This window comes from Pilimelia terevasa, assembly GCF_014647915.1.
In the GTDB taxonomy this organism is placed as follows: domain Bacteria; phylum Actinomycetota; class Actinomycetes; order Mycobacteriales; family Micromonosporaceae; genus Pilimelia; species Pilimelia terevasa.
The window spans coordinates 1-56924 of sequence record NZ_BMQC01000022.1 but is presented as its reverse complement, the minus strand read 5'-3'; the positions used below and the strand labels follow the sequence as shown (position 1 = coordinate 56924).

Genomic DNA, 56924 nt, shown 5'->3' with positions numbered 1-56924 from the left:
CCGTCGCGGGCGGCGCGGGTGGTCAGCGCCGCGGCGTCGGAGCCGCCCTGGGGTTCGGAGAGGCAGTACGCGCCGAGGCGGTCGCCGGCCAGCAGGTCGGGGAGCAGCTTGCGCTGCTCCGGCGTGCCGTAGGTGGCGATCGGGTAGCAGGCCAGGGTGTGCACGCTGATCGCCTCGGCGACCGTCAGCCAGCGGGAGGCGAGGATCTCCAGCACCTGCAGGTACACCTCGTACGGCTGGCCGGCCCCGCCGTCGGCCTCCGGGTAGGGCAGGCCGAGCAGGCCGGAGCGGCCGAGGGTGCGCAGGATCTCGCGGGGGAACTCGGCGCGGGCCTCGAAGTCGGCGGCCCGGGGGGCGAGTTCGGCGTCGGCGAGCGCGGTGGCCAGGTCGAGGAGGTCGCGCGCCTCGTCGGTGGGGAGAATGCGTTCGGTCACCCTGCCACCTTAACGCTCGTTTACGCGGTGGGGTGGCGGCGGCCGGGTGGCCGGCGGCGGCCGGGCCCGGGAGCGGGGCGGTCGGGGTAGCGTCTGGAGTGATCATGGGTGGTACGGGGACGGTCGGGCGGGTCGGGCGTGCCAGGGGCGCGGGCGGTGGCCGGCGCGCGCCGCGCGTCCTGCTCGGGGTCGTGGTGGTGGCGCTGGTGGTGTCGGGGATCGCCCCGTACAGCCGGCTGACCTGGCTGCTGGAAACGGTGTGGGTGATCGTCGCGGTGCCGGTGCTGCTGCTGACGTGGCGGAGGTTCCCGCTGACGACGCTGCTGTGCGCGCTGCTGGCCGCGCACGCGCTGGTGCTGATCGTGGGCGGCCACTGGACGTACGCGCGCACGCCGGTCGGGAACTGGCTGCGGGACGTCTTCGACCTGTCCCGCAATCCGTACGACCGGATCGGCCACGTCGTGCAGGGGTTCGTGCCCGCCGTGCTGGTGCGCGAGCTGCTGGTACGGACCTCGCCGCTGCGCGGCAGCCGGTGGCTGGCGCCGCTGGTGGTGTGCGCCTGCCTGGCGTTCAGCGCCTTCTTCGAGATGGTCGAGTGGTGGTCGGCGGTGATCGGCGGGGCGGCCGCCGACGACTTCCTGGCCACCCAGGGCGACGTGTGGGACACCCAGTGGGACATGTTCCTGGCCCTGTGCGGCGCGGTCGCGTCGCTGCTGCTGCTCAGCCGCGCGCACGACCGCCAACTGCGCGCCCTCACCGTTCCCGCCACCGTCGACCTGCGGATGTGACCATGGACGCGACGCTGCACACCGACATCGGCGACGACGGCGTCGCCGTCCTGACCCTGGACCGGCCGGCGCGGCGCAACGCGCTGACCGGCGACATGTGGGCCGCGCTGCCCAAGCTGCTCGACGAACTGGCCGCCGACCCGCGGGTGCGGGCGCTGGTGCTCACCGGCGCGGGCGCGACGTTCTGCGCCGGGGCCGACATCGAGGAGCTGCGGGCGACGTACGCCCACCCGGCCGACGCCGACGCGTTCCACGCGGTGAACGTCGCGGCCGAGGAGGCGCTGGCGGGTTTCCCGCGGCCGACGGTCGCGGCGGTCGACGGGGCGTGCGTGGGCGGCGGCGCGCAGCTTGCGGTGGCCTGCGACCTGCGGTTCGCGGCGGCCGGCGCGTACTTCGCGGTGCCGCCGGCGCGGCTGGGCGTGGTGTACCCGGCGTCGGCGACGGTCCGGCTGGCGCAGCTCGTCGGGCCGGCGCGGGCGAAGTACCTGCTGTACAGCGCGGCGGCGGTCGACGCGGCGCGGGCGTACGCGTACGGCCTGGTGGACGAGGTCGTCGACCGGGACGTGCGGGCGCGGGCGTGCGAGTTCGCGGCGGGGCTGGCGGCGAACTCGGCGCAGACGCTCGGCGCGGCCGCCGACGTGCTGCGCGCGTTCGAGGCGGGCCGGGATCCGGCGGCGGCCGCCGCGCCGTGGGAGCGGCGCTCCCGCACCGACGGGGACGTCCACGAGGGGTTGACGGCGTTCCTGGAGCGCCGCCCGCCGCGCTTCCACCACTGAGGCGGCGGACCCGGCACTCTGTCGTCGGGCAGCAGCGGCGGCACGGGTTCGGCGGGGAGCGCGGCGCGGCGGTCGACCCGCGGCGGCCGGGCGAGCGCCTAGGATCGGCGGGTGACCCGACGCCCGCTGCTCGCCGTCGACGCGCCCAGCCTGTACTTCCGCGCCTACCACGGGATTCCCGAGGCCGCCGCGCGCACCGACGCCGGCGAGCCGGTGAACGCCGTGCGCGGGTTCTGCGACATGCTCGCCACCCTGATCCGCACCCGCCGCCCCGACCGGGTCGTGTGCGCGCTGGACGCCGACTGGCGGCCGGCCTTCCGGGTGGCGCTGCTGCCGACCTACAAGACCCACCGGGTGGCCTCCGGCGACCGGGAGGAGGTCCCCGACGGGCTGGCCCCGCAGGTGCTGGTCCTGCTGGAGGTGCTGGCCGCGGTCGGCATCAGCGCCTTCGGCGTCGCCGGCTACGAGGCCGACGACGTGCTCGGCACCCTGGCCACCGCGGCCGCGGCGCCCGTCGAGGTGGTCTCCGGCGACCGGGACCTGTTCCAGCTCGTCGACGACGGGCGCGGGGTCCGGCTGCTGTACTGCGGGCGCGGCGTCGCCAGGCTGGAGGACTGCGACGACGCGGCCGTCCGCGCGCGGTACGGCGTCCCGGCGGCGGCGTACGCCGACTTCGCCGCGCTGCGCGGCGACCCGTCCGACGGGCTGCCGGGGGTGGCCGGGGTGGGTGAGAAGACCGCCGCGCGGCTCATCGACCGGTACGGCAGCCTCGCCGGCATCCTCGCCGCCCTGGACGACGACGCGGCCGCCTTCGCGCCCGGCCTGCGCGCGAAGCTGATCGCCGCCACCGGGTACCTCGCGGTGGCGCCGCAGGTGGTGCGGGTGGTCCGCGACCTGCCGCTGCCGGCGCACGACCCGGACCTGCCGGCGGCGCCGGCCGACGCCGACCGGCTCGTGGCGCTGGCGGCGCGGTGGAACATCGCCGGCCCGGCCCGCCGCCTGGTCGACGCGCTGGTCACCGCCCGGGCCTGACGGCGCGAATGAGACCCGGGCGGCCCCGGTCGGCGCGCGGGCGCCGGGGCCGCGGCGGCGGGGTTCAGGTCCAGATGCCGAGGATGGCGCCCATCACCGCGCAGGCGAGGACGTCGTGGGCGCCGTCGAGCAGCGTCAGCGCCCCCGGCCGCCGGGCGAAGCCGTTGTGGACGACGTGCGCGCCCGCGCGCAGCACCAGCCCGACCACGGCGCAGAACGCGAACCCGCCGGCCACCCCGCCGGTGCCGGTGGCGATCATCAGCGCCCCGAGGGTCGCGGCGGTCGCGAGCGCCACCACGCCGAGCCTGGCGAACAGGACGCCCAGAGCTGTGCCCTCGCTTCCGGTGTCCACACCGGCCAGTTCCGCCCAGCGGGCGCCGAACACCTTCTGGTGGTACCAGAGGTAGCCGACCGCGAAGTGGGACAGGGCCGCCAGGACCACCGCCAGCCAGTTCAGCGCGCCGAACGCCTCGAACATCTCCATGTACCGCCGCCTCTCCGCCCGACCACCCGCGCATGGGCGGCCTCACCTGTGAGACGCGTCACCAGTACAGCGGGACCGGTCGATATCTGATCTTGACCGGACTGTGGCCGGCGCGGGTCGGCGGCGGTGTCAGCCCATCGCCGAGTACGCCAGGACGCCCCGCCGGACCGCGCCCATCGCCTCGCGGGCGGCCGCGCGCAGCCCCGGGGACGCCCCCGCGGCCTCCGTGACCTGGCCGAGCAGGTCGAGGACCTGGCGGGTCCAGCGGACGAAGTCGCCCGCCGGCATGTCGCCGTCGGGGTGGCTGGCCAGGACCTTGGCCAGCGGCTCGCCCCGCGCCCAGCGGTAGACCGGCCAGACGAACCCCAGGTCGGGCTCGCGGGTCAGCTCCAGGCCGTGCCGGCCCTCCAGCGCCCGGACCTCCCCCCACAGTCGCAGGGTCGCCTCCACCGCGTCGGCGACGGCGCCGCGGGGCAGCGAGACGCGGTCCTCGGACTCCCGGCGGGCCTCGTAGACGAGGATCGACACCGCCGCGGCCAGGTCGGCCGGCGGGAGCCCGTCCCACACCCCGGCCCGCACGCACTCGGCGGCCAGCAGGTCGGTCTCGGTCCAGATCCGCGACAGCATCCGCCCGGCGTCGGTCACCGCCTGGCCGCCGTCCCCGTCCGGGGCCAGGTAGCCGCGCTCGGCGAGCACGGCGCACACCCGGTCGAACGTGCGGGCCAGGGAGTTCGTCCGGTGGGCGACCTTGTCGCGCAGGCTCTGGGTGTCGCGGTCCAGCCGGTGCCGGCGCTCCGCCCAGCGGGCGTGCTCCTCCCGGTCGGCGCACGCGTGGCAGGGGTGGCGGCGCAGTTGGCCGCGCAACCCCGCCAGGACCTCGTCGTCGCCGGCCCGGGACCGGCCGCCGCGGCGGCCCGTCCGGCGCGGCACGTCCAGCCGGCGCAGCGCCGCGGCCAGGTCGCGGCGGGCGGCGGGGCTGCGGGCCTGGAAATTCCTGGGTACCGGCAGCCGGTCCAGCACGGCGACCGGGCTGACGAAGTCGGCGCTGGAGAGCCGGCCGGCCCACCGGTCCTCGGTGAGGACCATCGGCCGCGGGTCCCCCAGGTGCGCCGTGCCCGGGTCCAGGACGACCGCCAGGCCGGCCCGGCGACCCGCCGGCACCATCACCACGTCGCCGGGCCGCAGGGCGCGCAGGGCGTCGACCGCGGCCGCCCGCCGCTGCTCCTGGGAGGCGCGGGCCAGCTCCCGCTCGCGGTCGGCGATCGCCACCCGGATCGCGAAGTACCCGGCGAAGTCGCCGTGGTGGCAGTCGGCCTCGGCGTGGTAGGCGTCCATCGCCGCCTGGTTCTGCTGCACCTGGCGGGCCAGCCCCACCACCGACCGGTCGGCCTGGAACTGCGCGAACGACGACTCCAGCAGCTCCCGGGCCGTGGCCGCGCCCACCGAGCCGACCAGGTTGACCGCCATGTTGTAGGAGGGGCGGAAACTCGACCGCAGCGGGTACGTGCGGGTCGAGGCCAGGCCGGCGACGTGCCGCGGGTCCACCTCCGGCGACCACAGGACCACCGCGTGGCCCTCCACGTCGATCCCCCGGCGTCCGGCCCGGCCGGTGAGCTGCGTGTACTCCCCCGGCGTCAGGTCCACGTGGGCCTCGCCGTTGAACTTGACCAGCCGCTCCAGCACCACGCACCGCGCGGGCATGTTGATGCCCAGCGCCAGGGTCTCGGTCGCGAACACCGCCTTGACCAGACCGCGGACGAACAGCTCCTCCACGGTCTCCTTGAACGCCGGCAGCATCCCGGCGTGGTGGGCGGCCACGCCGCGCTCCAGGCCATCGCGCCACTCCCAGTACCCCAGCGCGGCCAGGTCCTCGTGCGGGATGTCGCGGCCGCGCCGCTCGACGATCTCCCGGATCTCGGCGCGCTCGTCGGGCGTGGTCAGCCGCAGCCCCGCCGCCAGGCACTGCTGCACGGCCGCGTCGCAGCCGGCCCGGCTGAAGATGAACACGATCGCCGGCAGCAGGTCGGCCCGGTCCAGCCGGTCGACCACCTCCGGGCGCGGCGGCGGCTGCCAGCGGCGGCCCCGCCCCGGACGGCCGCGGGCCGGCAGCGCGTCGACGCGGCGCAGCGCCTCCCGGCTGTAGCGCAGCAGCTCCGGGTGCACCTCGTGCGAGCGGGCCGCGTCGGCGTCGTGGAACAGGTCGAACATCCGCCGGTTGACCAGCATGTGCGGCCACAGGGGCACCGGTCGGTGCTCGCTGACGATCACCTTCGTCTCGCCGCGGACCGTCACCAGCCAGTCGGCGAACTCCTCGGCGTTGGACACCGTCGCCGACAGCGACACCACCGTCACCGATGGCGGCAGGTGGATGATGACCTCCTCCCAGACGGCGCCGCGCAGCCGGTCGGCGAGGTAGTGCACCTCGTCCATGACCACGTACGACAGGCCCTCCAGCGCCGGGGAGCCGGCGTACAGCATGTTGCGCAGCACCTCGGTGGTCATCACCACCACGGGCGCGTCGCCGTTGACGGCGTTGTCGCCGGTCAGCAGCCCGACGTTGGTCGGGCCGCACTGCGCCACCAGGTCGTGGTACTTCTGGTTGGACAGCGCCTTGATCGGCGTGGTGTAGAAGCACTTGCGGCGCTGCCGCAGCGCCAGGTGCACCGCGAACTCCCCCACGACGGTCTTGCCGGCGCCCGTCGGCGCGCACACCAGGACACCGCTGCCGCCCTCCAGCGCCTCGCAGGCCTCCCGCTGGAAGTCGTCCAGATCGAACTCGCGGGTGGGGAGGAAGTCGGCCAGCGCCGGGAAGGCGGCGTCGTACGCCGCCCGTTGGCGCGCCGCTGCGTACCGCTCGGCCGGCGATGTCATCCTCCCAGCGTAGTGGCTCCCGCACCCCCTGCCGAGTGCGGGCGGGCGATCACCGCAGGCCGCCGGCGGTGATCGTTTTCTGCTGGACCGCCCGACTAGATAGGGTGCACGGCGTGCCGGAACCCGCCGAGCTGTCCCCCCGCCCGTACGACGCCGTGCTGTTCGACTTCCACGGCACCCTCGCCCAGGTCGAGGACCCGGTGACCTGGGTGACCGGCGCCGCCGCCGCGTGCGGCCACACGCTGGACCGGGGGCGGGCGACCGGCCTGGCCGACCGGTTCACCACGGCGGGCCGGGCGGGCGGCCCGGTACCCGAGCGGATCCCGCCGCACCTGGCCGAGTACTGGGCCGACCGGGACCTCGACCCGCACGCCCACCGGGCCGCGTACACGGGACTGGCCGCGACCGTCGAGTGCGGCATCGACGGACTGCCCGAGGCGCTGTACGCCCGGCTGCTCGACACCGCCTGCTGGCACCCCTACCCGGACACCGGCGCCACGCTGCGGGCGCTGCGGGCGGCGGGCATCGCGGTCGGGGTGGTCAGCAACATCGGCTTCGACATCCGCCCCCACCTGGGCGCGTGGGGGCTGGCCGACCTCGTGGACGCGTGGACCCTGTCGTACGAGGTCGGCCGCCTCAAGCCGGACCCGGCAATCTTCTACCGGGCGGTCGGCGCGCTACGCGTCGACCCTGAACGCACACTCATGATCGGCGACAGCCTGGTCGACGCGGGCGCGGCCGCGGTCGGCTGTACCGCAGTGGTCCTGCCGGCAACGCCGGTGTCCGCGCGTCAACTCGCCGCTGTCCCGCGGATGACGGGGCTGGTCTCCGGCGACTGGTGATCCACCGAAAGCCAACATTCACACATTCTTGATTTCTGTACATACACTCTTGTTCACGGAACAACCGCGAAAACGCGTGATCCGATTTCCGTCGAGCCCGGGAGTCCTCTCATCGCAACCGGAGGCAGCCCCGTCCACGAAATTCCACAAAGTACGGACCGTGAATCGAACTGTCAGGAACCCGATCCATCGCGGCCGCAGGGGCGGCCGCAGCCGCCACGCACAGGAATCCCACCACACTCAAAACGATCAGGTTACTTCGTCATAGCGGGCCTCCACCGGCAACGGCCGATGCGTGAACTCGGACGCCGGTACAGGTGCCACAGAATAGGGCTCGGACGCCGGGATCTCCTCCGGTGTGGTGCCCGCCAGAGGCGACACCTCGTCGTCATCCCACTCTGGCGCCGCCTTCTCCTTGCGGCGGCGGCGCCGGTCATTGAGCAGGGCGAAGCCCACCGCGAGGAAGTAGAGCACCGACAGGCACAGCGCGAGGGCGGTCATGCCGAACGGGTCCGGCGTCGGGGTGACCACGGCGGCGAACACGAAGAACAGGAAGACCACCGGCCGCCACCAGCCCAGCAGCCGGCGTCCACTGGCGACTCCCACCACGTTGAGCATGACCGCCACCAGCGGGAACTCGAAAGCCACCCCGAAGATCAACACAAGGTTGGTGACGAACGAGACGTACCGGGTCATCTCCAGGGTCGTGCTGATGTTGCTGTCGGTGAGCCCCATGAGGAACTCGAGGCCCTTCTCCACGACGAAGAACGCCAGCACCGCCCCGGCGCCGAACAGCGGGGCCGCCATCGCGGTGAAGGCGTAGGCGTACCGCCGCTCGTGCCGGTGCAGTCCGGGCGCGATGAACGCCCAGAGCTGGTACAGCCACACCGGCGCTGCCACGATCAACCCGACCCAGAGCGCCACCTTCAGCTTCAGCAGGAAGACGTCGGCCGGACCGAGCTGGACGAACCGGCACACCCCCGCAGCGTCGAGGGAGCTGGGCAGGTTGCAGTACGGCTCCTGTAAGAACTCCAGCACCCTGCCGGAGGTCCAGAGGCCGATGCCGAAGCCGACTGCGATGGCCAGCGCAGCCCAGAAGAGGCGGTCGCGGAGTTCGCGGATGTGCTCGACGAGCGTCATCGAGCCGTCGGCCGCCCGCGTGAACTTGCTGGCGTCGCGCCGACGCAGGCCGAATGCCATGGAAATCTCGTTATTCGGCCGGTCAGCGGTCGCGGGTGCGCTGCACGGGGTCGATGACCTCGCCCTGCGCCGCCGGCGGCCGGTCAGCCGGACGGTCGTCGTGCAGCGGCTGCCGGGCCGCCTGCGCGTCGGCCTTCTCGGCCAGGTCGTCCTTGGACGAGTCGACCAGGTCCTTCGTCTCGGCCTTCATGATCCGCAGCGACCGGCCGAGCGCGCGGGCGGCGTCGGGCAGCCGCTTGGCGCCGAACAGCAGAACCAGCACCGCCACCAGGACGAGAATGTGCCAAGGCTTGAGTGCACCCATGGGGCCAACACCTTTCCGCGCCACGTGTCAGCGGCCGTCATCGCTCGCACCCGGGAGGCCGGCCGGCTCCGGGGTCCGGCGGTCTTCGGCCGGACGATTCGATCCTACGCGGCGTCGGCGCCCCGTCGAGGCCCCGGACGGCCACCGTCGGCCGCCCGGGCCTCCATCTCGGCGACTCGGACCATGAGTGCCTCCACCTTCGCCTGGAGGGCCTCGGCCTGCGCACTCCTGGCCGTCAGCGCCCGCACCGCCGCGCCCAGCGGCCCCAGGCGGCGCAGCACCGACCAGGCGGCCAGCCCGAGGACCACCAGGCCCAGCACGGCACAGACACCCCAGAGCACCCAAAGGTTCACCGCCGACGCCATAGCGGCCACCCTACCCGGCCGGATCCGGCGAGCCGTACGCCTGGAGCGCCGCCGCGGCCTCCCCGGCGACCGCCGCGCGCAGCTCCTCTGGCGCGACCACCCGCACGTGCGGGCCGTGGCCCAGCACCAGCCGCCGCGCCCAGGCCAGGTCCGTGACCCGCAGCGCCACCTCCCACTCGTCGCCGTGGTCGGTCACCCGCTCGCAGGGGTAGTACTCGGTGATCCACCGGCCGGCCCGGCCCACCCGCAGCGTCACCAGCGGCAGGTCCGTCGAGGCCCGGAAGACGCCGCCGGCCAGGTCGGCGGGCGCGGCCTGCGGCGGCGGGGCGGCGGGCTCGCCCAGGGCGGCGAACGCGTCGATGCGGTCGACGCGGAACAGCCGCACCGCCTCGGCCCGGCGGCACCAGGCCTCCAGGTACGGGCGGCCGGCGGCCACGAACACCCGCAGCGGGTCGACCACCCGGCGCGTCGTGGCGTCCCGGCTGGCCGTGTAGTACGTCAGCTCCAGGGCACGGCCCCGCTCGACGGCGGCCCTGATCCCGGCCACCCGGTCGGCGTTGCCGGGCAGGCTCACCGCCACCGGGGCGCCGGCCAGGTCGCCGGCCGCCGACTCGATCTTGGCCAGGGCGCGTTCGATGGCGTCCCGGTCGGCCACGCCCGGGGTCTCGGCGAGCATCCGCAGCGCCACCACCAGGGCGAGCGCCTCGTCTGCCGTCAGCCGCAGCGGCCGGTCGATGCCCGCGTCGTAGGTGATGGTGACGCGGTCGCCGTCGAGGACCATGTCGATCAGGTCGCCCGGACCGTAGCCGGGCAGGCCGCACACCCACAGCAGTTCCAGGTCCTCGCGGAGCTGCCGCTCGGAGACACCGAGGTCGCCGGACGCCTCGCCGAGGGTGATGCCGGGGCGGGCGAGCAGGTACGGGACGAGGTTCAGCAGGCGGGACAGCCGGTCGGCGGAGGTGTTCACGCGGCCCCCTCCGCCACGATCTCCTTCAGGCGGCCGATGACCGCCTCGCGCAGCTCCGGCGGCTCCAGCACCCGCACGTCGGCACCGAAGCCGGCCAGGTAGCCGGCGAACGAGTCGACGTCGCCGTACCGCAGCTCCAGGACGTCGCCCTCGGTGCCCGGCGCGGACGCCGCCGCCCAGCGCCGCACCCCCGCCGCCCGGCCCGCGCGCGCCCACACCCGCGCCTGGCCGGACCGCTCCGGCGCCCCGGACCACCGGCGGACGTGGCTGAGCAGGTCGACCTCCGGCCGCGGGAACGCCGCCGGCCCGCCCGTGGGCCGCACGGGCCCGACGATGCGGGACAGCCGGAAGCACCGCGTCGCCTCCCGGTCCAGGTCGTGGCCCACGACGTACCAGCGGCCGCGCCAGCACACGACGCCCCACGGCTGGAGCCGGCGCCGGGTCGGGGCGTCGCCGGAGGGCACCCGGTGGGCGAACGTCACCGCCTGCCGGGCCCGCGCCGCCGCGGTCAGCGGCCCGAAGGCCGGGTCGACCGTGACCAGGGGCTCCAGGCCGACGGTGGCGGCCGGGTCGACGTCGATGCCGGCCGCACGCAGCTTGGCCAGGCCCGAGGACGCCGCGGCCGCCAGTCCGGCGTGCTGCCACAGCCGGGCCGCGATGCCGACGGCGGCCGCCTCGTCGGGCTCCAGGCGCACCTCGGGCAGCGCGTACTCGCGGTGGGCGATCCGGTAGCCCTGCTCGGTGTCGAAGACGCTGGTGGTACCGGTCTCCAGCGGCACGCCCAGGTCTCGCAGTTCGGCCTTGTCCCGCTCGAACTTGCGCTGGAACGCCTCGTGCTGCCGGGCGTCGCGCGGATCGTGCTCGTAGCCGGGCACGGTGGCGGCGATCTGGGCGGCGGTCAGGAACCGGCGGGTCGAGAGCAGGCAGATGACCAAGTTGACCAGGCGTTCGGTGCGGCTCCGGGACACCACACGACGCTAGCAGCGCGCCGCACGCCGCCCGGCCACCCACCCACCTGCGCGGCGTGCCGGGAGCGCGGCGCCACGCACCGTGGGCTAGCGTGCACGCCGTGGTGCGATGGCGGGAAGCGACGATCACCGCGGTGGGCCGCGCCTGGCGCGGCGCCGCCACCTACGAGGCCGACGTCGCCGGCCGGGCCGTGACCGCGCTGGCCTACCCCGCGCTCGTCGGCGAGCCCCGCGTCGGGGACCGGGTGCTGCTGAACGTCGGCGCGCAGGCGATGGGCCTGGGTACGGGCGGCTACGCCCTGGTGGTGGCGCTCCCCGACCGCCTGCCGCCCGATCCGGACGCCGCGGCCGACACCCGGGACCACGGCCACGTCGTCAAGGCCCGCTACACCCCCCTGCAGGCGATCACCCTCGGCGTGGACGAGGAGGCCTCCCCGCACCGGGCCACCCTGGCGGGGGCCGACTCGCTCGACGGGATGCCGGTGGTGACCGCCGACCTGCACTCGGCGCTGCCGGCGGTCCTGGCCGGCGCCCGGGCCGACCGCCCGCACGCCCGGGTGGCGTACGTGATGACCGACGGCGGGGCGCTGCCGGCCTGGTTCAGCCGCACCCTGGACGGGCTGGCCGGCCACCTCGCGGGGACGGTCACCACCGGGCAGTCCTTCGGCGGTGACCTGGAGGCCGTGACCGTCCACAGCGGGCTGCTGGCGGCCCGGCACGTCCTGGCGGCCGACATCGCGGTCGTGGCGCAGGGGCCGGGCAACCTGGGGACCGGCACGCCGTGGAGCTACTCCGGCGTGGCCGTCGGCGAGGCCGTCAACGCCGCCAGCGTCCTGGGCGGGCGGCCGGTCGGCGCGCTGCGGCTCGGCGACGCCGACGCCCGCGCCCGGCACCGCGGCATCTCCCACCACAGCCTCACCGCCTACGGGCGGGTGGCCCTGCGGCCCGCCGACCTGGTGCTGCCCCGGCCGCTGCCGGCCACCGTCGCCGACGCGGTGGCCGCGGCCCTGCCGGGCCTGGCCGACGCCGGGCACCGGCTCGTCGAGGTACCGACCGACGGCCTGGTGGCGGCCCTGGAGGCGTCGCCGGTACCGCTGCGCAGCATGGGGCGCGGGTTGGCCGAGGACCTGGTGTACTTCGTCGCCAACGCCGCGGCCGGGCGGCACGCCGCCGCGCTGGCAGGCGGCTGACCCCGCGCTACATGCTGGCGATCAGCCGGTCGACCCGCTCGTCGTGGGAACGGAACGGGTCCTTGCACAGGACCGTGCGCTGCGCCTGGTCGTTCAGCTTCAGGTGCACCCAGTCGACCGTGAAGTCGCGGCGCTTCTCCTGCGCGTGCCGGATGAACTCGCCGCGCAGCCGCGCCCGGGTCGTCTGCGGCGGGGTCTCCTTGGCGGCGAAGATGTCCAGGTCGCCGACCACCCGGTCGACCTTGCCGCGCTTCTCCATCAGGCCGAACAGCCCCCGGCCGCGCCGCAGGTCGTGGTACGCCAGGTCGAGCTGCGCGATCCGCGGGTGCCCCAGGGGCAGGTCGTGCTTGGCCTGGTAGTGGTCGAGCAGGCGCAGCTTCGTCACCCAGTCGATCTCCCGGGCCACCGGGTCGAGGTTGCCCGACTCCACGGCCGCCAGGACCCGGCCCCACAGCTCGACCACCCGCTTCGCCGTCGGGTCGCCGTCGCGCTCGGCGAACTCGGCGGCCCTGCCGTGGTACTCCTGCTGGATCTCCAGCGCGCTGACCTCCTTGCCGGAGGTGAGCCGGACCAGCCGGCGGCCGCTGACGTCGTGGGAGACCTCGCGGATCGCCCGGATCGGGTTCTCCAGGGTCAGGTCCTTCATCACCACGCCGGACTCGATCATCCGCAGCACCAGGTCGGCGCTGCCGACCTTCAGGAGGGTGGTGACCTCGTTCATGTTCGAGTCGCCGACGATCACGTGCAGGCGGCGGTACCGCTCGGCGTCGGCGTGCGGCTCGTCCCGGGTGTTGATGATCGGGCGGCTGCGGGTGGTCGCCGAGGAGACGCCCTCCCAGATGTGCTCGGCCCGCTGGGACAGGCAGAACACCGCGCCGCGCGGAGTCTGCAGGACCTTGCCGGCGCCGCAGATGAGCTGCCGGGTGACCAGGAACGGGATCAGCACGTCGGCGAGCCGGCCGAACTCGCCGTGCCGGGAGACCAGGTAGTTCTCGTGGCAGCCGTAGGAGTTGCCGGCCGAGTCGGTGTTGTTCTTGAAAAGGTAGATCTCGCCGGCGATGCCCTCGTCGTGCAGGCGCTTCTCGGCGTCCACCAGCAGGCCCTCCAGGATCCGCTCGCCGGCGCGGTCGTGGGCGACGAGGTCGACCACCGAGTCGCACTCGGGCGTCGCGTACTCCGGGTGGGAGCCGACGTCCAGGTAGAGGCGGGCGCCGTTGCGGAGGAAGACGTTACTGGACCGCCCCCAGGACACGACCCGCCGGAACAGGTACCGCGCCACCTCGTCCGGCGACAGCCGACGCTGGCCCCGGTAGGTGCAGGTGACCCCGTACTCGGTCTCGATGCCGAAGATGCGACGCTCCATAGTGAGACATTAGCCCCCGGTACGCGTTTGGTCACTGGGGCGCGGCGATGTACCGCCCCGGCGTCCCGCGAACGCCCACTCGTCCAGGTCGGGGGCGATGAGGCTGTGGATGTGCATGTCGTGCCAGCCGTCGGCGTGCCGCAGGGCGTGGCGGTGGGTGCCCTCGTAGGTGAAGCCGGCGCGGCCGGCGACCCGGCACGAGGCGGGGTTGCGGGCCGAGTGCCGCAGGTCGACCCGCCCCAGGCCCACCTCCGCCAGCGCCCAGCCGGCCACCGCCGCCAGGCCCCGGTGGGCGGCGCCGCGGCCCCGGGACTCCGGCAGCGTCCAGTACGCCGCCTCCGCGTGCCCTTCGGCCAGGCTGACACAGCGCAGCCCGACCCGGCCGAGCACCGCGCCGGTCGCCGTCTCGGTGACCAGCCAGTGGGCGCCGCGCTCCTGCGCCCAGCGCGCGGCGAAGCCGGCGACGAGCTCCCGCGCCCGGGCGAGGGTCAGCGGCTCCTCCAGGTTCCAGAAGGCGATGTCGGGGTCGGCGAAGGCCCGGACCAGCACCGGCGCGTCGTCGGGGGTCCACGGCCGCAGCCGCAGCGCGCCGGCGGCCAGGGCGGGCTGCGGCCGGCACGCGAACGCCCCGGCCGCGACGACCGGGGCGATGGCGGGTGCGGGCGGCACTAGCCGGCGGCCGGGCTGTCCGCCGGTGGGCCGTCGGGCGCGGCGGCAGGGGTGCCCTCGGCCGGCGGGGTCAGCAGGGCGGTGAGGGCGGCGCCGGTGATCCGGCGGAACGTGCGGCCGACGCGGCGCCGGTCCAGGACCGCCACCTCCAGTTGGTCGGCCGCCAGGGTGCGCGGGGCGCCGTTCTCGCCGCCGACGCTGGTCAGCGCCTCCACGGCCAGGTGCAGCGCCGCCTCCAGCGACATGCCCGCCTCGTGCCGCTCCTTCAGCACCCCGCCGATCGCCTCGGCCTGGCCGCCCATCGCCATCCGGCCCGGCTCGTCCTGCACGGAGCCGTCGTAGGTGAGCCGGTACAGCTCGTCGCGGTCGGCGGTGGCCCCGACCTCGGCCACGCAGATCTCGACCTCGAACGGCTTGGACTGGTCGCTGAAGATCGCGCCGAGGGTCTGGGCGTAGGCGTTGGCCAGGCCCCGGCCGGTGACGTCGCGGCGGTCGTAGGAGTAGCCGCGCATGTCCGCCATCCGCACGCCGGCCGAGCGCAGGTTCTCGAACTCGTTGTACCGGCCGACGGCTGCGAAGCCGATCCGGTCGTAGATCTCACTGACCTTGTGCAGTGCCTTGGACAGGTTCTCCGCGACGAACAGCACGCCGTCGTCGTAGGACAGGACGATCGCGCTGCGCCCCCGCGCGATGCCCTTGCGGGCGTACTCCGAGCGGTCCCGCGTGATCTGCTCGGGTGAGGCGTAGAACTGCATGGCCATACCGGCGGTGCTCCTTAATCTCCGGTCGCGACTGGGTCAGCGCCGCCGGCGGCGGCGGGGCGGGGTGCGGTTCAACCGCCGGGCTGGGCGTTGCGGGCCTCCACGACCGCCCGGGCGACCGCCGCGGTCTCGTCGTCGGTGAGCCGGTGGGTGCCCTCCGCGGTCGCCGTCATGACCACCGGGTAGATCCCGCGGATCAGGTCCGGGCCGCCCGTGGCCGTGTCGTCGTCGGCCGCGTCGTAGAGCGCCTCGACCGCCATCCTGATCGCGTCGGCCTGGGTGGCGCCCGCCGCGTAGCGCTTCTTCAGCGCGGACTTGGCGAACAGCGAGCCCGAGCCGATCGCCTCGTAGCCGGCCGTCTCCTCGTACAGGCCGCCGGCGATGTCGAAGCTGAAGATCCGGCCGGGCGCCCGGCCGGTCGGGGCGTCGAGGTCGAAGCCGGCGAACAGCGGGATGACCGCCAGGCCCTGCAACGCCGCGCCGAGGTTGCCGCGGATCATCGTGGCCAGGCGGTTGGCCTTGCCGTCGAGCGAGAGCATCGCGCCCTCGATCTTCTCGTAGTGCTCCAGCTCCACCTGGAACAGTCGCATCAGCTCGATGCCGACCCCGGCGGTGCCCGCGATGCCGATGAGCGAGTACGCGTCCGCCGCGTGGACCTTCTCGATGTCCCGGCTGGCGATCAGGTTGCCCATGGTCGCGCGCCGGTCGCCGGCCAGGATGACGCCCTCGCGGTAGCTGATCGCCACGATCGTCGTACCGTGCGGGGCCACGTTCTCGGCCGACCGCGGCACCGCGCGGTTGCCGGGCAGCAGGTCCGGGGCGGCCATGTTCAGGAACTCCGTGAAGGACGACGTGCCCGGGGTGGCGAACGCCACGGGGAGACGCCAGGACGGATCGAGACCTGCTGCCACGTTCTTCCTTTCAGGTACGGGAGCGCGCTGTCGGTGCAGTCGAAACACACTATCCCGGGCATCGACCCGGATCGGACAAACGAACCTCTGGCCTACTGTCCGCCCTTTTGTACGTACCCGCGGACGAACTCCTCGGCGTTCTCCTCCAGCACGGAGTCGATCTCGTCCAGCAGGTCGTCCACGTCCTCGGTGATCTCCGCGTGGCGCTCGGCCACCTCAGGATTGACCTCGGGGGCGACCTCGCCGGCCTCCTCCTCGCGGCGCGAGCGCCCCGACTGCGACTGTCCGCCGGTGTCACGGGTGGCCATCGGATCCTCCTGCTGTTCGGTGCGGTGAAGGGAAACGTACCGCGTCGGTACGACGGATGACCCGCCTGTACGGGCGAGTGTCGCGGTCGGCGCGCCGTGGCTCAGTGCCCGGCCAGCGCCTCCAGGAGGTCCTTGGCGCTCGGGCAGCGGTCGAACAACTGCCCGACGTGCGCCTTCGTCCCGCGCTCCGGCTCCATCATCGGCACCCGGACCAGCGACTCGCGGCCGATGTCGAAGATCACCGAGTCCCAGCTCGCCGCGACCACCTCCGGCGCGTACTGGGACAGGCAGCGCCCCCGGAAGTAGGCGCGGGTGTCCGGCGGCGGCTCCACCACGGCGGCGTCGATCTCCGCCGGGTCCAGCAGGGTCCGCATGGCCCCGCGCGCCACCAGCCGGTGGTACAGCCCCTTCTCGGGCCGGACGTCGGCGTACTGGAGGTCGACGAGCTGGAGCTTGTGCGAGGACCAGGCCAGGTTCTCCCGGTCGCGGTAGCCCTCCAGCAGGCGCAGCTTGGCGACCCAGTCCAGCTCGTCGGCGCACAGCATCGGGTCCCGGCCCAGCCGGTCCAGGACGCCCTCCCAGCGGGCGAGCACGTCGGCGGTCTGCGCGTCGGCGTCGGTGCCGTAGCGGTCGTCGACGAACGACCGCGCCCGCTCGTAGTACGCCCACTGGAGGTCCAGGGCCGTCAGCCGGCGGCCGTCGCGCAGCCGGAGCGCGTGCCTGAGGGTCGGGTCGTGGCTGATGTTCTTCAGCTCGGTGACCGGGTCGGCGATCGCCAGGTCCGCGGCGATCGCCTTCTCCTCGATCAGGGTGAGGATCAGCGCGGTCGTGCCGACCTTCAGGTAGGTCGAGATCTCCGACAGGTTCGCGTCGCCGATGATGACGTGCAGCCGGCGGTACTTGTCGGCGTCGGCGTGCGGCTCGTCGCGGGTGTTGATGATCGGCCGCTTGAGCGTGGTCTCCAGGCCGACCTCAACCTCGAAGAAGTCGGCGCGCTGGGTGAGCTGGAAGCCGTCGCCCGAGCCGTCCTGGCCGATGCCCACCCGGCCGGCGCCGCAGACGACCTGCCGGGTGACGAAGAACGGCGTCAGGTGCGTGACGATGTCGGCGAACGCCGTCTGCCGGCGCATGAGGTAGTTCTCGTGGGTGCCGTAGCTGGCGCCCTTGTTGTCGGTGTTGTTCTTGTAGAGCTGGATCGGCGGGGTGCCCGGGATCGTCGCCGCCCGGCGGGCGGCCTCGGCCATCACCCGCTCCCCCGCCTTGTCCCAGCGCACCACGTCCCGCGGGCCGGTGACCTCCGGCGTCGAGTACTCGGGGTGGGCGTGGTCGACGTAGAGCCGGGCGCCGTTGGTGAGGATCACGTTGGCCAGGCCCAGATCCTCGTCGGCCAGGGCCTCGGCCGGGTCGTAGGCGGCGCCGGCGTAGGTGAAGCCGCGGGCGTCGCGCAGCGGCGACTCCTCCTCGTAGTCCCAGCGCGCGCGGCCGCCGCGGTTCAGCTCCGGGCGGGCGCCGTAGGCGTTGACGACCTGGCTGGAGGTGACCATCGGGTTGGCGCCGGGCTGGCCGGGGACGGAGATCCCGTACTCGACCTCCGTGCCCATGATCCGCCGCGCGGTCACCGCGGCACCCCACCGGCGTGCGTCGGCGGAGTTCCGGTCACGGGGGTGCCCGCCGGCTGCGGCGGCGCGGTCGCGTTGGCCATGGCACGAGCCTAGTCGCCCCGGCGCGCCGACGGCGCGGGGCGCGGCGGGGAAACCCGGGCGCGGACGCGGCGACGGCGCCGCGGGGTGACCCGGGCGCCGCCGTCGATGTGTCGCTGGGTGCCGGTGTCGCTAGAGGTACTGGCCGGTGTTGCTGGCGGTCTCGATGGAGCGGCCCGCCTCGGAGCCCTTCCCGCCGGAGACCAGCGTGCGGATGTAGACGATCCGCTCGCCCTTCTTGCCGGAGATCCGCGCCCAGTCGTCGGGGTTGGTGGTGTTGGGCAGGTCCTCGTTCTCCCGGAACTCGTCGACGCAGGCGTCGAGCAGGTGCTGGAGCCGCAGGCCCTTGCTGCCCGAGGAGAGGAACTCCTTGATGGCCATCTTCTTGCCGCGGTCCACGATGTTCTGGATCATCGCGCCGGAGTTGAAGTCCTTGAAGTACAGGACCTCCTTGTCCCCGTTGGCGTAGGTGACCTCCAGGAACCTGTTCTCCTCCGTCTCCGAGTACATCCGCAGGACCACCGCGTCGATCATCGCGGCCACCGTCGCCTTCGGGTCGCCGCCGTGCTCGGCGACGTCGTCGGCGGCCAGCGGGAGGCCGGTGAGGATGTACTTGGCGAAGATGTCCTTGGCGGACTCGGCGTCGGGCCGCTCGATCTTGATCTTCACGTCGAGGCGGCCGGGCCGCAGGATCGCCGGGTCGATCATGTCCTCGCGGTTGGAGGCGCCGATGACGATGACGTTCTCCAGGCCCTCCACGCCGTCGATCTCGCTCAGCAACTGCGGGACGATCGTGTTCTCCACGTCGGAGGAGACGCCGGAGCCGCGGGTGCGGAACACCGAGTCCATCTCGTCGAAGAACACGATGACCGGCGTACCCTCGCCGGCCTTCTCCCGCGCCCGCTGGAAGATCAGCCGGATGTGCCGCTCGGTCTCGCCCACGTACTTGTTGAGCAGCTCCGGGCCCTTGATGTTGAGGAAGAAGCTGGTGTGCTTCTCCTCGCCCTTGCGCTCGGCGATCTTCTTGGCCAGCGAGTTGGCGACCGCCTTGGCGATCATCGTCTTGCCGCAGCCGGGCGGGCCGTACAGCAGGATGCCCTTCGGCGGGCGGAGCTGGTGCTCGCGGAACAGCTCCGCGTGCAGGAACGGCAGCTCGACGGCGTCGCGGATCATCTCGATCTGGGAGTGCAGGCCGCCGATGTCGGTGTAGTCGACGTCGGGCACCTCCTCCAGGACCAGCTCCTCGACCTCGCTCTTGGGGATGCGCTCGTAGGCGTACGCCGAGCGGGGCTCGATCATCAGCGCGTCGCCGGCCCGCAGCGGCACCTCGGCCAGGGCCTCCGCCAGGAAGACGACCCGCTCCTCGTCGGAGTGGGAGATGACCAGGGCGCGGTCGCCGCCCTCCAGGATCTCCTTCAGCAGCGCGATCTCGCCGGAGCGCTCGACGCCCAGCGCGGCCACCACGTTCATCGCGTCGTTGAGCAGGACCTCCTGGCCCCGGCGCAGCTCCTCGGACTCGATCGAGGGCGAGACGCTCACCCGCAGCTTGCGCCCGCCGGTGAAGATGTCGATCGTGCCGTCGTCGTGCCGGGCGAGGAACACGCCGTAGCCGCTGGGCGGCTGGGCGAGCTTGTCGATCTCCTCCTTGAGCGCCACGATCTGGGTCCGGGCCTCCTTGAGGGTGGCCACCAGGCGCTCGTTGTTCTCGTTCGTCCGGGACAGTTGCGCCTGGGTCGCGGCCAGGCGCTCCTCCAACTGGCGGACGTGCCGCGGGCTCTCGGTCACCTTGCGCCGGACCATCGCCAGCTCTTCTTGCAGGAATGCCACCTGGGCGGAGAGGTCCTGCGCCTCCTTCTCCCACCGTGCGGCGCGCGAGCCGGCGTCGCCACGCGCGGCGTCACCGCCTGCGTTGTCGTTGCGAGCGGCGTTGTCACCACGATCGTCGCTGCGTGCCACGTCCCACCTCCCCGGGGGGTTTGAACGTTGTGCTCTAACCCTAACCGTTCACCGCGCATTCAAGGCAGACCCGACACCCCGGTCGCCAACGTTGATCCGCACGGCGGGTGCGGCTGGGCCACCCGCCGGACGGTCGGGTACGGTCGGCGGACAGACGCCGGAGTGCCCCTCGCGTTATTGGACTTGTGGGGACTCATGACCCGTCGAGACTCGCCGTGGTCGATATCGCTCGTGTTGTGGTCGATGTCCGACGCGGTGTCGGCGACCCGGTCGTCACTGGCACCGCGGAACGCCGTACCGCAAAGGAACTACGGCACATACGTATTCTCAGTGCACAATCGCGATGGTAGCGCTCAGAACGGAATTTCGGGATAGTTCGCAGGTACGGAGGCGACGGATGGGGACCGAGGCGACTCCTGAGGCCGACGGGACCGGGGCGGTCGAGGTCTCGGTCGACCAGGACCTGTGCACCGGGGACGGGCTGTGCGTGCAGTACGCCCCCGAGATCTTCGAGTTCGACATCGACGGGCTGGCCTACGTCAAGGGCGCCGACGGCGAGCTGCGGACCGACCCGGGCAGCCAGGTGGCCGTCCCCGGGCGGCTGCGGATCGACGTGCTCGACGCCTCCCGCGACTGCCCCGGCGAGTGCATCCACGTGCGGCGGGTCGCCGACGGCGCGGTCGTCTCCGCCCCGGCCGACTGAGGCCGGACCGGCGCGCGGCGCCTCAGAGCAGCGGCCGGCCGACCAGCGCCGCCACCGCCCGGGCGAACTCCTCCAGCCGGCCGATCTGCCCGGCGCCGCCGTCGTCGAGGGTCTTGCTGAACCGCAGCGCGTCGTGCCGGTACCCGGTGCCGGCCGGCTCCGGCGCGCCGGAGCCCTCGTCCACGGAGCTGAGCAGCAGGTACACGTCGACACTGTCGACCTGCACCCGGCCGCCCTCCAGGCGGGTGAGCCGGCGCCGGCAGCCGACCTCGGTGACCGTCGACAGCGGCACCACCCGCAGCGAGGAGGTCATCGCCCCCGGCGGCCCCTCCCCCGGCGGCACGTCCTCGCCGTGCCAGAGGATCAGCCGGCTGCCGTCGCACACGACCGCCTCCTGCCACACGCCGTTGACCTCGTTGACGAACCGCTCCAGCGTGAACGCGACCACCCGGGCGCCGCGCAGGACGCCGCCCAGGGCCTCCAGCGCCAGCTCTGGGTCGCGCAGGTACGCCCGGGTGGCGCTGTCCAGATCCTCGTACGGCGACCAGTCCGGGAAGACGGCCGGCACGTCGTTGGGGCCGAAGGACGGGCGGCTCACGATTCGTCCCCGGCGGCGGCCCGGCCCCGCCGCAGGGCGTACGCCTCGGCGCCCTTGCTGGGCTTGCGGCGCCGCGGCGGCGCGGTGACCCCGGGGGCCAGCTTGCGGGTGGAGACCAGGAACGCGGTGTGCGCGATCATCCGGTGGTCGGGCCGGACCGCGAGGCCGTCGGCGTGCCAGTCGCGGACCAGCGACTCCCACGCGCGGGGCTCGGTGAAGCCGCCGTGCTCGCGCAGCGCCTCGACCAGTTCGGACAGTTGCGGGGTCGTGGCGACGTAGCCGACGAAGACCCCGCCGGGCAGGAGCGCCCGGGCCACCAGGTCGAGGTTCTCCCAGGGGGCGAGCATGTCCAGCACGATGCGGTCGAAGCCGGTCTCGGCGCAGTCGGCGACGTCGCCGGTGTGCAGCTCCCAGGCCGGGTGCGGGGCGCCGAAGAAGGACTCCACGTTGCGGCGGGCGATGTCGGCGAAGTCCTCGCGCCGCTCGTAGGAGACCAGTCGGCCGGCCGGGCCGACGGCCCGCAGCAGCGAGCAGCTCAGCGCGCCCGAGCCGGCGCCGGCCTCCAGCACCCGCGCGCCGGGGAAGATGTCGCCCATGGCGACGATCTGGGCGGCGTCCTTGGGGTAGATGACCTGGGCGCCGCGCGGCATCGACAGCACGTAGTCGGCCAGCAGCGGGCGCAGCGCCAGGTAGGCGGTGCCGCCGGTGGAGGTGACGACGCTGCCCTCGGGCAGGCCGATGAGGTCGTCGTGGGCGAGCGCGCCGCGGTGGGTGTGGAAGGCGCCGCCCGGTTCGAGGCGGACCGTGTGCATCCGGCCCTTGGGGTCCGTGAGCTGGACCCGGTCGCCGGCACGCAGGTCACCGCGGTGGGGCGGCGGGGGCGGGGCGGTCTCGCGCGTGCGGGTGGCGGCGTGGGGGACGCGCTCCACGGGTCACTTCCTTTGCGATTCGAGCCAGTCGGTGAGCACGGCGGCCCGCAGGACGCCGCACACATCTTCACCCGAGGTCACGAGGTACAGCGCGGCCGGGTTCGACTCCAGGATCTCGCGCAGGTCGGCGACGGCCGCCGTGACGGGCAGGGCCGGCACCGTCGACAGTGCCCGCGCCACGGTCGCCACGTCCACCTCGCCGCGGTGGGCGGGGGGTACCGCGGCGGCGGCCGCGTCGTCCACGACCGCGACCACCCGGTCCTGCGGGTCGAGCACCGCGAGCACGGCGTCGGGGCGCGGGCTGGCCGCGAGCTGGTCCTGTGCCCGGGCCAGCGGCGTGCCCGCCGGTACCCCGGCCAGCGGGGCGGCGAGCGCGGCCAGGCCCGGGGCGGCGGCGCGCGCGCCGCGGACCGCCCGGACGGCGGCACCCGCCCCCTGCCAGAGGGTGACCACCAGCAGGAGCGCGAACGCCAGCCCGAACAGCGACTGGAAGCCGAGCTGGAACAGCAGCAGCGCCGTCACCGCCGTCACCAGCGCCACGCCCCGGCCGACCCAGCCGGCCGCGACGACGCCGCGGCCGCGGTCGCCGGTGAACCGCCAGACCGCCGCGGCCAGCACCCGGCCGCCGTCCAGCGGCAGGCCGGGCAGGCTGTTGAACAGGCCCACGACGAGGTTGCTGACCGCGAGCTGGGTGAGCAGGGTGTTGACGATGCCGTCGCCGGGGACGGCGGCGGCCAGCGCGGCCCCGGCGCCGCCGAGGGTGAGCGAGACCAGCGGGCCGGCGGCGGCCACGGCCAGGTCGACCCCGGGGCGGGGTGCCGGGCGGTCCAGCTCGGTGTAGCCGCCGAGCAGTTCGAGGGTGATGCCGCGGACGCCGATGCCGTACCGGCGGGCCACCAGCGCGTGGCCCAGCTCGTGCAGGAGGACGGAGGCGAACAGCAGGACGACGAACACCAGGGCGATGAGGTACGCGGCGGCCGTGGTGTGGCCGGCGGCGACGACCGGGCGGTAGGCCAGCGCGACCAGGCCGGCGAACAGCAGGGCCGAGGGCTGGAGGTGGACCGGCGCGCCGGCCAGCCGGCCCAGCGGGATGCCCGGCCGCCGGGCGCCCGGGGGCGGCGGCGCGGGGATGGCGGTCATGCCGGTCCTACTCTCACGGGGAGAATGCTACGCATCCCGCCGGCGTGCCGACGTGTCGTACCGGTGCCCTAACCTTCGGACATGAGCGCGGATACGGCACCATCGGCCGGCACACCGGGCACCCCGCACGCCGAGGTCGCCCCGCCCGGCGGCGGCGCAGCGGGCGGGCCGGCGGCCTGGGCCGGGGCCGACGGGGCGACCGCCGAGCCGGCGATGCCCTCGCTGTCGCCCTCGCGGGCGGCCGACTTCAAGACGTGCCCGCTGCTGTTCCGCTTCCGCACCATCGACCGGCTGCCCGAGCGGCCCACCCCCGAGCAGGTGCGGGGCACGCTGGTGCACGCGGTCCTGGAGCACCTGTTCGACCTGCCGGCCGACGCCCGCACCCCGGCCGCGGCGGCGGGGCTGGTGGCCCCGCGCTGGGCGGCGCTGACCGCCGAGGAGCCGGAGCTGGCGGAGCTGTTCGCCGACGAGGCCGCCGTGGCGGCGTTCCTGGACTCGGCCCGGGAGCTGCTGGGCGGCTACTTCGCGGTGGAGGACCCGCGGCGGCTGGAGCCGGCCGAGCGGGAGGCGCTGGTCTCGGCGGTCGTGGCCGACGCGCTGCTGCTGCGCGGGTACGTGGACCGGCTCGACATCGCCCCCGACGGGGCGATGCGGGTGGTGGACTACAAGACCGGCGGCGCGCCGCGGGAGGCGTTCGAGGCGCGGGCGCTGTTCCAGCTCAAGTTCTACGCGCTGGTGCTGTGGCGGGCGCGCGGCGCGGTGCCCAGGGCGCTGCGCCTGCTGTACCTGAAGGACGCCGAGGCGTGCGACTACCAGCCCGACGCCGAGGAGCTGACCCGGTTCGAGCGCACCCTGCTGGCCCTGTGGGGGGCGATCGCCCGGGCCACGGCGGACCGCGACTTCCGCCCGACGCCGAGCCGGCTCTGTGACTGGTGTCACCACCAGTCGCGGTGTCCGGCCTTCGGTGGGACGCCCCCGCCGTTCCCGCAGCTCGTCCCCCTCTCCCGCACCGGCGCCGCGGCGGTGGCGGCGGATGCCGGCGCGGGCGGCAGTCAGCCGGACGGTCCGCGCGGCGCCACGAACCCGGTTGCGCCGCCGCGATAGCGTCGGGTCGCCACGGTGATCGAGTCGGCTGGGCGCATCCGCCCCCGCCGGTCGCCGGTCCGGCGCGGGGTCGCCGCCGACGCGGGTACGCCGCGTCCCGCGGCGCCCAGGACAGCGACAGGGGAGTTGGAAGTGGAGACGACGGGGATCGCCGCCCGCGCGGAGGGTCTGTGGAAGCGCTACGGCAGCGGCGAGGCGCAGGTGACGGCGCTGGCCGGGGTGGACGTGGCCCTGCGCAGCGCCGAGTTCACGGCGGTGATGGGGCCGTCCGGCTCCGGCAAGTCGACCTTGATGCACTGCCTGGCCGGGCTCGACACGGTCAGCGCCGGTGAGGTGTTCATCGGCAGCACCCGGGTGACGGGCCTGCGCGACGCCGGGCTCACGGCCCTGCGGCGGGACCAGATCGGGTTCGTGTTCCAGCAGTTCAACCTGATGCCGACGCTGAGCGCGCAGGAGAACATCCTGCTGCCGCTGACGATTGCCGGCCGCAAGCCGGACATGGCCTGGTTCGACACCATCGTGGACACCCTCGGCCTGCGGGACCGGCTGAGCCACAAGCCGACCGAGCTGTCCGGCGGGCAGCAGCAGCGGGTGGCGTGCGCGCGCGCCCTGGCCGGCCGCCCCGCGGTCGTCTTCGCCGACGAGCCGACCGGGAACCTGGACTCCAGGTCCGGCGCGGAGGTGCTGCGGTTCCTGCGCGAGGCGGTCGACGCCCACCGGCAGACGATCGTCATGGTCACCCACGACGCGGGCGCCGCCAGCTACGCGGACCGGGTCGTCTTCCTCAAGGACGGCCAGATCATCAGCGAACTGGCCGCGCCGACGGCCGACGCCGTCCACGACCAGCTCAAGAGCCTGGAGACCAGCGGGGACGGCCGCTGATGCTGCGCGCCAGCCTGCGCGGTCTGCTGGACCGCAAACTCCGCCTGACCCTCGCGGTCATCGCCATCGTGCTCGGGGTCGGGTTCTTCTCCGGTGCCCTCGTGCTCTCCGACTCCCTGGGCGCCCGGTTCAAGGCCATGTTCGCCTCGGTGTCGACCAATGTGGCCGTACAGGTCACCGCCCGCACCGACCCGGCGCAGCCCAGCCAGAAGCCGCCGTCCATGACCCAGGCCGAGCTCGACCGGGTCGCGGCCGTCGACGGGGTCGGGGCCGTCTCGCCCGATGTCACGTCGGCGTTCGTGGTCCCCTACGACACGCAGACCGGCAAGCCGCTGCCCGGCGGCGGCCCGCCGCAGCTCGGCATCGGCATCGGCGCCGAGGGCGACCCGATGGGGGTCCTCTCGCTCGCCGAGGGCCGCTGGCCGACCGGGGCCGGCGAGGTCGCGCTGAGCCGGCACACCGCCGCCCAGGCCCACGCCGCCGTCGGCCGGCAGGTGAAGGTGTTCCTGCCGCGGCTGCAGCGGCCGCAAATGTTCACCGTGGTCGGCGTCGCCGCGTACGCCGGCGGGCGCGACAGCCTCGGCGGCGAGACCGTGGTCCTGCTGCCCATGGCCCAGGCCCAGGAGGCGTTCTACGGCCGGACCGGGCTGTACGACGGGGTGTCGCTGACCGCCGACGCGGGGGTGAGCGACGAGGCGCTGCGCGACCGGGTGTCGGCGGTGCTGCCGGCGACGTTCGAGGCCAAGACCGGCAAGCAGTCCAGTGCGGACCAGGCCGCGGCCGTGTCCGACTCGATCTCCGGGCTGACCAAGTGGGTCCTGACGCCGTTCGCCGGGGTCGCCCTGCTGGTCGGCATTTTCCTGATCTTCAACACGTTCAACGTCCTCGTCACCCAGCGCGCTCGTGAGCTGGCCATGATGCGCGCCCTGGGAGCCAGCCGCGGGCAGGTGACCTGGTCGGTGCTGGTGGAGGCACTGATCGTCGGCGTCGTTGGCGGCACGCTCGGGCTGGGGCTCGGCGCCCTGATCGGCGGCGGCGGGAGCTGGGTCCTCGGCAACCTGGGCGACGCGAAGCTGCCGGGCAGCGGCATCACCGTCGGCCTGGACACGGTCGTCTACTCGTACGCGATCGGGATCCTGGTGACCGTGGTCGCGGCCCTGCTGCCGGCGCTGCGCGCCTCCCGGGTGCCGCCGCTGGCGGCGATGCGCGAGATCGCCGTGACCGACCGGCCGCTGCGGCTGCGCGCCGCCGTCGGGGTCGTCGTCGGGCTCGGCGCCGCCGCCCTGATCGTGCTCGGCCTGCGCGCGCAGGACGACGGGCTGTCCATGGTCGCCGCCGGGTGCGGCGTCGCGTTCCTGGCCGCGATCGTGCTCGGGCCGCTGGTCACCCGCCCGGTCGGCCGCGCCGTCGGCCTGCTCGTGGGCTGGGGGGTGGCCGGCAGCCTCGGCGTCCGCAACGCCATCCGCAACCCGCGCCGGACCGCCGTCACCGCCTCCGCGCTGATGATCGGCGTGATGCTGGTGACCGCGGCGAGCGTCGTGGCCACGTCGTTCAAGGAGTCGGTGGTCCGCGCGCTGGACACCACCCTGCGCGCCGAGCTGACGGCGGCGATCGGCTTCCAGCAGCCCGACGGCCGCATCGGCATCTCGTCGGCGGCCGTGGCGAGGATCCGGCAGCTACCCGAGGTGCAGGAGGTCGTCGCCATGCACCTGGCGGTGGCGCCCCGGCTCAACGGCGAGACCGCGGCCAGCATCGGCGTCGGCGCGATCGACAACGTGCCCGGCGCCCAGCGCACGATGGGCATGAAGCGGGTCAGCGGCGAGGTGCGCGCGCTGAACGCGGGCGAGCTGGTGGCCGACGAGAACACCGCCAAGGCGCGCAACTGGAAGCTCGGCGACACGGTCCGCATCGCGCTGCCCGGCGCCGAGCGGCCCTACAGGCTGGTCGGCACCGTCGAGGCCAGTCCGCTGTGGGCCAACTTCCTCGTCGTACCGATGCCGGCCGTCGCCGACTTCGCCGGGCCGCTGATCCCCCAGGCCATGATCGACGTTCGGGACGGCGCGGACGTCGCCGCGACGCAGGCCAAGGTCGAGGAGATCCTGGTGGACTTCCCGTCGGTCACGGTGGAGGACAAGTCGTCGACGACCCGCCAGGTCACCCAGGTCGTCGACATCGCGGTACTGATCATCACGGTGCTGCTCAGCCTGGCGATGGTCATCGCACTCCTCGGCATCCTCAACACCCTGCTGCTCAGCATCATCGAGCGGACCCGGGAGCTGGGCATGTTGCGGGCGATCGGGCTCGGCCGCGGGGCGGTGGTGCGGATGATCGGCACCGAGGCCGTCCTGATGTCGGCGTTCGGCGGGCTGCTGGGCGTCGGCGTGGGCCTGGGGATCGGGGTGGCGCTGGCCAAGGCGCTGGTCTACCAGGACGCGATCACCGGCGTCTGGGTGCCGTGGTGGCAGCTCGTCGCCGCGGTCGTCGTCGCCGCCGTCGCCGGGGTGTTCGCCGCGATCGTGCCGGCCGTCCGGGCGGCCCGGCTCAACGTGCTGCGCGCCATCGCCTACGAGTAGCGGTCCGCGGGCGGTGGGCAGCGGCGGGGACGCCGCTGCCCACCGCCCGCGCTCTGGCTGCACGGGCACCGCGGGACGGGCACCGCGGGACGGGCACCGCGGGACGGGTACCACGGGACGGGGCCGCGCGGCCGCCGGCTCAGGGGCCGGCCAGTTCGCAGGTGTCCAGTTCGCCGCGGAAGCCCTTGAAGAACGCGTCGGTGCGCTCCCGCGCCGAGCCGTGGGCGCCCGGGGCGAACCACGGCTGGTCCGGGTCGTCGGCGACCGCCAGCAGGCCGCGGCGCAGCTCGTCCAGGTCGCCGCCCTGCAACTGCAGCGCCTTCTGCGCGACGGACTCGTTGATCCACGCGCCGGCCATGCAGTCGGCCTGCAGCTCCTGCTGGATCGTGAACTGGTGCCGGATCCCCAGCCGCTGCTGTACCGCGTGGCCGTACTCGTGGCCGACCAGGTAGAAGATGAACGCGTCGCCGATCCGCCGGAACTGGCCGACCGCCCAGTTGAGGTCGTACGCGATGAAGTCGCCGACCGGGCAGTAGGCGGCGTTGTTGAGGCCCAGCGGGGTACCGGCGCAGCTCACCTCCCGCGCACCCTGATAGCCGATGAACCGGGACACCGGCTGGAACCGGCGGCCCTGCGCCGGCAGGGCGGTGCGCCAGTACGCCTCGACGCTGGACCGCGCGTCCTCCACGTCCTGGCGGAACTCCGCGACGCTGGTCCCGCCGTCGCCCAGCCGCTGCCCCGCCTCCGGTACGGCGGTCGACGTCGGGGCGGCGGTGCGCGGCGCACCGGCCCGGCTGAACGGGGTCTCCGGCAGCGCGCAGCCGGCCAGCAGCAGCACGACCGCCGCGGCGGCGCCCGCCAGCCGCACGGCGGGACGGCGTCCGCGGCGGCGGACCGGAGACGGGTCGACCGGGACGGGGGTGACCGGGGGTCGGGCGTGCACGGTGCGCTGCCTCCACAGTTGGGGGACGAGTCGGCGCGTCGAAGCCTACCGAGCGCGCCGGCCCGCGCCGCTCGCCCGCACGGCCAGATCCGGCCCGTGCGCCGGCTCCGAACGACCGGGGGTTCAGCCCCGACCGGCCGTTTCTGCGGCCGCCCGACATCGACGCCGGCCAGTCGACCGCGCCGTACGTCGCGGCGGCGGCACGGTGGGACGCGCCACCTAGGGCGCGGCGCGCGGCGCCACGCCGGGGCGGGCACGTACCCTGGCCGCGTGGGTCAGCGAGAGGTAGCGATCGCCCGGAGGCGCGGGACCGGTGGCGACGGACGGCGGAGCGGAGCGCGGCGGTGACGGAGTTCGATGGATTGCCCGTGTTGCGCAACCCCGTGGCAATCGCGGCGTTCGAGGGCTGGAACGACGCGGCGGACGCCTCCACGGCGGTCGTCGACCACCTTGAGCAGGTATGGGAGGCCCGGCAGATCGCCGAGCTGGACCCGGAGGAGTTCTACGACTTCCAGGTCAGCCGCCCGACGGTCGCGATGAGCGACGGCGCCACCCGCAGGATCGAGTGGCCCAGCACCCGCTTCCTCGTCGCCTCCCCGCCCGGCGCGGAGCGCGACGTGGTCCTCATCCGCGGCATCGAGCCGAGTATGCGGTGGCGGACGTTCTGCGACGAGGTGCTGGAGGTCTGCCACAGCCTGGAGGTCGAACGGGTGGTGCTGCTCGGCGCGCTGCTGGCCGACGTGCCCTACACCCGGCCGCTGCCGATCAGCGGCAGCGCCTCCGACGCCGAGGCGGCCGACCGGTTCCAGCTCACCCCCACCCGGTACGAGGGGCCGACCGGGATCGTGGGCGTCCTCCAGGAGGCGTGCAGCAAGGCCGAGGTCGACGCGGTGTCGTTCTGGGTGCACGTACCGCACTACGCCAACAACCCCCCGTGTCCCAAGGCGACACTGGCGCTGCTGCACCGGGTCGAGGAGGTCGTGGACCTGCCGGTGCCCGTGGCGGACCTGGCCGAGGAGTCCGCCCGCTGGGAGAAGCGGGTCCGCGACGCCGCCGAGTCCGACGCCGAGCTGGCCGAGTACATCCGGGAGCTGGAGGAGCGGGTCGGCGACGACAGCATCCAGCCGCTGACCGGCGACGAGATCGCCAGCGAGTTCGAGAAGTACCTGCGCCGCCGCGGCGGCCCGGCCGGCCCGACCGCCACCGGCTGACGCCCGGCCGCCCCGCGGCGGGCCGTCAGCGCCGCAACGAAACCGAAGCCCCCGGCTGAATTGCCGGGGGCTTCGGTTTCGTTCGTCAGGCTCGACAATCCGTTTTGTCGGGTCACCGCCATTCTGAGCCTCCGAATGCCGCGGCCGTGCGGCGTGTCGGCCGGGGGACGACACGCCGCGTACCGCATCCTAGGAACCTAGGTGCAGGAATCGGATGGGGAGGTCGCATGAGCATCAACCCGGGCGCGGCGGAGTATCCACACCGGCAGATCGCCGCCCAGCTCCGCGCGCAGGTCCGGCGGGGCGACTGGGGTCCCGGCGAGCGGCTGCCCTCGATCCCGGCGATCGCGGCGGGGTACGGCGTGGCCAAGCAGACGGTGCAGCGGGCGGTCGACCAGTTGCGGGTCGAGGGCGTGCTGATCACCAAGCCGGGCAGCGGGACGTACGTGCGCGGGACGAAGCGGCGGCTCAACCGGCTGTCCCGGGGGCGCTACGGGGCGCTGCGGGGGTACCACTCGGACCTGGCCGCGCGGTACCGGCAGTACCTGACCGAGGTGGGGCCGGCGGCGGCGCCGCCGGAGGTCGCCGACGCGTTCGGGGTCGCCGACGGCGCGACCCTGCTGGTGCGCCGGCACCTCGTGCGGACCCAGGACGCCCCGGTCGAGGTGGGCGCGGCGTGGTTCCGGCAGCAGGACGTGGCCGGCACGAGCATCGAGCGGCACGAGGCGTTCGGGCGGCCCCTGTACCAGGAGGTCGAGGAGGCCACCGGGCGGCGTTACCTGCGGGCCACCGACACCGTCAGCGCCCGGCAGCCGAGCCGGGAGGAGGCCGAGCAGCTCCAGATCCGGCCGGACACGCCGGTCCTGCACCTGCTGCACGTGGCGTTCGACGGCGCGCGGAAGGTCATCGAGGTGTCGCAGGCGACCTGGCCGGGTCCGATGACGACGCTGACCGAGGAGTACGCCATCCCGGCGCCCCGCGCCGAGGCCGGCTCGTCGCTGTCGGACGAGCCGGGCCTGGTCTTCGGCTGAGGCCGGGCACGCGGGAGGCTGGCGCGGACGGCCCGCGGCTCAGCGGGCGGGCGGGGTGAGCGAGACGCCCAGCAGGGCGTCGACCGCCCGGTCGGCCAGGGCGGGTGCGGCCGGGTCGTCCCCGGTGCCAGCCAGCGCCGCCTCCGCCCACCAGTCGAGCAGCGACAGCGCGCCCGGGGTGTCCAGGTCCTCGGCCAGCCGGGCGCGCAGACCCGCCAGGAGGTCGGCGCCCGAGGGGCCCGTCGGCGCCTGGACGGCCTGGCGCCAGCGCGACAGCCGGGCGTGCGCCACCTTGAGCAGCTCGTCGGACCACTGCCGGTCGGCGCGGTAGTGGTCGGCGAGCAGCGCCAGCCGCAGCGCCATCGGCGAGACGTTCTCGGCGAGCAGGGAGCCCACGAAGACGAGGTTGCCCTGGGACTTGGACATCTTCTCGCCGTGCAGCCCGATCATGCCGGCGTGCACGTAGTGCCCGGCGAACGGGCGGACGCCGGTCAGGGTCTCGGCGTGCGCGGCCGAGCACTCGTGGTGCGGGAAGAGCAGGTCGTTGCCCCCGCCCTGCACGTCGACCGTGGCGCCGAGCAGCCCGAGGGCGATGACGGCGCACTCGATGTGCCAGCCCGGGCGGCCGGGGCCCAGGCCGCCGCCGGGCCAGGACGGCTCGCCGTCGCGCGCGCCCCGCCACAGCAGCGGGTCCAGCGGGTCGCGCTTGCCGGGGCGCTGCGGGTCGCCGCCGCGCTCGGCCGCGTACGCGAGCATCTGCTCCCGCGACAGGTGGGACTGGTAGCCGAAGTGCGGCGCCGCCGCCAGGTCGAAGTACACGTCGCCGGTGCCGTCGCCGAGGCGGTACGCGGCGCCCTCGGCGAGCAGGTCGGCGACCCGCGCGGCGATCACCGGGATGGACTCGACGGCCCCCACGTAGTGCTCCGGCGGGACCAGGCGCAGGGCGCCCATCTCGCGGCGGAACACCGCGGTCTCCCGGGCGGCGAGCGCCTCCCACTGCTCGCCGTCGCGGGCGGCGCGCTCCAGCAGCGGGTCGTCGATGTCGGTGACGTTCTGCACGTAGACGACCTCGCGGCCGGCGTCGTGCCAGCTCCGGCGCACCAGGTCGAAGGTGATCATCGTGGCGGCGTGGCCGAGGTGGGCGGCGTCGTAGGGCGTGATGCCGCAGACGTACATCGTGGCCCGCCCGGCGACGCCGGTCGGGTGGACCGCCCGGCGGGCGGAGTCGAACAGCGCGAGCGGCTGGCCCGTACCGGGCAGGTGGGGGACGTCGGGGCCGGACCAGGATTCCATGTCACCCAGCCTAGCTACCCCGCCGGCGTGTCCCGGTGGTGATCTGTCCGCCCCGGCGTGGTGGCGGGCCGCCGTGGTGGCAAGCCGGCGGCGCGCGGCCGGCGGCGGCTCTGTCGGGGCGGCCGCCGGCTCACATGGGCGGCCACGGGATCGCGGTGCGGTCCACCGGCGGCGGCGGAAACACCCCGGAGCCCTCCAGCGCGGCCGTGCGGGCGGCGAGGGCGGCGATCTCCGCGGGCCGCAGATGCGCGGCGAGGGCGGCGGCGAGCGGACCGGTCAGAGCGGTGGCCAGGCGGCGCAGGTCCGCGCGGACGCGGGCGGGCAGCGGGCGGCCGGCCCAGCCCCACAGGACGGTGCGCAGCTTGTCCTCGCGGTGGAAGCAGAGGCCGTGGTCGACGCCGACGAGGTGGCCGTCGGCGCCGCGCAGCACGTGGCCGCCCTTGCGGTCGGCGTTGTTGACGAGCACGTCGAACACGGCGAGGGTCGCTAGGGCGGGGTCGTCGGCGTGGGCCAGGACGTACGGGCGGCCGTCCTCGTCGCGCGCGGCCAGGACGGGCAGCCAGTCGCCGGGTACCTCGTCGGCCGGCACGAAGCCGACCGGCGGCGCGTCGGCGTCGGCCACCCAGAGCTGACAGGAGCCGGGGCCCAGCGGGCCGTCGCGCAGGACCGTGGGGGGTACCAGCGGCCAGCCGGCGGCCTCGGCGACCAGGTAGGCGGCGACCTCCCGGCCGGCGAGCGAGCCGTTGGGGAAGTCCCACAGCGGGCGCTCGCCGCGGACGGGCTTGTACACGCACGGCAGGTCGCCGCGGGGCGTGGCGACGTGGCCGTACAGCGTGGTGTTCGAGGCCTCGGTGAGGCGGCCCGTGAGGTGGAGCACGCCGTCGGCGAAGCCGGCCGGCGGGGCCGTCACCGGTGGTAGCCGTTGTGCCGCGGGCACAGGTGGCCGCCCACGTCCAGCGGCTGGCCGCACAGGGGGCAGGGCGGGCGCCCCGCCGAGACGACCAGGCGCGCCCGGGCGATGAACGCGCGGGTCGCCAGCGGCGTCAGCCGGACGCGGAGCCGGTCGAGGTCGGCGTCGACGATCTCGTCGTCGTCCTCGGACTCCCCGGGCTCCTCCTCCGCCTCCTCGCCCTCCCCCGCGGCGACGGCCTCGATGAGGACCGTGGCCGACTCCACGTCGAAGGCCAGGCCGAGGGTGCCGACGCGGAACTCCTCGTCGACCGGCGTGTCCAGCGGGGCGTTGTCGGGCGGGCCGGAGACGGCCTCGGGGACCTCGGTGGCGAAGCGGCGGCGCGCCTCGGTCAGCAGCTCCTCCAGCTTGTCGGCGAGCAGGACCACCTGGACCTTCTCCAGGGCCACCGACACCAGGCGCCCGCCGCCGCGGGCCTGGAGGAAGAAGGTGCGCTCACCGGGCGGGCCCACCGTACCGGCGACGAACCGCTCCGGCGGCTCGAAAGCGTACACCTGATGGGCCATGTACCGACCCTATCTGGACCGACCGTGAATCCGCGACTACCCGGTGGGCTAGCGCCCGGCGCCGCCGCCGACGGCCGCGTCGGAGGTGGCCGTGCCGGCCGCGTGGCCGGTCCGGGTGAGGCCGGCGAGGTCGCCGCCGACGTCGTTGAGGCGCAGGACGAAGGGTCGCAGGTCGGTGTACCGGACGGCCGTCAGCGACCCGGGGTCGACGCCGATGCGCTGGAACTGGTCCAGGTGCAGGCCGAGCGCGTCGGCGACGATGGCCTTGATCACGTCGCCGTGGCTGCACGCCAGCCAGACGGCGTGCGGGCCGTGCTGGGCGGTGATCCGGTCGTCCCACTCGCGGACGGCGGCGACCGCGCGGGCGGCCATCGCGGCCATCGCCTCGCCGGCCGGGAACGTGACGGCGCTGGGGTGCTGCTGGACCCGGCTCCACAGCGGATCCTCGGCCAGCCGGCGCAGCGGCTGGCCCTCCCACTCGCCGTACCCGCACTCGGTCAGCCGGTCGTCGACCGTCACGCCGGCCCGGGGCAGGGCCAGGCGCAGGGTCTGCCGGCAGCGGCGCAGCGGGCTGCTGACCACGGCCGCGGGCGGGGCGGCGCGGAGCCGGGCGCCGACGGCGGCGGCCTGCGCCCGCCCCACCTCGTCGAGGTGGACCGCCCGCCGGCCGGCCAGGGTGCCGTCGGCGTTCGCGGTCGTCCGCCCGTGCCGCAACAGCAGTACCGTGGCCATGGCCCCAGCCTACGGCCTGGCCGCGGCCGCCCGCGGCTCAGTGCGCGGCGAGCTGCCCGGTTGTGAGCAGGGCGAGCAGGACCGAGCCGAGGGCGACCCGGTAGAGGACGAAGACGTAGAGGGTGTGCTGCACGACGTAGCGCAGCAGCCAGGCGATGGCGGCGTAGCCGACGGCGAAGGCGATCGCCGTGGCGACGACCATCTGCGCCGGGCTGGGCACGAGCCCCTCGCCGGCCGGGCTGAACACGTCCTCCAGCGAGAAGATGCCGCTCATCACGACGGCGGGGATCGCCAGCAGGAAGGAGTACCGCGCCGCCGCCTCCCGGGTCAGGCCGAGGAACAGGCCGGCCGACAGGGTGCCGCCGGAGCGCGAGACGCCGGGGACCAGGGCCATCGCCTGGGCCAGCCCCATGCCGAGGCCGTCGCGCAGGGTGAACCGCGACAGGTCCCGCTCCTGCCGGCCCCAGTACTCGGCGAAGGCGATGACGAACGAGAAGACGATCAGCATCGTGGACACCAGCCACAGGTTGCGCGCCCCGGAGCGGATCTCGTCCTTGTACAGCAGCCCGATCACCCCGATGGGGATCGAGCCGATGATCACGTACCAGCCCATCCGGTAGTCGAGGTCGGCGCGCGCCGACGGGCGGAACAGGCCGACGCACCAGGCCCGGGTGATCCGCCAGATGTCGCGGGCGAAGTAGATCAGGACGGCGGCCTCGGTGCCGAGCTGGGTGACGGCGGTGAAGGAGGCGCCCGCGTCGGCGTCGAAGAACAGCGCCGAGGTGATCCGCAGGTGGGCCGACGAGCTGACCGGCAGGAACTCGGTCAGCCCCTGCACGATCCCCAGCACGATGGCCTCGATCCATGACATGTGCTGCGTCATTGTCACACTCCGTGCGGGGTCGTGTCGTCGTCGGTGTCCAGCCCGGCCAGCCGCCGGGCCTCGGCTACCGTCCGCAGCGTGCGCAGGCCGGCCTCCCGGTCGGCGGCGCCGAGGTTGACCGACAGGGTGCTCACCCCGGCCGCCGCGTACGCCCGCAGGCCGGCGGCGATCCGGGCGGTCGAGCCGAGCAGGCTGGTCCGGTCGATGAACTCCTGCGGCACGGCCGCAGCGGCCTCGCGGGGCTGCCCGGCCAGGTACCGCCGCTGCACCTCGTCGGCCGCCGCAGCGTAGCCGAGCCGGCCGGCGAGCGCGTGGTAGAAGTTCCTCCCCCGCGACCCCATCCCGCCGATGTAGAGCGCCGCGTACGGCCGCACGGCGTCGGCGCACCGGGCCAGGGTGGCCGGGGCGTCGTCGGCGGCCGGTACGACGGGGACGGCGGCGACCACGTCGAAGGGCGTGCGGCGCCCCGCGGCGGCCCGCCCGGCGCGGACCGGGTCCAGGGACTCCCCCAGCGCGTCCGCGGCGCAGAAGATGCCCAGCCAGCCGTCGGCGACGCGGCCGGCCAGCTCCAGGTTGCGGGGGCCGACGGCGGCGAGGTAGATCGGCAGGTCGGGGCGGCGCGGGCGGATCGACAGCCGCAGCGCCTTGCCGGGGCCGTCGGGCAGCGGCAGCCGGTAGTGGGTGCCGGCGTAGGCCACCTCGCGGCGGGCCAGGGCCAGGCGGACGATGTCCACGTACTCGGCGGTGCGGGCCAGCGGCGCGGCGAAGCGGACCCCGTGCCAGCCCTCGGACACCTGCGGGCCGGACACCCCGAGCCCCAGCCGGAACCGGCCGCCGGACAGGTTGTCCAGGGTGGCGGCGGTCATCGCCGTGGCGGCCGGCGTGCGGGCCGGGATCTGCATGACGGCGGCGCCGAGGTCGATCCGGCTGGTCTGGCCGGCGAGCCAGGCCAGGACCGTCGGCGAGTCCGAGCCGTACGCCTCCGCGACCCAGACGACCGCGTAGTCCAGCCGCTCGGCTTCGCGGACCCAGGCGAGCTGGTCGGTCGGGTCCGTGGCGGAGGTCTGGTAGCCCAGGTTGAGGCCCAGTCGCACGATCGCCGCCCTCCCGACCCCGCCCCGTGCGCGGTCGCCCCAGGTTACGCGCCGGCCACCGCACCCCCGGACGCGACACCCGCCGTGCCCGCGCGGGCACGCCGGGTCGGGGGCGCGGCAGTCCGGCCGCTCGCCGGGATGCCCCGCCGCGCGGTCGCCGCATAGGGTGCTGCCCATGCAGCGAAGACCGCTGGGGCGCAGCGGCCTCACCGTGCCCCGCCTCGCCCTGGGGACCATGACGTGGGGCAGGGACACCGACGCGGACGACGCCGCCGCCCAGCTCCGCGCCTACCTGGACGCCGGCGGCAACCTGCTGGACACCGCCGACGTGTACGGCGACGGCGCGGCCGAGACGGTGATCGGCGACCTGCTCGGCGACCTGGTCCCCCGCGCCGAACTGCTGATCATGACGAAGGCGGGGCTGCGCGGCGGGCAGCCCCGGCGGCGCGACGCCTCCCGCGGCCACCTGCTGGCCACGCTGGACGCGGCGCTGCGCCGGCTCGGCACCGACCACGTGGACCTGTGGCTGGTGCACGGCCACGACCCGGCCACCCCGCTGGAGGAGACCCTGTCCGCCCTGGACCACGCGACCGCCAGCGGCCGGGTGCGCTACGTCGGGGTGTCCAACGTCGCCGGCTGGCAACTCGCCCGCGCGGCCACCTGGCAGCTCGCCTGGCCGGGCCGGGCGCCGCTGGTGGCGGCGCAGCAGGAGTACTCGCTGCTCCAGCGCGGCGTCGAACGCGAGGTGCTGCCCGCCTGCGCGGCGCTGGGCATCGGCGTGCTGCCGTGGTCGCCGCTGGGGCGCGGGGTCCTCACCGGCAAGTACCGCGACGGCCGGCCGGCGGACTCCCGCGGCGCGTCGGCGCACCTGGCTTCCTTCGTCGCCCCGTACCTGGAGCCGCGGGCCTCCAGCATCGTCGAGGCGGTGAGCACCGCCGCCGGGGGCCTGGGCGTGGCGCCGCTGGAGGTCGCCCTGGCGTGGATCCGGGACCGGCCGGGGGTGACCGCGCCGATCCTCGGCGCCCGGACGGCGGGTCAGCTACGCGGGGCGCTGGAGGTCGAGCGGATCACGCTGCCGGCCGAGATCACCCGGGCGCTGGACGACGTGTCGGCCCTCGACGTCGGCTACCCCGAGCGCGACCACTGACCGGCGGCCCGGGCGCGGGTCCGTGCCCGGCGGCCGCCGGGCGGGCACGATGGGGGGATGGAGTACGAGTACGTGCCGCTGCGGTTCGGGCCGGAGGTCGACCGGCCGACCGCGGCGGCCCGGCTCGCGCTGCACGCCGAGTTCTCCGGGTGGGAGCTGTGGCGGGTGCTGCGGTACCGCGACGGCAGCCGGCGGGTCTGGCTGCGCCGTCGGCTGCCGGTAGGCAGCACGCCCTCGGCCCCGCCGGCCTGACCGCCGGCCCGCGCCGGCCCCGCCGGAGGGGCGGACCCCGCCGGGGTCGGACGCGCGGCCGGGGCGGCGGGCCGGGTGGCGTGGTGCTCAGGCGGCGCGCAGGAAGTGGTCCAGGACGCGGGCGCCGAAGCGCAGGCCGTCCACCGGCACCCGCTCGTCGATGCCGTGGAACAGGGCCGCGAAGTCCAGGTCCGGCGGCAGCCGCAGCGGCGCGAAGCCGAAGCACTGGATGCCCAGCTCGGCGAACGCCTTGGCGTCGGTACCGCCGGAGAGCATGTAGGGCACCGTCCGCGCGCCCGCGTCCTCCCGGCGCAGCGCGGCGCCCATGGCCTCGACCAGGTCACCGGCGAAGGTGGTCTCCAGGGCCGGCTGGTCCTGGACGAACTCCAGGTCCAGGTCCGGGCCGATCACCGCGCGCAGCTCGGCCAGGAAGGCGTCGCGCTGGCCGGGCAGGGTCCGGCAGTCGATCGTCGCGGTGGCCCGCCCCGGGATCACGTTCTCCTTGTAGCCGGCGGCCAGGCGGGTGGGGTTGGCGGTGTTGCGCAGCGTCGCGCCGATCATCCGGGACAGCGAGCCGAGCTTGCCGAGCACGGCCTCGGGGTCGTCGGCGTCGATCTGGACGCCGATCGCCTCGGACACCGACTCCAGGAACGCCCGCACCGTCGGCGTGAGCACCACCGGGAACCGGTGCCGCCCCAGCCGGGCGACCGCCTCGCACAGCGCGGTGACCGCGTTGTCGTCGTGCAGGAACGAGCCGTGCCCCGGGCGGGCGCGGGCGTGCAGCCGCAGCCACTGGATGCCCTTCTCCGCCGTCTGCACCAGGTACAGCCGCAGGTCGTCGCGCACCGTGTAGGAGTAGCCGCCGACCTCGCCGATCGCCTCGGACACCCCGTCGAACCACTGCGCGTGCTCCCGGACCAGGTACCGGGCGCCGTAGTCGCTGCCGGCCTCCTCGTCGGCCGTGAACGCGAGCACGATGTCGCGCGGCGGGGTGTAGCCGGTGCGCGCCCAGTGCCGGACCACCGACAGCGTCATGGCGTCGAAGTCCTTCATGTCGATCGCGCCGCGGCCCCACAGGTACCCGTCGCGCAGCTCGCCCGACAGCGGGTGTACCGACCACTCGGCGGCGTCGGCGGGGACGACGTCGAGGTGGCCGTGGACCAGCAGCGCCGGGCGGTCGCGGTCGGCGCCGGGCAGCCGGGCCACGACGCTGGCCCGGCCCGGGGCGGACTCGTACAGCTCGGCGCGCACCCCGACCTCGGCCAGCGCCGCGGCGACGTACTCGGCGGCGGCGCGCTCGCCGACCGTCGTGGCGGGGTCGCCGGTGTTGGTGCTGTCGATGCGCAGCAGGTCGGCGCACAGGCGCACGACATCGGCGTCGGGAGCCGGGGCGTCGGGGGCGGACGGGACGGGACCGGTCGGCGCGGAGTCTGCGGTCATGCCGCCCTTCTTACCAGCCGGGCGGGCGCGACGCGACCGTCACGCGTGGACGGTCGCCCGCGCGGTGGTGGCGGACTCGATGTCCCGGGCGGCACCTGCCAGCAGGTGGTGGGCGAGGTCGAACCGCGCGCGCCGTGGCCAGCTCGTCACCGATGGCCAGAATCTCCCGGTCCGCCGGATTTTGCCGGGCGGCACCCACGCCGGACAGTGCCGGGCCGGCGGAGAGCGGATGGTCGTGGGCCTCCTCCGGCGTCCCGCCGCCGGCCGCCCGGCCGGCGGATCGAGGGACCTGGATCGCCCGGACCACCGCCGCATCGACGGAGTTCCACGCGCGACGACGGAAATTTGGCCGAACGGTCGGCCCGAATATTCACGATTGACCAATCATCACGCCATTCCCCCGACTTCCCTAGCATCACCGTCTGGTCCTACCGTCACGGTATGAACCTCGAACTGCGGCACCTGCGGGTCGTCTGCGCGATCGCGGAGACCGGCAGTGTCACCAAGGCGGCTTCGCTGCTGGGGCTCGCGCAGCCGGCGCTGACCGCGCAGCTCCAGCGGATCGAGCGCACGCTCGGCGGCCCGCTGTTCGACCGCGACCGGCGCGGGGCCCGGCCCACCGCCCTCGGCGAGCTGGTGCTGTCCCGGGCCAAGGTGCTGCTGCCCGCGATGAAGGGGCTCCAGGACGAGGCCGCCCGGCTCGCCGGGGTGAGCACCGGCGTGGGCCGGTACCGGATCGGGGCCGTCGACGGCTCGGTCCTGGGTGGGCTGGTGCACCGACTGGCGGCCGACCTGCCCGAGGCGCAGATCAGCACGTACCCCTCGGGGCGGCCCGACGAGCTGGCCCACATGGTCGTCGGCGGCCGGCTCGACTTCGCCATCATCGGCATGTGCGGCCATCCCGGCCCGGTCGTCGACTTCGGGATCAGCTGGCGGCAAATCGCCCTGGACGCCGTCCACGTCCTCATGTCCACCCGGCACCCGCTGGCCGGCCGGGAGGAGCTGGACCTCGCCGAGCTGGCCGGCGCGCAGTGGGTCGCGCGGGCCGGGGACACCTGCTTCGGGGACTGCTTCGCCGCCGCGTGCAGCCGCGCCGGCTTCACCCCCGGCCGCATCTTCGAGGTCGACGAGCGCGCCTGCGTGGACATCGTGGACTCCGGCGACGCCGTCGGGCTCTGCCAGCCGACCTTCCGCCCGGTGCCCGGGCTGGTCATGCGGCCGCTGACCGGCGCGCCGCTGCGCTGGCGCCAGCTCATCGGCTGGCACTCGCAGTCGGACGCGGCGGGCATGGCCGAGAGCGTCCACCGGTACGCCGTGGACGCCTACCAGGAGGCGATCGCCCGCAACCCCGGCTACCTGCGGTGGATCGCGCGCAATCCGGCGTTCGGACCGGTCTCCACGCCGGTCGGATGACAGTGGTGATCGTCACTGCGACCTTTGTGGAACAGCGGCGTTAGATCGATGGATGCGGCCGGCCGGACCGCCCGCGCGGGCAGGCGCAGACCACGGCCGCGAGGGAGCAGAGGGATGACGCGCAGACTCGTCTTCGCCGCCGTGACCGTCCCGGTGCTGGCGGTCGGCGCGTTCGCCGTCCCCGCGGTCGCCGACGCGCTCTGGCCGGGCGCCGCGCCGCCCCCGCCGGACCCGTACACCTCGATGCTGGCCGCCATGCAGCGGGACCTGGCCCTCACGCCGGACCAGACCCGGGATCGGCTGGCCGCCGAACGCCGCGCCGCCGCCGCCGAGGCCACGCTGCGGGACCGGCTCGGCCGCCGGTACGGCGGCGCCTGGCTCTCCCCCGACGCCCGCACCCTCACGGTCGGGGTGACCGACCGGGCCGAGGAGGCGCAGGTGCGCGCCCTGGGCGCGCAGCCGCGGCTGGTCCGGCACAGCGCGGCCGCCCTCCGCGACGTCCAGGCCCGGCTGGACCGGTCGGCGGCGCGCGCGCCGGTGGCCGGCTGGTACGTGGACGTGGCGGAGAACGCGGTCGTGGTCCTCGCCGACGGCAGCGCCCCCCGGGCCCGGGCGTTCCTGCGCCGCAGCGGAGTGCCCGAGGACGCCGTGCGCGTGCGCGCCAGGCCCGAGCGGCCGCGGCTGTACGCGGCGGCGCCGCGCGGCGGCGAGGGCTTCCGCGGCCCGGCGGGCCGGTGCTCCATCGGCTTCGCGGTGGAGGGCGGCTTCGTCACCGCCGGCCACTGCGGCCGCCCCGGCCAGCCGACCCGCACCGGCGCCGACCGCCCCCTGGGCGTCTTCGCCAGCGCCGACTTCCCCCGCACCGACTACGCGTTCGTCCGCACCGACGACCCGGTCGCCGCCGTCGTCAACGACCACCGCGGCGGGACCGTGCCCGTACAGGGCGCCCGCGAGGCGCCGGTGGGCGCCTCCGTCTGCCGCTCCGGCACGGCCACCGGCTGGCGGTGCGGGACCATCACCGCCCGCGGCGCGACCGTGCGGTACAAGGAGGGCAGCGTCGCCGGGCTCACCCGCACCGACGTCTGCGCCGAGCCGGGCGACTCCGGCGGGAGCTGGGTCTCCGACGGCCAGGCCCAGGGCGTGACCTCGGGCGGCTCGGGCGACTGCGCCGAGGGCGGCGTCACCTACTTCCAGCCGCTGCGCGACGCCCTGCAGGCGTACGGGCTGAACCTGCGGGTCGACGACCCGCCGCGCGCCGACGCGGGCGGCTGCGCCGACGCGCCGACGCGCGGCGCGGCCGTGCTGCGCGCCGACGCGCCCAGCTACCGGCCCAACGCGACCTACTACGTCGCCGACGCGCCGCGCCGGCACGCGGGCTGCGTCAGCGCGGCCGGCGGCACGCCGGTGCGACTGGCGCTGGAGCGGTGGACCGGCAGGACCTGGGTCACCGAGGCGACCGCCGGCGGTACCGGCACGGCCACCCTGCGCCACGACGGACCGGCCGGCTACTACCGGTACCGGGCGCAGACCACCGGCGAGCCGGTGGCGGCGACGATCGGGTACGCGCCGCCGCGCTGACGGCCGTCGGCGCGGCGGCGCGGGTGTCCGCGGCGACGGCGGGCGGCCCGGGCGTCAGCCCGCGCGGCGTTCCTGGAGCTGCTTGCAGCCGACGCACGTGGTGGCCCAGGGGAACAGGCCGAGCCGCTCGACCGGAATCGGGGCGGTGCAGCGCTCGCAGTTGCCGTACGTGCCCTCCCCCAGGCGCTGGAGGGCCAGCTCGACCTGCTCGCGGCGCTCGGAGATGCCGCGCAGGACGGACAGCTCGCCCTCGCGCTGGGAGGTCTTGGTACCGATGTCGGCGTCGTCGTCGCCCGCGGTGTCGGCGAGGTGCTCCCGACTGAGCTGCTGCGTCTCGGTCACCGCCCGGTCGTACTCGGCGTGGAGCTCGTCGAGCCGGCCCTGGAGCCCGGCCTTGATCGCGTCGATCTCGGCCTGGGTCCGGTTGCCGCCGCCGCGCTGCGGGGTGACGGCACCGGAGCGGGTGTCCTCGACGAGCATGGGCGCCTCCTGGGAATGCGCCGCGGCACCCGGGCAGGGCCGGGCGCCGCAGCGGATGTCTGACGGTTGCGGCCAGGCGACTACCCCTGCCGTCCCGCCATTAAACACTGGTTTAACCACTATGTCGGGAAAACCCGAGATTCATGAACATCACTCGACATCGGGGCTGTTCCCAATTGCGGCACATTCCGGGATTGCGCGCGGTGTCGGATGCGGCGGGCGCGGCCACGGCAGTCGGTCCATTTGGTGGATCCGCAGGTCAGCGCCTCGCCGCGACGATGAGGCGTCCTTTGCTACCCCTCCCCGGGAGCCTTCATGAAGTTATCTGCGCGCTTCGGCGCGGCGTGCGTCGGGCTACTGCTCGGCGGCGTCACAGCTCTGGTATCAGTCACACCCGCCTCGGCGACGATCCCCCTCGGCGGCCTCCTGGGCGGCGTGACGGGCGGCTCGTCCGGCGGCGGCAAGTCCGCCGCGCGCGGCCACTACGACAAGGCCCGCTCGTACGTGGACAGCGGCGGCTGCGGCACGTTGGAGATCATCAAGAAATTCGGCCTGGACATGAACACGGGCAGCCGGATGTCCATGTGGGACATGCCCGACCACGGCTCGCTCGACGAGGTGACGGCCGAGGTCGACACCGACGGCGACGGCCGGGCCGACCGGAAGGTCAAGGTCGGCAAGGACCGGCTGACCGGAAAGAAGATGAAGGACGGCGTGTGGGGCGGCTCCCACATGTCCGGCGGCAAGAAGAAGTACTGGCTGGCCTCCAGTAGCGGCGGCTGGAACATCGTCAGGTCCTACGCCACGGTCTGCTCCGGCGTCGCGATGTACGTCGCGATGAACTGCGTCTGCGGCTACGGCCTGCTCGGCGGCTGGATGTACGGCTACGACGACGACCGCGGCTGGCGGGACCACGACGACCGCGGGGACCGCGACGACGACAGCGGCGACTGCCGGCGGCGCTGCGACGACGACAACGTCACACCGGTGCCCGGCGACAAGGGCGTCAACTGCCGCGTGACGATCTGCGCCGGCTCGTCCGCCTCCAGCAGGGACGACTACGACCACGATGACGACTACGACGACGATGACGAGGAGTACTACGACGACGATGACAGCGACGACGACACCCTCCCGGTGACCGGCCTCGCCCTCGGCGGCGTGGTCGGGGTCGGGCTGCTGCTCGCCTCGGCGGGCGCCCTGGCGATCGTGGCCACCCGGCGCCGGCGGACGGCGACGGCGGACGGCACGACCGCCTGAGCAGGTCCGCCGCGGCCCGGTGCCGGCGGCGGATCCGCACCGTCAGCGACGGCCCCGTACCGGTTGACCGGTACGGGGCCGTCGCCACGTCCACCGCGGCAGGTCCGCCGCGGGCGGGTGCGGTCAGCGGGTGCGCACGACCGCCGCCGCGCCGCCGCCGCGCCGCCGCGGTTCGGCCACCGCCTGCATGGCGGCGCGCGGGCCGAACTCGATCGCGGTGGCCGCGCCGATCTCCGGCCGCTCCCGGAACCGGTGCCCCAGCGCCGTGAGGCCGGCGACCTCCGGCAGCGCCAGGAACTCCGCCTCGGCCTCGACCTCGGCGGTGTTGCGCTGGGTGGCCCGGGGCGCCGCGAGTGCCGCGGGCAGCGTCATGCCCAGCTCCACCCGGTTGAGCAGGACGTGCAGCACGGTGGTGATGATCGTCGATCCGCCGGGGGTGCCCAGGGCGAGGAAGGGCCGGCCGTCGCGCAGGACGACGGTGGGCGACATCGAGCTGCGCGGCCGCTTGCCGGGGCCGGGCAGGTTCGGGTCCGGCGCGGCGCCCTGGCTCGGGGCGAAGGTGAAGTCGGTCAGCTCGTTGTTCAGCAGGAAGCCGCGGCCGGGGACGACCATCGCGTTGCCCCCGGTCTCCTCGATGGTGAGGGTGTAGGCGACGACGTTGCCCCACCGGTCGGCGACGGTCAGGTGGGTGGTGCTCTCGCCGCCCTCCAGCGGGGAGCCGCCGCGGGGGGCCCGCGGGCAGGTCGCCGCGGTGCCGCCGAGAACGCCGGGGGCGACCGGCTTGGCCAGCGCCCGCGCGGGATCGACCAGGCACGCGCGGCTGGCGGCGAAGTCGTCGCGGAGCAGCGCCTTGGCGGTGGCCTTCGGCGTGGCGCCGCCGACGTAGCGGTTGCGGTCGGCGAAGGCCAGGGCGCTGGCCTCCAGGTACCGGTGCACGGCCTGGACCCGCGGCAGCCGCTTGAACCGGGTCCGCTCCAGGATGTTGAGCGCCTCGCCGACGGCCACGCCGCCGCTGGAGGGCGGGGCCATGCCGTAGACGTCGAGGTCGCGGTACCGGGCGTAGGTGGGGCCGGGGTGGTGGAGGCGGTAGCCGGCCAGGTCGGCGGCGGTCAGCGCGCCGGGGCGGATCGGGTACGGCCAGGGCGGTCGGTCCGCGGCCAGCGGCGGGTGGGCGACGGTGGCCACGATGTCCGCGCCGACCGGGCCGCGGTAGAGCGCGTCGGTGCCGGCGGCGCCGAGCAGCCGGTAGGTGCGGGCCAGGTCGGGGTTGCGCTGCACGCTGCCCACGGCCGGGGCCGCGCCGCCGGGCAGGTACAGGTCGCGGGTCGCGCTGAACTGGGCGAACTCGGTGGCGTTCTGCGCGATGTGGCTCCGGAACGTCTCGTCGACGGCGAAGCCGCGCTCGGCCACGTCCGCGGCGGGGGCCAGCGCCTGGGCCAGTGAGCGGGTGCCCCAGCGGCGCAGCGCGTCCTGCCAGACCCGCGGGGTGCCGGGCACCCCGACGGAGCGGCCGCTGATCCGGGCCTCGGCGAAGGTCAGCGGCCGGCCGGCGGCGTCCAGGAACAGCTTCTCGTCGACCGCCGCGGGGGCCGTCTCGCGGCCGTCGATGGTCTGGATGCGGCCGGTGCGGGCGTCGTAGTAGAGGAGGAAGCCGCCGCCGCCGATGCCGGCCGAGAAGGGCTCGGTGACGCCCAGGGCCGCCGCGGCGGCCACCGCGGCGTCGACGGCGTTGCCGCCCTCGCGCAGGACGCGCAGGCCGACGGCCGTCGCCGTGGGGTCGACGGTGGAGATCGCGCCGCCGCGGCCGGCGGCGACCGGGTCCCGGGGCGGGTCGGCGGCCGCGGCGGCCGGGGCCGCGGAGCCGGCGGCGAGGGCGACGCCGAGCGCCGCGGCGACGCACCGGCCCCCCGCGCGGGGGCGGTAGCCGAAGGCGACTGATCGTCGCATGGTGCCTCCTCTGGTGGTTTCTGCCTTCCACTGCCTACCTGGGCGGACCGGCCCAGACAAGTGCCACTCCGAAAGTCTCCGCAACGCGATCGCATGACTACGCGACGCGCGCGAGGATGCAGGGTGAACCCGTCACCGCCCCCCTTGGCGCCGCCGAGGGGGGACAGGGGCGGACCGCGACCGTACAGGAAGGCCCCGCCGTGGACCGCGACGACGCCGACCGGCCGACCGGGCCGGCCCCCCGACCCGCGACGGCCGCCGGGCTGGCCGCCGCCGGCCTGGTGCTGGGCGTCGCGGCGCTGCTGCCGCTGTTCGCCCTGCGCACCGGCGGGGCGGCGGTGCAGTTCCCGCTGTTCTGGGCGTCGATCGTCGTACTGGACCTGGCCGCCTCGGTGGCCAGCCACCTGGTGGCGCGGCGGATCACCGTGCCGCACATCCGCCGGTACTGGCGGGCGCTGTCCCTGGCCACGCTGCTGTTCTTCGCCGGGGACCTCGGGTACCTGCTGGGCGAGGCCGGCTACGTGACCGGCCTGGCCGAGCCGCTGACCGCCGGGCGGGACCTGTCGCTGGTCCTGGGCGGCGGGGTCGTCCTGTGGGCGATGCTCACGTACCCCACCAGCCGGCGCAGCCTGCGCGACCGGGTGTCGTTCTGGCTGGACACCGGCACGGTCCTGGTCGGCGCGGCGGTCCTGCGCTGGTACCTCGGCGTGCCCGAGGGCGCCACCGCGGCCGCGCAGTGGGACGCGCTGGCCACCGCGGGCGTGCTGCTGCTGGCGGTGTTCGCGGGCGCGCGGATCGTGGTCAGCGACGACGCCGCCGCCGGCCGGGTGCCGGCGGTGCTGATGATCGGCGGTACGGCCGGCGAGGTGTTCTGCGACGTCCTGCTGCCGCTGCCGGACCTGGCCGCCGCGGCGCACTACGGCCCGCTGATGACGGTGCGGATGCTGCCGGGCCTGGCGATCGCCCTGGCGCCGGTCCTGCAGCTCCGGACGCTGCGGCACGGCCGGCCGGCCGCGACCCGGGCGCCGCGGCGGCCGTACAGCGTCCTGCCGTACGCGATGGTGGCCGCGGTCTTCGCGCTGCTGCTGCTGAGCCTGCCGTCGCTGTCCGCGCGGGCCGTCGGCGTCCTCGTCGGCGCGCTGGCCATCGTGGCGCTCGTCGTCGTCCGGCAGCTCGTGGCCTTCGGCGACAACGCCGACCTGCTGCGCCGGGTGGACCGGAGCCTGGCCGACCTGCAGGGCCACGAACGCCGCCAGCGCGCTCTGCTCCGCCACTCCTCCGACATCACGTCTATCATCGACAGACATGACCGCTTCGGCTATGTGAGCCCGGCGGTCACCCGGATCCTCGGCCACCAGCCGGAGGAGGTCATCGGCAGGTACTCGCACGCGTTCCTCCACCCCGACGACCGGACCGACCTGGAGCCGCTGATGCGGGAGCTGCGGGACAGTCCCGGCCGGACCGTGACGTACCAGGCCCGTTACCGCCATGCGGACGGCACCTGGCGCTGGCTAGAGGTGATCACGACGAACCTGATCCACGAGCCCGACGTCGCCGGGCTGGTCAGCAACTCCCGCGAGGTCACGCAGGCGCGCGAACTCCAGGACCGGCTCCGGCACGAGGCCTCGCACGACCCGCTGACCCAGTTGGCCAACCGGTCGCTGTTCCTGAGGCGGCTGGAGACCGCGCTGGAGGAGTGGGAGCCGGGCGGGGCCTCCGTCACCGTCGTCGTCATCGACCTGGACGACTTCAAGACCATCAACGACAGCCTCGGCCACCACGCCGGGGACGAGGCGCTGCTGGGCCTGTCCGACGTGGTCCGCGGCTGCGCCCGCAACGCCGACCTCGCCGCCCGGCTCGGCGGCGACGAGTTCGCCGTCCTGCTGCCCGGCACCACCGCCGGCGAGGCGACGCTGGTGGCCCGCCGGTTCCTGGAGTCGCTGCGGCGCCCCGTCCTGGTCGGCGGCCAGCTCCTGCGGCTGCAGGCCAGCGTCGGCGTCGCCGCCGCGGCGAGCCGGGACGGCGCCGAGGTGCTGCGGGCGGCCGACGCGGCGATGTACGCGGCCAAGCAGCAGGGCAAGAACTGCTACGTCGTGCACGACGCGTGGACGCCGCCGCGCGGACCGGTGGTCGACCGGTGAAGCCCGCCCGCCGCGGGCTGGGCCGGCTCCCGGTGTACGTCGCCACCGGCTCCGGCGCGCTGGCGCTGTGCTGGTTCGTGGTCGGGCTGCTCGGCGGGCCGGTACCGGCCTGCCTCGGGTTCGCGCCGGCGGTGGCGGCGGTCGCCGCCGCCGCGGTCGAGTGCTGGCGGGCGGCGTCGGCACACCGGCTGCGCGAGGCCCGCCGCTTCTGGTTCCAGTTCACCGCCACCATCGCGCTGCTGACCGTCGGCGGCCTCGCGCACCTCCTGCACTGCCTGCGGGCGGTCGACCCCTCCAGCGGCCAGCGGGTCGGGGCGGGCGTACTCGTCCCGTACGGCGCGGCCCTGGTGATGATGCTGTGGGCCCTGGTCAGCCTGCCCAGCCGGGCCGAGATGAGCCGGCGGGCGCGGCACCGCTTCGCCATGGACGCGGCCATCGTCCTGATCACCGCGAGCGTGTTCGTCTGGTACTTCTCCTTCCAGCACCTGGAGAAGTGGGGGACCAGCACCAGCACCGGCAACCCGTACCCGGCGCTGGGGGTCGTCGTCCTCGGCTTCATCGGCGCCTTCGCCTTCGTCAAGATCGCCCTGCTCGGGGCGGGCGCCGTCGACCAGCAGGCGATGCGGATCCTGGCCGGCACCGCGACCGTGGGGGCCACCGGCGGCGCGGTGTCGCCCGCGTTCGCCGGCCACCCGCACCTGATGGTGTCCGTCCTGGCGCTGCCGCCGGTGGCGATCGGCGTCGCCCTGGCCGCGGACCGGCAGCGGCACCGGCCCCGCGGCCCGCACCGGCCGCCGCAGCCCCGCCGGCTGTTCAGCTTCGTGCCGTACCTGGCCGTCACCGCCTGCGACGCCCTGCTGGTGGTCGCCGCCTACACCGGCGGCGTCGAGGGCGTCGTCGTCTCGGTGGGCGCGGTCGTGCTGACCGCCGTGGTCGTCCTGCGGCAGATCCTCGCCCTGCGGGAGAACGCCAGCCTGCTGCGCCGCGTCGACACCACCGTCCGGGAACTCCAGGACGCGCAGGCCCAGCTCGCCCACCAGGCCCAGCACGACAGCCTCACCGGCCTCGCCAACCGGCGCCTGTTCGAGCACCGGCTCACGACGATCGAGGGCAGCGGGCAGCCCGCCAGCGTCGTGCTGATCGACCTCGACGACTTCAAGCTGATCAACGACCGACTGGGGCACGTGACCGGGGACGCGCTGCTGGTCGGCGTCGCCGACCGGCTGCGCTGCTGCGTGCGGGGCAGCGACACCGTCGCCCGGCTCGGCGGCGACGAGTTCGCGCTGCTGCTGCCGGGGCTGTCCGCCACCGCCGCGGACGAGGTGCTGGACCGGATCACCCGCGCGCTGGACCGCCCCGTCTCCGTCGACGGCCTCGACCTGCTCGTCGGCTCCAGCATCGGCATCACCGACGCGGCCCCGGACCTGGACTCCACCGAGCTGCTGCGCCGGGCCGACCTGGCGATGTACGCGGCCAAGTCCGGGGGCAAGGGGCGGCACCGGCGGTACGACACCAGCCTCGACGACGCCGCCGCCACCGACGCCCAGCTCGGCGCCGACCTGCGGCGGGCGCTGGGCGCGGGCGAGTTCACGCTCGTCTACCAGCCGGTGGTGCGGCTCCCCGAGGGCGCGCCCGTCGGCGCCGAGGCGCTCGTACGCTGGCGGCACCCCAGCCGCGGCACGGTCCCCCCGGACCTGTTCATCGGCGCCGCCGAACGCACCGGCCTGATCGTGCCGCTGGGCGAGTGGATCCTGTACGAGGCGTGCCGGCAGGCGGCGTCGTGGCGCGACGACGACGGCGCCGCCGGGCCGTGGAAGGTCAGCGTCAACATGTCGGCCCGGCAGCTACGGGAGACCGACATCGCGCACACCGTCGACGAGGCGCTGCGGCGCTCCGGCCTCACCGCCGACCGGCTGATGATCGAGGTGACGGAGACGGCGGTCTTCGACAACGAGACGGCCGTGGACGCCCTGGAGAAGATCTCCAAGCGGGGCGTGTCGGTGGCACTCGACGACTTCGGCACCGGGCACTCCTCGCTCGGGCTGCTGCGCGCCACCCCCGTGGACGTCCTCAAGGTCGACAAGTCCTTCGTGGACGGCATCCTCGGCAACGAGGAGGAGAGCATCATCGCCACGGCGATGCTGCACCTGGCCGAGGGCCTCAAGCTCGGCACCATCGCCGAGGGCGTGGAGAGCGCCACCCAGGCGGCGCGGCTGCACACGCTCGGCTACCGGTTCGCGCAGGGGTACCACTTCGCCCGGCCCCTGCCCGGCGGCGAGATCGGCGTCCGCCTCCGCGGCGGCGTGCCGGAGGCCGCCCCGTCCATGGCGTGACCGGCGGGCGCCGCTCCTACTCCGGGGCGTCCAGGCGCAGCCGGACCGCGCGCAGCAGCTCGTCGCGGGTGAACGGCTTGGCCAGCAGGACCTGGTCGCCCTCCAGCGTCCCGCGCGAGGTCAGTACCGGGCGGGTGTACCCCGACACGTACAGCACCCGCGCCCCCGGCCGGGTCACCGCCAGCCGCGCGGCCAGCTCCTTGCCCTGCATCCCGGGCAGGACGACGTCGCTGACCAGGAGCTGGATCGGCCCCGGGTGCTCGCGGGCGACCTCCAGCGCGGCGGTGCCGTCGGCGGCCAGCAGGACGTCGTAGCCGGCGCCGCGCAGCGTCCGGGCGGCCACCCCGCGCAGCGCCGGGTCGTCCTCCACCAGCAGGATCGTCTCGCCCCGGGCCGCCACCGGCGGCGCCGTCTCGGCCGGCGCCGGGTCCACGGCCACCGGCAGCAGCACCACGATGGTCGTACCGGCGCCGACCGCCGACTCGATCCGCACGTCCCCGCCGGCCTGGGTGACGATGCCGTACACCGTGGCCAGGCCCAGCCCCGTGCCCTCGCTGCGCGGCTTGGTGGTGAAGAACGGCTCGAACGCGCGGTCCCGCACCTCCTGCGGCATCCCCGAGCCCGTGTCGGCGACCCGCAGCCGCACGTACTCCCCCGGCGGCGGCCCGCCCGGCGCGCCCGAGGGCGGCTGGACGACCGTGTCCGTGCGCAGGGTGAGCGAGCCGCCGCCGGGCATCGCGTCGCGGGCGTTCACCGCCAGGTTGGCCAGGAGCTGCTGGAGCTGGCCGCGGTCGGCGACCACCGGCGGCAGGTCCCCCGACGTGCGCACCCGCACCGCGATGTGCTCGCCGACGGACCGGCGCAGCAGGTCCAGCAGGCCCTCGATGACGGCGTGCAGGTCCAGCGGCTCGGCCCGGACCACCTCCCGCCTAGCGAAGGACAGCAACTGGTGGGTCAGGTCGCTCGCCCGCTGCGCCGCGTCGACGAGCTGCTGGGCGTCCGCGGCGATCGTGGCCAGGTCGCCGCCGGTGCTGGCCTGCTCAATGACGAACTCGCCGTAGCTGAGGATCACGCCGACCAGGTTGTTGAAGTCGTGCGCGACGCCGCCGGCCAACTGGCCCAGGCTCTCCCACCGCTGCGCCCGCTGGAGCTGGGCGTCCATCCGGTCCCGCTCGGCGATCGCGCGCAGCCGCTGCTGCTCGGCCTGGGCGCGCAGCCGGTCGCTGATGTCGCGCAGGGCCGCGCAGCGCAGCGGCCCCTCGTCGGTGTCGGTGACGCTGAGGGTCAGCTCGACCGGCACCGGGGCGCCGTCGCGGCGGACGGCGTGGGTGGCCACCGGACAGTCGCCCCCGCCGCCCACCAGCCCGCCCGGCACCAGGGTGTCGACGTCGCGGCCGAGCAGGTCGGGCAGCGTCCGGTCGAACAGGCGCTCCGCGCGGGAGTTCGCCAGCACCACCCGACCCCGGCGGTCCACGGCGATGATCGCGTCGGGCGCGGCGTCCAGCACGGCGCCGAGCCGCGCCTCGGCCCGCTCGCCGTCGGAGATGTCGCGGGCGATGGTGGTCACCCCGACGATCCGGCCCTGGAGGTCGGTCAGCGGCGAGACGGCCAGCGACACCGTCAGGTGCCGGCCCCGGCGGCGCAGCCGGGTGCGGAACCGGTCGATCCGCGCACCGGTGGCCACCCGCCGGACCAACTCGGCGATGTCGGCGCGCCGCTCGGCGGGCACCAGCAGGTCGGCCGGCCGGCCGACCGCCTCCGCCGCCGGGTAGCCGTACAGCCGCTCGGCGCCGCGGTTCCAGCTCAGGATCGTCAGCTCCAGGTCCAGCGCCACGATGGCGTCGTGCGAGGAGCGGACGATGGAGGCCAGCAGCTCCTGCGCCGCGGGATCGGGCTCGGGCGGGACCAACGCTGTCGCCTACGCGCCGTACGCGCGCAGCCGCGGGAGCACGTCGTCGCGGTACCGACGCAGGAACGCGTGCTGGTCCGGCCCCGGCGCGTGGAACACCAGGTGCCGGAAGCCCAGCCGCAGGTAGCCGGCCACGGCCTCGGCGTGCGCCGCCGGGTCGGCCGAGACGATCCACCGGGACGCCGCCCGGGCGGTGTCCAGCGCGTCAGCGCGCCGCTGCATCTCCACCGGGTCGGCCACGCCGGTCTTCTCCTGCGGGGTGAGCGCCAGCGCCGCCCAGTGCCGGGTCGCCTCGCGCGCCGCGGCCGGGTCCGGATCGAACGACACCTTGACCTCGATCATCAGGTCCGGGTCGGGCGCGCCGGGCGGGCGGGCGGCCAGGAAGGCCGGCAGCAGCGTGTCGCGGTACAGGTCCTCGCCCTTGCCCGAGGTGCAGATCAGTCCGTCGCCGAGGGCGCCGGCCAGCTTCGCCGCCACCGGGCCGCCGGCCGCCACGTACAGCGGCACCGGGGTGGGCGGCCGGTCGTAGACGGTCGCCCGGACCGCGTGGAAGTGGGTGCCGGCGTGGTCGACCCGGTCGCCGGCCCACAGCGCCCGGATCAGCGTGACGGCCTCGGCCAGGCGCTCCAGCCGGACACCCGGGCGCGGCCACGGGGCGCCCAGCGGGGCCTCGTTCATCGCCTCGCCCGAGCCCACGCCCAGGACCACCCGGCCCGGCGCCAGGCAGGCGAGGGTGGCGAAGGCCTGCGCCACGACCACCGGGTGGTAGCGGTACGTCGGCGTCAGGACGCTGGTCCCGATCAGGACCCGGCTGGTCCGGGCCGCCAGGGCGCCCAGCCAGGGCAGGGCCGCGGGGGCGTGCCCGCCGGTGTGCCGCCAGGGCTGGAGGTGGTCGCTGACGAACACCGAGTCGAAGCCGTGCTCCTCGGCGGCGACCGCGAACTCCAGCAGCTCCCCCGGGGCGAACTGCTCGGCGCTCGCCTTGTAGCCGAACCGGACCGGCCCCACCGCGCCGCCTACGACCGGGCCACCAGCTCGGCGAGCTGGACGGCGTTGAGCGCCGCGCCCTTGCGCAGGTTGTCCCCGCTGCAGAACAGCGCCAGCCCGTGCTCCGCGGTCTCGTCGGCGCGGATCCGGCCCACGAAGGTCGGGTCCTGGCCCGCGGCGGCCAGCGGGGTGGGCACGTCGGTCAGCACGACGCCCGGGGCGGCGGCCAGGAGCTGGGCGGCCCGGGCGGGGCTGAGCGGACGGGCGAAGCGGGCGTTGAGCTGGAGGCTGTGGCCGGTGAAGACCGGGACCCGGACGCAGGTGCCGGACACCTTCAGGTCGGGGATCTCCAGGATCCGCCGCGACTCGTCGCGCAGCTTGCGCTCCTCGGCCGTCTCGTTGGAGCCGTCGTCGAGGACGTCGCCGGCCAGCGGCAGGGCGTTGAAGGCGATGGTGTCGCCGAACGCCTGCGGCACCCCGAAGTCGACGGCGGAGCCGTCGTAGGCCAGCGCGCGGGCCTGGTCGCCGGCCTTGGCGACCTGGTCGGCCAGCTCGGCCACGCCGGCCAGGCCGGCGCCGGAGACGGCCTGGTACGTCGAGACGACCAGCGCGGTGAGGCCGGCCTCGGCGTGCAGCGGGCGCAGCACCGGCATCGCCGCCATCGTGGTGCAGTTGGGGTTGGCGATGATGCCCTTGGGGCGGTCGGCGATCGCGTGCGGGTTGACCTCGGCGACGACCAGCGGGACGTCCGGGTCCATCCGCCACGCGGACGAGTTGTCGATCACGACGGCACCGGCGGCGGCGACGCGCGGGGCCAGCGTGCGGGAGGTGCCGCCGCCGGCCGAGAACAGGGCGATGTCCAGGCCGGCGTAGTCGGCGGTGGCCGCGTCCTCGACGGTGACCTCGCCGCCCTGCCAGGGCAGGGTGCGGCCGGCGGAGCGGGCCGAGGCGAACACCCGTAGCTGGCTGACGGGGAAGTCCCGGTCCGCCAGGAGCTGGCGCATGACCGCGCCGACCTGACCGGTGGCGCCCACGATCCCGATTCTCATGCGGCCAGGCTACCCAACGCGCCCCGGGCACGGCTCATCGATTCACCTCATTGCGGAGGGGCCACGGGCAGCCGTACGGTGAACGCCGCCCCCGGTCCGTCCTGGTCGTCGAGCGCGACCGTTCCGCCGTGCCGCTCGACGATCACCCGGGTGAGGGCCAGCCCCAGCCCGGTACCGGGGATTCCCCGCTCGTGAGCGGTCGTGCCGCGGTAGAACCGGTGGAACAGCTTGTCCCGCTCGGCCGCCGGTACGCCCAGGCCGTGGTCCGCGACCGTCAGCTCGGCCACCCCGTCGCGCCCGCGCAGGACGACCCGTACCTCCCCGCCCGCCGGGCTGTACTTCACGGCGTTGGAGACCAGGTTGTCCACGACCTGGGACAGCCGGGTGCGGTCGCCGGTCATCGGCAGCGCCGGGGGCAGGTCCACGCGCAGTGTCACCTTCTCCGGCGGGGCGAGCGCCGCCAGCCGCTGGCCGACCAGCTCGGCCAGGTCGACCGGGGCGTGCATCAGGTTGATGTCCCCGGACTCCAGGCCGGCGAGGTCGAGCAGGTCCTCGACAATCCCGCGCAGGGCGGCGGCGTTGCTCTCGATCCGGCTGAGCAGGGCAGTCCGCTGGCCGGCGAGGTCGGCGTCGGCGTCCCCCTCGCGCAGCACGCCGGCCAGCGAGGCGATCGCCGTCAGCGGGGTCCGCAGCGCGTGGCCCGCCAGCGCGATGAACTCGTCCCGGGTCCGGCTGAGCTCCTCGGCGAGGCTGGCCGCCCGGCGCTGCTCCAGGTAGCGGCACACCTGGTCGGCCACCCCGGCGGCCAGTTCCCGGGCGCCGTCGACGGTCGTGCCGACCACCCGCAGGCTGCCGAACCGGTGCTCGCCGAGGACCAGCGGCGCCACCAGGGCGGGGGCCGCGAGGTCGGCAGGGTCGGCGTCGGCGGCGGGGTAGCTGGCGGCGCACCGGCTGCGCCCGCCCACCACGTCGTCGAGCCACAGCTCGGCCCGGGCGGCCCGCAGCGCCCCGACCAGGGCCCGCAGGACCGCGGCGTAGACGTCGTCGGGGGCCTCGGCCGTGCCGGTCACCGCCCGGGAGACCGCCAGTTCGCAGTCGCGCTCGCGCTGCCGGCGGCGCTCGGCGCTGACGTCGTGCACGGCGGCCACCGCCCCGGCCAGCCGCCCGTCGGGGTGGCGGACGGGGCTGGCGTTGACCGCCCACACCTGCGCGAGGCCGGCGGCCGGCCGGAAGTGGACTTGCACGTCGCGCAGCCGCTCGCCGCGGTGGGCCCGGGCCAGCGGGCTGTCGGCGATCCGCAGGGGGCGGCCGTCGGGGTGGAACAGCGCCGCCACCTCGCGGTCGACCTCCGCGCGGACTGAGCCGGGCAGGTCCGGCAGCGCGCGGAACGCCTCGTGCAGGAGCGTGATCCGGCCCTCGGCGTCGCAGGCGGCCACCATGACCTGGTCCAGGTTCTCCAGCAGGGCCGTCAGCAGGGCGCCGGAGCGGTCCGCCGCGGGACTCCGGCTGTGCGCGGCGCTGACCAGGCCGGCGATGTCGCGCAGGGTGGTGTAGTCGGCGGGGCGCCAGTCGCGGGGCCGGCTGTCCAGGGCGGCGACGACGCCGACGGTGCGGCCGTCGCGGTCCGGCACGGCGACGCCGAGGAACGCCCGGGGCGTGTCCGGGTCGGCGACGCGGGTGTCGGCGACGGCGTAGGGCTCGCCCCGCTCGCGCACGAGTTCGGCCAGCGGCAGGGCGGCGCGCAGCAGCGGCTCGGCCGGGCGGCCGGAGCCGCCCCACCGGTCGGCGACGGCGAACCGGTCGCCGTCGCGCAGCCAGACGGCCGCGGCGGGCGCGCCCGTGGCGAGGGCGACCAGCCGCGCCCAGCCGTGGGCCGGGTCACCGCTCGCGCGCCCGGCCGCCTGCGGCTGGGGGGCGACCGCGGTACCGGTGACACCGCGCGGTTCGGACATGGGCACCCTCGCGGAGACGGCGGCTGCCGGGGACCCGCTGGGCAGGGCGGCGCCGGTGCGACACGCACGGCCCCGGCCGAGGCCGGACGCCTCGTGGAGGCGCGAACCGTACGCATTCGCCGGTGAAGAGCGGCGGCTCACCACTATACCGAGAAACCTGTTTCCTCCTTCTTCATACCTAATATCTTTCGCTGGCGTTTCAGCCCCTTTTTTCGCGCCGCTGACGGTGTCCGGGGTGGGGANAATACCGGCCCCATTCTCGAAAGAGCCAACAACGGCGACGAGAGGGCCAAGAAATGACCAGCCGCATGTACACCACCGCAGCGCTCACCGCGCTCGCCGCCGCGATCGGTTCGGTGTGCTTCCTGGCCACTCCCGCCCTCGCCACCCCGGCCACCACCACGGCCACCGCTGTCGCCGCCAAGAGCGCCCCCGCCGCCAGCATCCGGGTCTACGCCGGCGTCGTACGCAGCACCGACGGCCCGGTCCGGGCCCGCTCCGGCCCCTCCACCCGCTTCCCGATCCAGAACACCCTGATCAACAACACCAAGCTGC

At 75.1% G+C, this 56924-nt stretch carries 49 protein-coding genes and 2 pseudogenes (1 of these 51 running past the window's edge); 19 read left to right on the top strand and 32 right to left on the bottom strand.

The annotated features are described in order from the left end of the window. Positions 1-434, bottom strand: the 5' end (the start) of a protein-coding gene (locus tag IEY75_RS19530) for an acyl-CoA dehydrogenase family protein (RefSeq protein ID WP_189115844.1). Its footprint begins 703 nt before the window's first position; the window shows 434 of its 1137 coding nt (coding positions 1-434); it begins with the start codon at positions 432-434; its stop codon lies beyond the left edge, outside the window. 104 nt (positions 435-538) lie between these two features. On the opposite strand from IEY75_RS19530, the gene IEY75_RS19525 reads away from it, so the two are divergent. The 3 genes from IEY75_RS19525 (at position 539) to IEY75_RS19515 (ending at position 3030) form a co-directional block, all read left to right on the top strand. Continuing rightward, positions 539-1222, top strand: coding sequence for a DUF2238 domain-containing protein (locus IEY75_RS19525; protein ID WP_189115843.1), 684 nt, complete (start codon positions 539-541; stop codon positions 1220-1222). A gap of 2 nt (positions 1223-1224) precedes the next feature. Beyond that, complete coding sequence (locus IEY75_RS19520; RefSeq protein WP_189115842.1) at positions 1225-1998, top strand: enoyl-CoA hydratase/isomerase family protein; 774 nt, start codon at positions 1225-1227, stop codon at positions 1996-1998. 111 nt (positions 1999-2109) lie between these two features. Beyond that, on the top strand, positions 2110-3030 hold the full coding sequence (locus IEY75_RS19515) for a 5'-3' exonuclease (protein ID WP_229789927.1): 921 nt from the start codon (positions 2110-2112) through the stop codon (positions 3028-3030). A 64-nt stretch (positions 3031-3094) separates the two neighbouring features. On the opposite strand, the gene IEY75_RS19510 is transcribed toward IEY75_RS19515, so the two are convergent. Next, positions 3095-3514 carry a DUF1761 domain-containing protein gene (locus IEY75_RS19510; protein ID WP_189115841.1) on the bottom strand — a complete coding sequence of 140 codons (420 nt, stop codon included), beginning with the start codon at positions 3512-3514 and terminating at the stop codon, positions 3095-3097. A 129-nt stretch (positions 3515-3643) separates the two neighbouring features. Next, on the bottom strand, positions 3644-6385 hold the full coding sequence (locus tag IEY75_RS19505) for a DEAD/DEAH box helicase (RefSeq protein ID WP_189115840.1): 2742 nt from the start codon (positions 6383-6385) through the stop codon (positions 3644-3646). A 104-nt stretch (positions 6386-6489) separates the two neighbouring features. Here IEY75_RS19505 and IEY75_RS19500 point away from each other — a divergent pair, with 104 nt between their 5' ends. Continuing rightward, positions 6490-7227: an HAD family hydrolase gene (locus IEY75_RS19500; protein ID WP_373290306.1), complete on the top strand. Its 738-nt coding sequence runs from the start codon at positions 6490-6492 to the stop codon at positions 7225-7227. 249 nt (positions 7228-7476) lie between these two features. Here IEY75_RS19500 and tatC read toward each other — a convergent pair whose 3' ends face one another. From tatC to IEY75_RS19475, 5 genes and pseudogenes are all read right to left on the bottom strand, one after another. Next, the gene (gene tatC, locus IEY75_RS19495) at positions 7477-8427 is read right to left on the bottom strand and encodes a twin-arginine translocase subunit TatC (RefSeq protein ID WP_189115838.1); all 951 of its coding nucleotides are present in this window, start codon (positions 8425-8427) and stop codon (positions 7477-7479) included. 105 nt (positions 8428-8532) lie between these two features. Then, a pseudogene (gene tatA, locus IEY75_RS19490) lies at positions 8533-8731 on the bottom strand (Sec-independent protein translocase subunit TatA); the annotation flags it as partial. A gap of 104 nt (positions 8732-8835) precedes the next feature. After that, positions 8836-9084, bottom strand: coding sequence for a hypothetical protein (locus IEY75_RS19485; protein WP_189115836.1), 249 nt, complete (start codon positions 9082-9084; stop codon positions 8836-8838). A gap of 22 nt (positions 9085-9106) precedes the next feature. Then, positions 9107-10063, bottom strand: a complete 957-nt coding sequence (locus tag IEY75_RS19480; protein WP_189115835.1) for a helix-turn-helix transcriptional regulator — start codon at positions 10061-10063, stop codon at positions 9107-9109. After that, the gene (locus IEY75_RS19475) at positions 10060-11031 is read right to left on the bottom strand and encodes a helix-turn-helix transcriptional regulator (protein ID WP_189115834.1); all 972 of its coding nucleotides are present in this window, start codon (positions 11029-11031) and stop codon (positions 10060-10062) included. Before IEY75_RS19475 ends, IEY75_RS19480 begins: the two co-directional genes overlap by 4 nt. Positions 11032-11132: 101 nt before the next feature. Between IEY75_RS19475 and IEY75_RS19470 the strand changes: the two genes are divergently transcribed. Beyond that, positions 11133-12221, top strand: a complete 1089-nt coding sequence (locus IEY75_RS19470; RefSeq protein WP_189115833.1) for a DUF3866 family protein — start codon at positions 11133-11135, stop codon at positions 12219-12221. 7 nt (positions 12222-12228) lie between these two features. Here IEY75_RS19470 and pafA read toward each other — a convergent pair whose 3' ends face one another. The 7 genes from pafA to arc form a co-directional block, all read right to left on the bottom strand. Beyond that, on the bottom strand, positions 12229-13584 hold the full coding sequence (pafA, locus tag IEY75_RS19465; protein WP_189115832.1) for a Pup--protein ligase: 1356 nt from the start codon (positions 13582-13584) through the stop codon (positions 12229-12231). A 9-nt stretch (positions 13585-13593) separates the two neighbouring features. Continuing rightward, positions 13594-14253: a GNAT family N-acetyltransferase gene (locus IEY75_RS19460; protein ID WP_189115831.1), complete on the bottom strand. Its 660-nt coding sequence runs from the start codon at positions 14251-14253 to the stop codon at positions 13594-13596. Then, on the bottom strand, positions 14253-15014 hold the full coding sequence (prcA, locus tag IEY75_RS19455) for a proteasome subunit alpha (protein ID WP_189115830.1): 762 nt from the start codon (positions 15012-15014) through the stop codon (positions 14253-14255). Before prcA ends, IEY75_RS19460 begins: the two co-directional genes overlap by 1 nt. Before the next feature lie 71 nt (positions 15015-15085). Continuing rightward, the gene (prcB, locus tag IEY75_RS19450) at positions 15086-15925 is read right to left on the bottom strand and encodes a proteasome subunit beta (RefSeq protein ID WP_189115829.1); all 840 of its coding nucleotides are present in this window, start codon (positions 15923-15925) and stop codon (positions 15086-15088) included. 92 nt (positions 15926-16017) lie between these two features. Beyond that, the gene (locus IEY75_RS19445) at positions 16018-16233 is read right to left on the bottom strand and encodes a ubiquitin-like protein Pup (RefSeq protein ID WP_189115828.1); all 216 of its coding nucleotides are present in this window, start codon (positions 16231-16233) and stop codon (positions 16018-16020) included. 101 nt (positions 16234-16334) lie between these two features. Then, positions 16335-17852 carry a depupylase/deamidase Dop gene (gene dop / locus IEY75_RS19440; protein ID WP_373290305.1) on the bottom strand — a complete coding sequence of 506 codons (1518 nt, stop codon included), beginning with the start codon at positions 17850-17852 and terminating at the stop codon, positions 16335-16337. A 213-nt stretch (positions 17853-18065) separates the two neighbouring features. Next, positions 18066-19889, bottom strand: a complete 1824-nt coding sequence (gene arc, locus IEY75_RS19435; RefSeq protein ID WP_189115827.1) for a proteasome ATPase — start codon at positions 19887-19889, stop codon at positions 18066-18068. A gap of 397 nt (positions 19890-20286) precedes the next feature. On the opposite strand from arc, the gene IEY75_RS19430 reads away from it, so the two are divergent. Continuing rightward, complete coding sequence (locus tag IEY75_RS19430; RefSeq protein WP_229789925.1) at positions 20287-20592, top strand: ferredoxin; 306 nt, start codon at positions 20287-20289, stop codon at positions 20590-20592. Positions 20593-20614: 22 nt separating this feature from the next. Here IEY75_RS19430 and IEY75_RS19425 read toward each other — a convergent pair whose 3' ends face one another. From IEY75_RS19425 to IEY75_RS19415, 3 genes are read right to left on the bottom strand one after another with little or no spacing between them, the layout of a single operon-like run. After that, positions 20615-21190, bottom strand: a complete 576-nt coding sequence (locus IEY75_RS19425) for a hypothetical protein (RefSeq protein WP_189115825.1) — start codon at positions 21188-21190, stop codon at positions 20615-20617. After that, positions 21187-22119: a tRNA (adenine-N1)-methyltransferase gene (locus IEY75_RS19420; RefSeq protein ID WP_189115824.1), complete on the bottom strand. Its 933-nt coding sequence runs from the start codon at positions 22117-22119 to the stop codon at positions 21187-21189. Before IEY75_RS19420 ends, IEY75_RS19425 begins: the two co-directional genes overlap by 4 nt. 3 nt (positions 22120-22122) lie before the next feature. Beyond that, positions 22123-23259 (bottom strand): site-2 protease family protein, encoded by a 1137-nt coding sequence (locus IEY75_RS19415; protein ID WP_189115823.1) that lies wholly within the window; start codon positions 23257-23259, stop codon positions 22123-22125. A 213-nt stretch (positions 23260-23472) separates the two neighbouring features. Between IEY75_RS19415 and IEY75_RS19410 the strand changes: the two genes are divergently transcribed. From IEY75_RS19410 to IEY75_RS19400, 3 genes are all read left to right on the top strand, one after another. Further along, a complete protein-coding gene (locus IEY75_RS19410) occupies positions 23473-24363 on the top strand; it encodes a RecB family exonuclease (RefSeq protein ID WP_189115850.1) in 891 nt (296 codons plus the stop codon). Between the two features lie 126 nt (positions 24364-24489). Further along, on the top strand, positions 24490-25245 hold the full coding sequence (locus IEY75_RS19405) for an ABC transporter ATP-binding protein (protein WP_373290307.1): 756 nt from the start codon (positions 24490-24492) through the stop codon (positions 25243-25245). Beyond that, positions 25245-27818, top strand: a complete 2574-nt coding sequence (locus IEY75_RS19400; protein WP_189115822.1) for an ABC transporter permease — start codon at positions 25245-25247, stop codon at positions 27816-27818. The genes IEY75_RS19405 and IEY75_RS19400 overlap by 1 nt, the downstream gene beginning before the upstream one ends. Before the next feature lie 139 nt (positions 27819-27957). On the opposite strand, the gene IEY75_RS19395 is transcribed toward IEY75_RS19400, so the two are convergent. Then, positions 27958-28761, bottom strand: a complete 804-nt coding sequence (locus IEY75_RS19395; RefSeq protein ID WP_229789923.1) for a neutral zinc metallopeptidase — start codon at positions 28759-28761, stop codon at positions 27958-27960. Between the two features lie 344 nt (positions 28762-29105). Here IEY75_RS19395 and IEY75_RS19390 point away from each other — a divergent pair, with 344 nt between their 5' ends. Both IEY75_RS19390 and IEY75_RS19385 read left to right on the top strand, forming a co-directional pair. Continuing rightward, the gene (locus IEY75_RS19390) at positions 29106-29972 is read left to right on the top strand and encodes a PAC2 family protein (protein WP_189115821.1); all 867 of its coding nucleotides are present in this window, start codon (positions 29106-29108) and stop codon (positions 29970-29972) included. 227 nt (positions 29973-30199) lie between these two features. Then, positions 30200-31003: a GntR family transcriptional regulator gene (locus IEY75_RS19385; RefSeq protein WP_189115820.1), complete on the top strand. Its 804-nt coding sequence runs from the start codon at positions 30200-30202 to the stop codon at positions 31001-31003. Positions 31004-31042: 39 nt separating this feature from the next. Here IEY75_RS19385 and mshC read toward each other — a convergent pair whose 3' ends face one another. The 6 genes from mshC to IEY75_RS19355 form a co-directional block, all read right to left on the bottom strand. Further along, positions 31043-32296 (bottom strand): cysteine--1-D-myo-inosityl 2-amino-2-deoxy-alpha-D-glucopyranoside ligase, encoded by a 1254-nt coding sequence (mshC, locus tag IEY75_RS19380; RefSeq protein ID WP_189115819.1) that lies wholly within the window; start codon positions 32294-32296, stop codon positions 31043-31045. Between the two features lie 130 nt (positions 32297-32426). Then, entirely contained in the window at positions 32427-33206 is a 780-nt protein-coding gene (locus IEY75_RS19375; RefSeq protein ID WP_229789922.1) for an SCO1664 family protein, read from the bottom strand. Next, complete coding sequence (locus IEY75_RS19370) at positions 33203-33772, bottom strand: DUF3090 domain-containing protein (RefSeq protein WP_189115817.1); 570 nt, start codon at positions 33770-33772, stop codon at positions 33203-33205. The genes IEY75_RS19375 and IEY75_RS19370 overlap by 4 nt, the downstream gene beginning before the upstream one ends. 48 nt (positions 33773-33820) lie before the next feature. After that, positions 33821-34504: an MSMEG_4193 family putative phosphomutase gene (locus IEY75_RS19365; protein ID WP_189115816.1), complete on the bottom strand. Its 684-nt coding sequence runs from the start codon at positions 34502-34504 to the stop codon at positions 33821-33823. A gap of 37 nt (positions 34505-34541) precedes the next feature. Further along, positions 34542-35375 carry an undecaprenyl-diphosphate phosphatase gene (locus IEY75_RS19360; protein ID WP_189115847.1) on the bottom strand — a complete coding sequence of 278 codons (834 nt, stop codon included), beginning with the start codon at positions 35373-35375 and terminating at the stop codon, positions 34542-34544. A gap of 14 nt (positions 35376-35389) precedes the next feature. Next, positions 35390-36481 (bottom strand): LLM class F420-dependent oxidoreductase, encoded by a 1092-nt coding sequence (locus tag IEY75_RS19355; RefSeq protein ID WP_189115815.1) that lies wholly within the window; start codon positions 36479-36481, stop codon positions 35390-35392. A 175-nt stretch (positions 36482-36656) separates the two neighbouring features. Between IEY75_RS19355 and IEY75_RS19350 the strand changes: the two genes are divergently transcribed. Next, the gene (locus IEY75_RS19350) at positions 36657-37628 is read left to right on the top strand and encodes an aldo/keto reductase (RefSeq protein ID WP_189115814.1); all 972 of its coding nucleotides are present in this window, start codon (positions 36657-36659) and stop codon (positions 37626-37628) included. A 57-nt stretch (positions 37629-37685) separates the two neighbouring features. Then, on the top strand, positions 37686-37880 hold the full coding sequence (locus IEY75_RS19345; protein ID WP_189115813.1) for a DUF5703 family protein: 195 nt from the start codon (positions 37686-37688) through the stop codon (positions 37878-37880). 87 nt (positions 37881-37967) lie between these two features. On the opposite strand, the gene IEY75_RS19340 is transcribed toward IEY75_RS19345, so the two are convergent. Further along, complete coding sequence (locus tag IEY75_RS19340) at positions 37968-39320, bottom strand: M20/M25/M40 family metallo-hydrolase (protein WP_189115812.1); 1353 nt, start codon at positions 39318-39320, stop codon at positions 37968-37970. Between the two features lie 441 nt (positions 39321-39761). Here IEY75_RS19340 and IEY75_RS19330 point away from each other — a divergent pair, with 441 nt between their 5' ends. After that, positions 39762-40733, top strand: a complete 972-nt coding sequence (locus tag IEY75_RS19330; RefSeq protein WP_189115811.1) for a LysR family transcriptional regulator — start codon at positions 39762-39764, stop codon at positions 40731-40733. Between the two features lie 114 nt (positions 40734-40847). Then, positions 40848-42311 carry a S1 family peptidase gene (locus IEY75_RS19325; RefSeq protein ID WP_189115810.1) on the top strand — a complete coding sequence of 488 codons (1464 nt, stop codon included), beginning with the start codon at positions 40848-40850 and terminating at the stop codon, positions 42309-42311. A 54-nt stretch (positions 42312-42365) separates the two neighbouring features. On the opposite strand, the gene IEY75_RS19320 is transcribed toward IEY75_RS19325, so the two are convergent. Further along, a complete protein-coding gene (locus IEY75_RS19320) occupies positions 42366-42791 on the bottom strand; it encodes a TraR/DksA family transcriptional regulator (protein ID WP_189115809.1) in 426 nt (141 codons plus the stop codon). A 315-nt stretch (positions 42792-43106) separates the two neighbouring features. Here IEY75_RS19320 and IEY75_RS19315 point away from each other — a divergent pair, with 315 nt between their 5' ends. Then, on the top strand, positions 43107-44051 hold the full coding sequence (locus IEY75_RS19315) for a hypothetical protein (RefSeq protein ID WP_189115808.1): 945 nt from the start codon (positions 43107-43109) through the stop codon (positions 44049-44051). Positions 44052-44174: 123 nt separating this feature from the next. Here the strand turns inward: IEY75_RS19315 and ggt are convergent, their stop codons facing one another. Beyond that, entirely contained in the window at positions 44175-45998 is a 1824-nt protein-coding gene (gene ggt / locus IEY75_RS19310; RefSeq protein ID WP_189115807.1) for a gamma-glutamyltransferase, read from the bottom strand. Between the two features lie 200 nt (positions 45999-46198). On the opposite strand from ggt, the gene IEY75_RS19305 reads away from it, so the two are divergent. After that, positions 46199-48139 carry a diguanylate cyclase domain-containing protein gene (locus tag IEY75_RS19305; RefSeq protein ID WP_189115806.1) on the top strand — a complete coding sequence of 647 codons (1941 nt, stop codon included), beginning with the start codon at positions 46199-46201 and terminating at the stop codon, positions 48137-48139. Next, positions 48136-50472 (top strand): putative bifunctional diguanylate cyclase/phosphodiesterase, encoded by a 2337-nt coding sequence (locus IEY75_RS19300; RefSeq protein ID WP_189115805.1) that lies wholly within the window; start codon positions 48136-48138, stop codon positions 50470-50472. The genes IEY75_RS19305 and IEY75_RS19300 overlap by 4 nt, the downstream gene beginning before the upstream one ends. A 16-nt stretch (positions 50473-50488) precedes the next feature. On the opposite strand, the gene IEY75_RS19295 is transcribed toward IEY75_RS19300, so the two are convergent. The 4 genes from IEY75_RS19295 to IEY75_RS19280 are packed head-to-tail and all read right to left on the bottom strand — an operon-like array spanning position 50489 to position 56369. After that, positions 50489-52381 carry a PAS domain-containing hybrid sensor histidine kinase/response regulator gene (locus tag IEY75_RS19295; protein WP_189115804.1) on the bottom strand — a complete coding sequence of 631 codons (1893 nt, stop codon included), beginning with the start codon at positions 52379-52381 and terminating at the stop codon, positions 50489-50491. A gap of 9 nt (positions 52382-52390) precedes the next feature. Further along, on the bottom strand, positions 52391-53389 hold the full coding sequence (locus IEY75_RS19290; RefSeq protein WP_189115803.1) for a TIGR03557 family F420-dependent LLM class oxidoreductase: 999 nt from the start codon (positions 53387-53389) through the stop codon (positions 52391-52393). An 8-nt stretch (positions 53390-53397) separates the two neighbouring features. Further along, positions 53398-54417, bottom strand: a complete 1020-nt coding sequence (locus IEY75_RS19285; RefSeq protein ID WP_189115802.1) for an aspartate-semialdehyde dehydrogenase — start codon at positions 54415-54417, stop codon at positions 53398-53400. Between the two features lie 47 nt (positions 54418-54464). After that, entirely contained in the window at positions 54465-56369 is a 1905-nt protein-coding gene (locus tag IEY75_RS19280; RefSeq protein ID WP_189115801.1) for a sensor histidine kinase, read from the bottom strand. A gap of 296 nt (positions 56370-56665) precedes the next feature. On the opposite strand from IEY75_RS19280, the pseudogene IEY75_RS19275 reads away from it, so the two are divergent. Beyond that, positions 56666-56924: pseudogene (locus IEY75_RS19275) on the top strand (hypothetical protein); the annotation flags it as partial.

Coding starts and splice junctions, on each gene's coding strand:
- IEY75_RS19400 (WP_189115822.1), top strand. CDS start 25,245: ATGCTGCGCGCCAGCCTGCGCGGTCTGCTGGACCGCAAACTCCGCCTG.
- IEY75_RS19330 (WP_189115811.1), top strand. CDS start 39,762: ATGAACCTCGAACTGCGGCACCTGCGGGTCGTCTGCGCGATCGCGGAG.
- pafA (WP_189115832.1), bottom strand. CDS start 13,584: ATGGAGCGTCGCATCTTCGGCATCGAGACCGAGTACGGGGTCACCTGC.
- IEY75_RS19525 (WP_189115843.1), top strand. CDS start 539: ATGGGTGGTACGGGGACGGTCGGGCGGGTCGGGCGTGCCAGGGGCGCG.
- IEY75_RS19510 (WP_189115841.1), bottom strand. CDS start 3,514: ATGGAGATGTTCGAGGCGTTCGGCGCGCTGAACTGGCTGGCGGTGGTC.
- IEY75_RS19520 (WP_189115842.1), top strand. CDS start 1,225: ATGGACGCGACGCTGCACACCGACATCGGCGACGACGGCGTCGCCGTC.
- IEY75_RS19315 (WP_189115808.1), top strand. CDS start 43,107: ATGAAGTTATCTGCGCGCTTCGGCGCGGCGTGCGTCGGGCTACTGCTC.
- IEY75_RS19320 (WP_189115809.1), bottom strand. CDS start 42,791: ATGCTCGTCGAGGACACCCGCTCCGGTGCCGTCACCCCGCAGCGCGGC.
- ggt (WP_189115807.1), bottom strand. CDS start 45,998: ATGCGACGATCAGTCGCCTTCGGCTACCGCCCCCGCGCGGGGGGCCGG.
- IEY75_RS19360 (WP_189115847.1), bottom strand. CDS start 35,375: ATGTCATGGATCGAGGCCATCGTGCTGGGGATCGTGCAGGGGCTGACC.
- IEY75_RS19385 (WP_189115820.1), top strand. CDS start 30,200: ATGAGCATCAACCCGGGCGCGGCGGAGTATCCACACCGGCAGATCGCC.
- IEY75_RS19345 (WP_189115813.1), top strand. CDS start 37,686: ATGGAGTACGAGTACGTGCCGCTGCGGTTCGGGCCGGAGGTCGACCGG.
- prcA (WP_189115830.1), bottom strand. CDS start 15,014: ATGGCCATGCAGTTCTACGCCTCACCCGAGCAGATCACGCGGGACCGC.
- IEY75_RS19365 (WP_189115816.1), bottom strand. CDS start 34,504: ATGGCCACGGTACTGCTGTTGCGGCACGGGCGGACGACCGCGAACGCC.
- IEY75_RS19350 (WP_189115814.1), top strand. CDS start 36,657: ATGCAGCGAAGACCGCTGGGGCGCAGCGGCCTCACCGTGCCCCGCCTC.
- IEY75_RS19505 (WP_189115840.1), bottom strand. CDS start 6,385: ATGACATCGCCGGCCGAGCGGTACGCAGCGGCGCGCCAACGGGCGGCG.
- tatC (WP_189115838.1), bottom strand. CDS start 8,427: ATGGCATTCGGCCTGCGTCGGCGCGACGCCAGCAAGTTCACGCGGGCG.
- IEY75_RS19285 (WP_189115802.1), bottom strand. CDS start 54,417: ATGAGAATCGGGATCGTGGGCGCCACCGGTCAGGTCGGCGCGGTCATG.
- IEY75_RS19280 (WP_189115801.1), bottom strand. CDS start 56,369: ATGTCCGAACCGCGCGGTGTCACCGGTACCGCGGTCGCCCCCCAGCCG.
- IEY75_RS19325 (WP_189115810.1), top strand. CDS start 40,848: ATGACGCGCAGACTCGTCTTCGCCGCCGTGACCGTCCCGGTGCTGGCG.
- IEY75_RS19370 (WP_189115817.1), bottom strand. CDS start 33,772: ATGGCCCATCAGGTGTACGCTTTCGAGCCGCCGGAGCGGTTCGTCGCC.
- IEY75_RS19415 (WP_189115823.1), bottom strand. CDS start 23,259: ATGACCGCCATCCCCGCGCCGCCGCCCCCGGGCGCCCGGCGGCCGGGC.
- IEY75_RS19430 (WP_229789925.1), top strand. CDS start 20,287: ATGGGGACCGAGGCGACTCCTGAGGCCGACGGGACCGGGGCGGTCGAG.
- mshC (WP_189115819.1), bottom strand. CDS start 32,296: ATGGAATCCTGGTCCGGCCCCGACGTCCCCCACCTGCCCGGTACGGGC.
- IEY75_RS19340 (WP_189115812.1), bottom strand. CDS start 39,320: ATGACCGCAGACTCCGCGCCGACCGGTCCCGTCCCGTCCGCCCCCGAC.
- IEY75_RS19445 (WP_189115828.1), bottom strand. CDS start 16,233: ATGGCCACCCGTGACACCGGCGGACAGTCGCAGTCGGGGCGCTCGCGC.
- IEY75_RS19410 (WP_189115850.1), top strand. CDS start 23,473: ATGCCCTCGCTGTCGCCCTCGCGGGCGGCCGACTTCAAGACGTGCCCG.